At 41.9% G+C, this 57,671-nt stretch carries 59 protein-coding genes (1 of these 59 only partly in view); 47 read left to right on the top strand and 12 right to left on the bottom strand.

Features of this window, described 5'->3' with window-relative positions:
• The 14 genes from opp4A to D469_RS0110930 form a co-directional block, all read left to right on the top strand.
• Positions 1 to 1,306, top strand: the 3' portion of a protein-coding gene (gene opp4A / locus D469_RS0111000) for an oligopeptide ABC transporter substrate-binding protein (RefSeq protein ID WP_018923447.1). 581 nt of this gene lie to the left of the window's left edge; the window shows 1,306 of its 1,887 coding nt (coding positions 582–1,887); its start codon lies beyond the left edge, outside the window; its stop codon occupies positions 1,304 to 1,306.
• A 159-nt stretch (positions 1,307 to 1,465) separates the two neighbouring features.
• Entirely contained in the window at positions 1,466 to 1,759 is a 294-nt protein-coding gene (locus D469_RS0110995) for a metal-sensitive transcriptional regulator (protein ID WP_026286206.1), read from the top strand.
• A gap of 25 nt (positions 1,760 to 1,784) precedes the next feature.
• Complete coding sequence (locus D469_RS0110990; protein WP_018923445.1) at positions 1,785 to 4,220, top strand: heavy metal translocating P-type ATPase; 2,436 nt, start codon at positions 1,785 to 1,787, stop codon at positions 4,218 to 4,220.
• Between the two features lie 5 nt (positions 4,221 to 4,225).
• Positions 4,226 to 4,375 (top strand): hypothetical protein, encoded by a 150-nt coding sequence (locus D469_RS22080; protein WP_018923444.1) that lies wholly within the window; start codon positions 4,226 to 4,228, stop codon positions 4,373 to 4,375.
• A 1,119-nt stretch (positions 4,376 to 5,494) separates the two neighbouring features.
• Positions 5,495 to 6,541 carry a transporter substrate-binding domain-containing protein gene (locus D469_RS21175; protein ID WP_018923443.1) on the top strand — a complete coding sequence of 349 codons (1,047 nt, stop codon included), beginning with the start codon at positions 5,495 to 5,497 and terminating at the stop codon, positions 6,539 to 6,541.
• A gap of 81 nt (positions 6,542 to 6,622) precedes the next feature.
• Entirely contained in the window at positions 6,623 to 7,282 is a 660-nt protein-coding gene (locus D469_RS0110975) for an amino acid ABC transporter permease (RefSeq protein ID WP_018923442.1), read from the top strand.
• The gene (locus D469_RS0110970) at positions 7,279 to 8,001 is read left to right on the top strand and encodes an amino acid ABC transporter ATP-binding protein (protein ID WP_018923441.1); all 723 of its coding nucleotides are present in this window, start codon (positions 7,279 to 7,281) and stop codon (positions 7,999 to 8,001) included. The genes D469_RS0110975 and D469_RS0110970 overlap by 4 nt, the downstream gene beginning before the upstream one ends.
• Positions 8,002 to 8,079: 78 nt before the next feature.
• Positions 8,080 to 9,747, top strand: coding sequence for a M20/M25/M40 family metallo-hydrolase (locus D469_RS0110965; RefSeq protein ID WP_018923440.1), 1,668 nt, complete (start codon positions 8,080 to 8,082; stop codon positions 9,745 to 9,747).
• A 161-nt stretch (positions 9,748 to 9,908) separates the two neighbouring features.
• On the top strand, positions 9,909 to 10,244 hold the full coding sequence (locus D469_RS0110960; protein ID WP_018923439.1) for a nucleoside triphosphate pyrophosphohydrolase: 336 nt from the start codon (positions 9,909 to 9,911) through the stop codon (positions 10,242 to 10,244).
• A gap of 145 nt (positions 10,245 to 10,389) precedes the next feature.
• The gene (gene dcd, locus D469_RS0110955) at positions 10,390 to 10,926 is read left to right on the top strand and encodes a dCTP deaminase (RefSeq protein WP_018923438.1); all 537 of its coding nucleotides are present in this window, start codon (positions 10,390 to 10,392) and stop codon (positions 10,924 to 10,926) included.
• 661 nt (positions 10,927 to 11,587) lie between these two features.
• Positions 11,588 to 13,276 carry a dihydroxy-acid dehydratase gene (gene ilvD, locus D469_RS0110945; RefSeq protein ID WP_026286205.1) on the top strand — a complete coding sequence of 563 codons (1,689 nt, stop codon included), beginning with the start codon at positions 11,588 to 11,590 and terminating at the stop codon, positions 13,274 to 13,276.
• A 308-nt stretch (positions 13,277 to 13,584) separates the two neighbouring features.
• Positions 13,585 to 14,118: a hypothetical protein gene (locus D469_RS20175; RefSeq protein ID WP_156816973.1), complete on the top strand. Its 534-nt coding sequence runs from the start codon at positions 13,585 to 13,587 to the stop codon at positions 14,116 to 14,118.
• A 42-nt stretch (positions 14,119 to 14,160) separates the two neighbouring features.
• Entirely contained in the window at positions 14,161 to 14,364 is a 204-nt protein-coding gene (locus D469_RS0110935; protein ID WP_018923434.1) for a hypothetical protein, read from the top strand.
• A 282-nt stretch (positions 14,365 to 14,646) separates the two neighbouring features.
• Entirely contained in the window at positions 14,647 to 15,789 is a 1,143-nt protein-coding gene (locus D469_RS0110930) for a glycerate kinase (RefSeq protein WP_018923433.1), read from the top strand.
• An 85-nt stretch (positions 15,790 to 15,874) separates the two neighbouring features.
• On the opposite strand, the gene D469_RS20170 is transcribed toward D469_RS0110930, so the two are convergent.
• A complete protein-coding gene (locus D469_RS20170; RefSeq protein WP_018923432.1) occupies positions 15,875 to 16,717 on the bottom strand; it encodes a hypothetical protein in 843 nt (280 codons plus the stop codon).
• A gap of 289 nt (positions 16,718 to 17,006) precedes the next feature.
• Between D469_RS20170 and D469_RS0110920 the strand changes: the two genes are divergently transcribed.
• A complete protein-coding gene (locus D469_RS0110920; RefSeq protein ID WP_018923431.1) occupies positions 17,007 to 17,387 on the top strand; it encodes a DUF1499 domain-containing protein in 381 nt (126 codons plus the stop codon).
• Positions 17,388 to 17,436: 49 nt separating this feature from the next.
• Here D469_RS0110920 and D469_RS0110915 read toward each other — a convergent pair whose 3' ends face one another.
• Positions 17,437 to 19,044, bottom strand: coding sequence for an ABC-F family ATP-binding cassette domain-containing protein (locus tag D469_RS0110915; protein WP_018923430.1), 1,608 nt, complete (start codon positions 19,042 to 19,044; stop codon positions 17,437 to 17,439).
• Between the two features lie 54 nt (positions 19,045 to 19,098).
• Entirely contained in the window at positions 19,099 to 20,919 is a 1,821-nt protein-coding gene (gene recQ, locus D469_RS20165; RefSeq protein WP_018923429.1) for a DNA helicase RecQ, read from the bottom strand.
• Between the two features lie 260 nt (positions 20,920 to 21,179).
• Here recQ and D469_RS0110905 point away from each other — a divergent pair, with 260 nt between their 5' ends.
• Positions 21,180 to 21,716 carry a chromate transporter gene (locus tag D469_RS0110905; protein ID WP_018923428.1) on the top strand — a complete coding sequence of 179 codons (537 nt, stop codon included), beginning with the start codon at positions 21,180 to 21,182 and terminating at the stop codon, positions 21,714 to 21,716.
• A 42-nt stretch (positions 21,717 to 21,758) separates the two neighbouring features.
• Positions 21,759 to 22,289, top strand: a complete 531-nt coding sequence (locus D469_RS0110900) for a chromate transporter (protein WP_018923427.1) — start codon at positions 21,759 to 21,761, stop codon at positions 22,287 to 22,289.
• Positions 22,290 to 22,873: 584 nt separating this feature from the next.
• Here D469_RS0110900 and D469_RS0110890 read toward each other — a convergent pair.
• From D469_RS0110890 to D469_RS0110880, 3 genes are all read right to left on the bottom strand, one after another.
• Positions 22,874 to 24,397: an aldehyde dehydrogenase family protein gene (locus tag D469_RS0110890; RefSeq protein ID WP_018923425.1), complete on the bottom strand. Its 1,524-nt coding sequence runs from the start codon at positions 24,395 to 24,397 to the stop codon at positions 22,874 to 22,876.
• Positions 24,398 to 24,794: 397 nt separating this feature from the next.
• Positions 24,795 to 25,148 (bottom strand): DUF1499 domain-containing protein, encoded by a 354-nt coding sequence (locus D469_RS20160; protein ID WP_018923424.1) that lies wholly within the window; start codon positions 25,146 to 25,148, stop codon positions 24,795 to 24,797.
• A gap of 77 nt (positions 25,149 to 25,225) precedes the next feature.
• Entirely contained in the window at positions 25,226 to 25,633 is a 408-nt protein-coding gene (locus D469_RS0110880) for a hotdog fold thioesterase (RefSeq protein ID WP_040606791.1), read from the bottom strand.
• A 176-nt stretch (positions 25,634 to 25,809) separates the two neighbouring features.
• Between D469_RS0110880 and D469_RS0110875 the strand changes: the two genes are divergently transcribed.
• From D469_RS0110875 to D469_RS0110855, 5 genes are all read left to right on the top strand, one after another.
• On the top strand, positions 25,810 to 26,199 hold the full coding sequence (locus D469_RS0110875; protein WP_018923422.1) for a GntR family transcriptional regulator: 390 nt from the start codon (positions 25,810 to 25,812) through the stop codon (positions 26,197 to 26,199).
• Positions 26,192 to 27,070 (top strand): ABC transporter ATP-binding protein, encoded by an 879-nt coding sequence (locus tag D469_RS0110870; protein WP_018923421.1) that lies wholly within the window; start codon positions 26,192 to 26,194, stop codon positions 27,068 to 27,070. Before D469_RS0110875 ends, D469_RS0110870 begins: the two co-directional genes overlap by 8 nt.
• Positions 27,060 to 28,067, top strand: a complete 1,008-nt coding sequence (locus tag D469_RS0110865) for an ABC-2 transporter permease (protein ID WP_018923420.1) — start codon at positions 27,060 to 27,062, stop codon at positions 28,065 to 28,067. The genes D469_RS0110870 and D469_RS0110865 overlap by 11 nt, the downstream gene beginning before the upstream one ends.
• Before the next feature lie 19 nt (positions 28,068 to 28,086).
• Positions 28,087 to 29,124, top strand: coding sequence for an ABC transporter permease subunit (locus D469_RS0110860; protein WP_018923419.1), 1,038 nt, complete (start codon positions 28,087 to 28,089; stop codon positions 29,122 to 29,124).
• 219 nt (positions 29,125 to 29,343) lie between these two features.
• Entirely contained in the window at positions 29,344 to 29,541 is a 198-nt protein-coding gene (locus D469_RS0110855; RefSeq protein WP_018923418.1) for a cold shock domain-containing protein, read from the top strand.
• Positions 29,542 to 29,597: 56 nt separating this feature from the next.
• Here D469_RS0110855 and D469_RS0110850 read toward each other — a convergent pair whose 3' ends face one another.
• The gene (locus tag D469_RS0110850; protein WP_018923417.1) at positions 29,598 to 30,542 is read right to left on the bottom strand and encodes an agmatinase family protein; all 945 of its coding nucleotides are present in this window, start codon (positions 30,540 to 30,542) and stop codon (positions 29,598 to 29,600) included.
• A 315-nt stretch (positions 30,543 to 30,857) separates the two neighbouring features.
• Here D469_RS0110850 and D469_RS0110845 point away from each other — a divergent pair, with 315 nt between their 5' ends.
• Complete coding sequence (locus tag D469_RS0110845) at positions 30,858 to 31,472, top strand: alpha/beta hydrolase (protein WP_026286204.1); 615 nt, start codon at positions 30,858 to 30,860, stop codon at positions 31,470 to 31,472.
• A 56-nt stretch (positions 31,473 to 31,528) separates the two neighbouring features.
• Here D469_RS0110845 and D469_RS21650 read toward each other — a convergent pair whose 3' ends face one another.
• The 3 genes from D469_RS21650 to D469_RS0110830 form a co-directional block, all read right to left on the bottom strand.
• Positions 31,529 to 32,527 (bottom strand): peptidoglycan-binding domain-containing protein, encoded by a 999-nt coding sequence (locus D469_RS21650; RefSeq protein ID WP_018923415.1) that lies wholly within the window; start codon positions 32,525 to 32,527, stop codon positions 31,529 to 31,531.
• 262 nt (positions 32,528 to 32,789) lie between these two features.
• A complete protein-coding gene (gene ytvI / locus D469_RS0110835) occupies positions 32,790 to 33,917 on the bottom strand; it encodes a sporulation integral membrane protein YtvI (RefSeq protein ID WP_018923414.1) in 1,128 nt (375 codons plus the stop codon).
• A 241-nt stretch (positions 33,918 to 34,158) separates the two neighbouring features.
• Positions 34,159 to 34,620 carry a DUF6884 domain-containing protein gene (locus D469_RS0110830; protein ID WP_018923413.1) on the bottom strand — a complete coding sequence of 154 codons (462 nt, stop codon included), beginning with the start codon at positions 34,618 to 34,620 and terminating at the stop codon, positions 34,159 to 34,161.
• 199 nt (positions 34,621 to 34,819) lie between these two features.
• On the opposite strand from D469_RS0110830, the gene D469_RS20155 reads away from it, so the two are divergent.
• From D469_RS20155 to D469_RS0110740, 18 genes are all read left to right on the top strand, one after another.
• Positions 34,820 to 36,355, top strand: coding sequence for a BCCT family transporter (locus D469_RS20155; protein ID WP_051081193.1), 1,536 nt, complete (start codon positions 34,820 to 34,822; stop codon positions 36,353 to 36,355).
• Between the two features lie 1,119 nt (positions 36,356 to 37,474).
• Entirely contained in the window at positions 37,475 to 37,696 is a 222-nt protein-coding gene (locus tag D469_RS0110820) for a hypothetical protein (RefSeq protein WP_018923411.1), read from the top strand.
• Between the two features lie 93 nt (positions 37,697 to 37,789).
• Positions 37,790 to 38,260: a hypothetical protein gene (locus D469_RS0110815; protein ID WP_018923410.1), complete on the top strand. Its 471-nt coding sequence runs from the start codon at positions 37,790 to 37,792 to the stop codon at positions 38,258 to 38,260.
• A gap of 63 nt (positions 38,261 to 38,323) precedes the next feature.
• The gene (locus D469_RS0110810) at positions 38,324 to 39,340 is read left to right on the top strand and encodes a serine hydrolase domain-containing protein (protein WP_018923409.1); all 1,017 of its coding nucleotides are present in this window, start codon (positions 38,324 to 38,326) and stop codon (positions 39,338 to 39,340) included.
• A gap of 207 nt (positions 39,341 to 39,547) precedes the next feature.
• Positions 39,548 to 40,915: an MATE family efflux transporter gene (locus D469_RS0110805; RefSeq protein WP_026286203.1), complete on the top strand. Its 1,368-nt coding sequence runs from the start codon at positions 39,548 to 39,550 to the stop codon at positions 40,913 to 40,915.
• Between the two features lie 526 nt (positions 40,916 to 41,441).
• Positions 41,442 to 41,669: a hypothetical protein gene (locus tag D469_RS0110800; protein WP_018923407.1), complete on the top strand. Its 228-nt coding sequence runs from the start codon at positions 41,442 to 41,444 to the stop codon at positions 41,667 to 41,669.
• A gap of 491 nt (positions 41,670 to 42,160) precedes the next feature.
• Entirely contained in the window at positions 42,161 to 43,486 is a 1,326-nt protein-coding gene (locus D469_RS0110795) for a lysine N(6)-hydroxylase/L-ornithine N(5)-oxygenase family protein (protein WP_018923406.1), read from the top strand.
• Between the two features lie 181 nt (positions 43,487 to 43,667).
• Positions 43,668 to 43,955, top strand: coding sequence for a hypothetical protein (locus D469_RS22455; RefSeq protein ID WP_020610682.1), 288 nt, complete (start codon positions 43,668 to 43,670; stop codon positions 43,953 to 43,955).
• Positions 43,956 to 44,101: 146 nt separating this feature from the next.
• Positions 44,102 to 44,506: a hypothetical protein gene (locus D469_RS0110785; RefSeq protein WP_018923405.1), complete on the top strand. Its 405-nt coding sequence runs from the start codon at positions 44,102 to 44,104 to the stop codon at positions 44,504 to 44,506.
• Positions 44,507 to 44,831: 325 nt separating this feature from the next.
• Positions 44,832 to 45,446 (top strand): ribonuclease H, encoded by a 615-nt coding sequence (gene rnhA / locus D469_RS0110780; protein ID WP_018923404.1) that lies wholly within the window; start codon positions 44,832 to 44,834, stop codon positions 45,444 to 45,446.
• A 9-nt stretch (positions 45,447 to 45,455) separates the two neighbouring features.
• Positions 45,456 to 46,007 (top strand): GNAT family N-acetyltransferase, encoded by a 552-nt coding sequence (locus D469_RS0110775; protein ID WP_018923403.1) that lies wholly within the window; start codon positions 45,456 to 45,458, stop codon positions 46,005 to 46,007.
• On the top strand, positions 46,007 to 47,005 hold the full coding sequence (locus D469_RS0110770; protein ID WP_018923402.1) for an LLM class flavin-dependent oxidoreductase: 999 nt from the start codon (positions 46,007 to 46,009) through the stop codon (positions 47,003 to 47,005). Before D469_RS0110775 ends, D469_RS0110770 begins: the two co-directional genes overlap by 1 nt.
• A gap of 253 nt (positions 47,006 to 47,258) precedes the next feature.
• Positions 47,259 to 47,771 (top strand): type 1 glutamine amidotransferase domain-containing protein, encoded by a 513-nt coding sequence (locus tag D469_RS0110765; protein WP_018923401.1) that lies wholly within the window; start codon positions 47,259 to 47,261, stop codon positions 47,769 to 47,771.
• Between the two features lie 169 nt (positions 47,772 to 47,940).
• Positions 47,941 to 48,480, top strand: a complete 540-nt coding sequence (gene msrA, locus D469_RS0110760; RefSeq protein WP_018923400.1) for a peptide-methionine (S)-S-oxide reductase MsrA — start codon at positions 47,941 to 47,943, stop codon at positions 48,478 to 48,480.
• A complete protein-coding gene (msrB, locus tag D469_RS0110755) occupies positions 48,477 to 48,908 on the top strand; it encodes a peptide-methionine (R)-S-oxide reductase MsrB (protein WP_018923399.1) in 432 nt (143 codons plus the stop codon). Before msrA ends, msrB begins: the two co-directional genes overlap by 4 nt.
• Positions 48,909 to 49,037: 129 nt before the next feature.
• Positions 49,038 to 49,472, top strand: coding sequence for a ferritin-like domain-containing protein (locus D469_RS0110750; protein WP_018923398.1), 435 nt, complete (start codon positions 49,038 to 49,040; stop codon positions 49,470 to 49,472).
• 300 nt (positions 49,473 to 49,772) lie between these two features.
• Positions 49,773 to 50,672 carry an alpha/beta hydrolase gene (locus D469_RS0110745; protein WP_018923397.1) on the top strand — a complete coding sequence of 300 codons (900 nt, stop codon included), beginning with the start codon at positions 49,773 to 49,775 and terminating at the stop codon, positions 50,670 to 50,672.
• Positions 50,673 to 50,731: 59 nt separating this feature from the next.
• The gene (locus D469_RS0110740) at positions 50,732 to 51,061 is read left to right on the top strand and encodes an SCP2 sterol-binding domain-containing protein (RefSeq protein WP_018923396.1); all 330 of its coding nucleotides are present in this window, start codon (positions 50,732 to 50,734) and stop codon (positions 51,059 to 51,061) included.
• 206 nt (positions 51,062 to 51,267) lie between these two features.
• Here the strand turns inward: D469_RS0110740 and D469_RS21640 are convergent, their stop codons facing one another.
• The gene (locus D469_RS21640) at positions 51,268 to 51,423 is read right to left on the bottom strand and encodes an FbpB family small basic protein (RefSeq protein WP_018923395.1); all 156 of its coding nucleotides are present in this window, start codon (positions 51,421 to 51,423) and stop codon (positions 51,268 to 51,270) included.
• Positions 51,424 to 51,739: 316 nt separating this feature from the next.
• Here D469_RS21640 and D469_RS22355 point away from each other — a divergent pair, with 316 nt between their 5' ends.
• The 5 genes from D469_RS22355 to D469_RS0110710 all read left to right on the top strand — a co-directional run bounded on the left by D469_RS22355 (position 51,740) and on the right by D469_RS0110710 (position 55,544).
• Positions 51,740 to 51,889 (top strand): hypothetical protein, encoded by a 150-nt coding sequence (locus D469_RS22355; protein ID WP_018923394.1) that lies wholly within the window; start codon positions 51,740 to 51,742, stop codon positions 51,887 to 51,889.
• 152 nt (positions 51,890 to 52,041) lie between these two features.
• A complete protein-coding gene (locus D469_RS0110725) occupies positions 52,042 to 53,034 on the top strand; it encodes an MBL fold metallo-hydrolase (RefSeq protein WP_018923393.1) in 993 nt (330 codons plus the stop codon).
• 99 nt (positions 53,035 to 53,133) lie between these two features.
• Positions 53,134 to 53,553, top strand: coding sequence for a hypothetical protein (locus tag D469_RS0110720; protein ID WP_018923392.1), 420 nt, complete (start codon positions 53,134 to 53,136; stop codon positions 53,551 to 53,553).
• Between the two features lie 449 nt (positions 53,554 to 54,002).
• Positions 54,003 to 54,605, top strand: coding sequence for a DNA-3-methyladenine glycosylase (locus tag D469_RS0110715; protein WP_018923391.1), 603 nt, complete (start codon positions 54,003 to 54,005; stop codon positions 54,603 to 54,605).
• Between the two features lie 138 nt (positions 54,606 to 54,743).
• Positions 54,744 to 55,544: a VLRF1 family aeRF1-type release factor gene (locus D469_RS0110710; RefSeq protein WP_018923390.1), complete on the top strand. Its 801-nt coding sequence runs from the start codon at positions 54,744 to 54,746 to the stop codon at positions 55,542 to 55,544.
• 58 nt (positions 55,545 to 55,602) lie between these two features.
• Here D469_RS0110710 and D469_RS0110705 read toward each other — a convergent pair whose 3' ends face one another.
• Positions 55,603 to 56,814, bottom strand: a complete 1,212-nt coding sequence (locus D469_RS0110705) for an MFS transporter (RefSeq protein WP_018923389.1) — start codon at positions 56,812 to 56,814, stop codon at positions 55,603 to 55,605.
• A 340-nt stretch (positions 56,815 to 57,154) separates the two neighbouring features.
• On the opposite strand from D469_RS0110705, the gene D469_RS0110700 reads away from it, so the two are divergent.
• Entirely contained in the window at positions 57,155 to 57,535 is a 381-nt protein-coding gene (locus D469_RS0110700) for an OsmC family protein (protein WP_018923388.1), read from the top strand.
• The last annotated feature ends 136 nt before the right edge of the window (positions 57,536 to 57,671 follow it).

Here is a 57,671-nt window from a genome sequence, read left to right as displayed (position 1 = left end):
TGGTGAAGATATTATGAATGTGGAAGGTGTTGTGGAGTATCACGAAGGGGAAGCGGATGAAATATCCGGCATTGAAGTCATTGATGACAAGACAATGGAAATTACATTCCTTGAAGCGAATCCATCTATCGTTACAGGGGGGATTTGGAACTATCCACTAGCTAAGCATATTTTCGAAGATATTCCTATAGATGAAATGGAAGAATCTGATGAAGTACGGCAAAATCCAATTGGCTTCGGTCCTTATGAAGTTGAAGACATCGTACCAGGTGAATCCGTAGCGTTAAGCCGTAACGATGATTACTGGCGCGGTACACCAGGCCTTGAAGAAGTGACCCTGCAAATTGTTGATCCAAATGTTGTTGCTAACTCATTGCGCAGCGGTGACATTGATTATGCCACTAGCTTCCCGGCTGACCAGTATGTAGATCATATGGATGCCGATAATCTTGATTTCTTGGCAACGACTGATCGTGCTTACACCTATATCGGCTTTAAGCTCGGTGAGTGGGATGCAGATGCAGGTGAAAATGTGATGGATGACGATGCCAAAATGGCCGATGTTGAACTTCGTCAGGCTATGGGCCACGCAGTCGATGATGAAGCAATTGGCGAGAACTTTTATGATGGTTTGCGCTGGGACGGAACTACTTTAATTCCACCATCCCATCCTGAGTTCCATGATGAAGATAACCCTGGCTTAGAGTACGATGTAGAACGCGCTAATCAACTTCTTGATGAAGCAGGATACGAAGACGTGACCGGTGATGGTTTCCGGGAGGACCCTGAGGGCGAAGAACTCGTCATCTCGTTTGCATCAATGGAAGGTGGCGACACCGCTGAACCTGTAGCTCAATATTACATCCAGTCCTGGGAACAAGTTGGCTTGAACGTAGAGCTTCTTGACGGCCGTTTGCATGAATTTAATGCATTCTATGACATGGTGGAAGAAGATGAAGAAAGCATTGATGTGTATCAAGCTGCTTGGACGGTAGGCATTGACCCAGATCCAGGTTCTCTATATGGGCGCACCTCTCCATCCAACTACTCTCGTTACGTAAGTGAAGAAAATGATGAAATCTTGGCAGAGGGACTCTCCGAGGAAGCGTTTGATGTAGAGTATCGCCAAGAAGTGTACAACGAATGGCAGGAATATATGGCTGAAAACGTACCTGTTTTCCCAACTGTATATCGTGCTCAAGTTGACGCAATGAATGAGCGGGTGACAAACACGTCCATTGGTGATGGCACGGGGGTTTACCTCTATGAGATCGGTGTAACAGAAGAGGAACCGGTAACTGAATAAGAACGAGGCTCATTAAATGAGAAAAGGCTGCCTAGTTGGCAGTCTTTTTTCATGATTCGGTTGAGGTGGAGAGCCTTGAATATAGATGTGAATGTTGACGGAAAAAAAGCAACCAGGTAACATAGGGGTACGGGGTATATGTATTTTAAAAGGAGCGATATGATGAATCATCATTCTCATAAAAGCACAATACAACCAAACAAAGAACAGCTGTTAAATCGATTGAAACGAATAGAAGGTCAAGTTCGCGGCATTCACAACATGGTAGAAGAAGACCGTTATTGTATTGATATTTTAAACCAAATCGCAGCCGTACAATCCGCGGTAAACAAAGTATCTGTCCATTTAATGGAAGATCATACCCACCATTGTGTAGCAAAAGCTATTCAGGATGGAGAAGGTGAAGAAGCGATTGATGAGCTTGTTGGTCTCATGAATCGAATGATGAAGTAAGAACAAATGAGGGAGGGGGGCAAAAATGAGCAAGGAGACTACGTTGCAAATTAGCGGAATGACCTGTGCTGCTTGTACCACTCGAGTAGAAAAAGGGCTCAAAAGTGTGGAAGGTGTTCATGATGCGAATGTGAATATAGCAACCGAACATGCAGCTGTCACCTATGATGAAGAACGTACGGATCTGGAAGAGTTAGCAAGGAAGGTTGAGGAATTAGGCTATCAAGTTCGGTCGGAAGAAGTAGAATTTGATGTGACTGGCATGACCTGCGCTGCATGTTCCAACCGCGTAGAGAAAGTGCTGACTCGTTTAGAGGGTGTACAGGAAGCGAACGTTAATTTAGCGTTAGAAACGGCAAGTGTCTCATATATTGATGCGGCTGTAGAAGTGGGTGATATGAAACAAGCTGTAGACAAAGCCGGCTTTCAGCTTCATGAAAAAGCAGAGAGTGAAGGTCACGATGTGCGTGATGAAGAGATCGAGCTGCAAACCGGAAAGTTTATTTTTGCTGCTATTTTAACGCTGCCTTTACTCTGGACAATGGTCACTCATTTTGAATTCACAGCGTTTTTGTGGGTGCCGGAGTTATTTATGAATCCATGGGTTCAGCTCGCTTTAGCTACTCCTGTGCAATTTATTGTCGGTGCTCAGTTCTACCGAAATGCCTATAAAGCTCTTAAAAATAAGTCAGCGAATATGGATGTGCTGGTTGCGATGGGGACGTCAGCAGCTTATTTTTACAGCATTTATTTAGGTTGGCAGTGGATGGGCACCGGTGAAGCTATGCCCGAACTCTACTTCGAAGCAGCAGCTATTATAATTACTCTTATCGTTTTAGGTAAATTATTTGAAGCTAGAGCAAAAGGGCGCACGTCCCAAGCCATAAAAAAACTACTAGGCTTACGGGCAAATACAGCTACAGTTGTCCGCGAGGGAGTAGAAAGAGAAATCCCTGTAGAAGACGTGGTTAAAGGAGATCTGTTACGTGTGAAGCCTGGTGAAAAAATACCAGTGGACGGTATCGTAAAAAAGGGTCGTTCAGCTATTGATGAATCGATGTTGACTGGTGAAAGCCTGCCCATTGATAAATCAGAGGGTGATGAAGTGATTGGGGCAACAATTAACAAAAATGGCGCTTTAACAGTAGAAGCGACGAGAGTAGGAAAAGATACCGCCCTTGCACAAATCGTCAAAGTTGTAGAAGAGGCTCAAGGCTCGAAAGCAAACATTCAGCGAATGGTGGATAAAGTCTCGAGCGTATTTGTGCCGGCTGTAGTCATCTTTGCTGTGCTGACGTTTCTCGGCTGGTACTTTATCTTTGCCCCGGGAAATATGGCTGCTGCTCTCATTCCCACGATTTCTATTCTAGTTATTGCCTGTCCATGCGCGCTCGGACTTGCTACTCCGACTTCTATTATGGCCGGGTCAGGTCGGTCGGCAGAAATGGGAGTATTATTTAAAGGCGGAGAATATTTAGAAAGTACCCGGGCGATTGATACCGTCGTATTGGATAAGACAGGAACAGTTACGAAAGGTGAACCGGAGTTAACCACGATAGAGACGGAATGGGCAGATGAACAAGAGTTTCTTCGGCTTGTCGGTTCTGTTGAAAAAGTCTCAGAACACCCATTAGCTCGGGCCCTGGTGAAAGGAATAGAAGAACAAGGCATTAAGTTAGGTCAGGCAGAAAACTTTGCAGCTATACCCGGAGCGGGGGTTGAAGCATCTGTTGATGGCCATTTGACATTAATCGGGACCCGTAAATTGCTGTCTGACCATAAGGTTCAAATTCCTGCCGGCGCTGAAGTGGTGATGGAACAACTTGAAGCAGAAGGGAAAACTGCGATGCTGGTAGCAGTAGACGGTATATATGCAGGCCTCACCGCAGTTTCTGATACGATTAAAGATTCTTCTAAAGAAGCGATATCTCGTCTTAAAGCAGAAGGACATCACGTTATTATGCTGACTGGCGACAATGAACGAACAGCCCGTGCGATTGCAGCTCAAGTTGGAGTGGATGAAGTACTGGCGGAAGTGCTCCCTGAAGAAAAGTCCAAAGAAATTGAACGACTGCAACAAAACGGCAGAAAAGTGGCAATGGTGGGAGACGGCATAAATGATGCGCCTGCGCTTGCAGTCGCTAATATTGGCATGGCGATTGGCACAGGAACGGATGTAGCAATCGAGGCAGCTGATATCACATTAATGCGCGGTGATTTAAACAGCGCAGCAGATGCCGTCTTAATGAGTCGGTTAACAATGCGAAATATTAAACAAAACTTGTTCTTCGCTTTTATTTATAATACGTCAGCCCTGCCAATTGCAGCTGCTGGATTTTTAGCTCCGTGGGTGGCGGGTGCTGCGATGGCATTTAGCTCAGTATCGGTCGTATTGAACGCCTTAAGGCTGCAGCGGATCAAAGTTACGGCCCAGACTGATCAAACGGTAAAAGGAGCGTAGACTATATGAGTCCCATTATACGAAAGTGGATCCTCGGAGCCTTCAGTTGGCTTGCCCTTGTGATTGCAGGCTACTATCTGTTCGAAGATGTATTGGAGCCAGCTGAACGAGAAGAACATCATAGTTTTCAACACGTGAGTGAAGAGAAGATTTAGTAATGTATAAAAGGGCGACCATTGAAGTTCGGTATGGTCTTCCGCTAATTTCTCAGCGGTGTATAGAGTTCTTCTTTTCCCTCTGTGGGGAAGGAAGATGCCCGCCTGCTGTTGTATTTGCGTATACGGCCATCTGTTCACTAGCGGTGCGAATGTACCCACGAGACGAAGCACTGGGAAACGTATGCTCCTAGTTTCGTTTGTTTAGCGACTTCATCCGCTTCCTTTCCATGGACGAACCACCTGGTCTCCGCTTATGCCTGTGGTGAAACCTTCCGCCTGGAGTGAAGAACTGAAACTACTATATTGAATGAGTATCTAATGAGTGATGAACCTTTGGACAGTTTTGCAATGCTAGGGACATCTATGAAGAATAAGTAACAAGAGGCTGTCTCAAAACGTTTGACGTATGGGACAGCTCTTTGTTCTTTATTAATTCCTCTCTGCGCGTCGGTTTCTTTAATTGCTGAGTCCTATCCTCTATCATTGAAAGAGTCTGTCTTACAAAAGCGGTATGAAACTTTTTACAAAAAGTTTGAATCATTTTCATCATTCAAAATAAGATGTGAACATCCGACTCATAAATGTGACCTTCACTTCAGACGGACGCTTTCCCGAGGGCTTGTCTTCAGCTATCTTTTTCGATGGGCTTTACCCTCGAAAAAGTGGATGTTCAGACTGCGCTTTATCCTATGGGAGTCCCGTCTTACGTTTCAGTCACTTTTGAAATTCCGTATACTAAATAAAAAACAAATAGATAATATTTGTTTTAGGCTCATAAAACGTCATTATGAAATTGATTCGTTTATGAACAAAATAAGAAAATATATCTTTTGACCTACATAAATTAGCGAGATACCTAGGTATTTCTTCTAGTTCCAACGGGATAAACTAAAAATCTCTTACATATCAGTTAGAACATTTTATAAAAAAGCAAGTGCCAATGGATGCAAAGAAATAATGGTATGAAAAGAAAAGGCAAGCTAGATACGGGTTAATATAGGAATATAGCTCTATTAAAAAATTTTTAAAAGTTAGAAAAAAAAGAATGCTTGTGCTATACTTCCATCATAAGACTGAATTTAGGTCTTGGTTGGAAATTAAAAAGGGGGAATCATCATGAAAAAACCATTATTGTTATCAGTTGTATCGCTTGGGCTTATCTTTTCAGCCGCCTGTGGAGCTGGAGATGATGCTGAAGAAACAACTGCAGATGGAGAAGATAATGATGAGGAAGTAGAAACGGAAGAAGATGAGGAAGAAGAGGAAGAAAGTGAAGAAGTAGAAGAAGATGAGGATGAAGAGGAAGAAACGGCAGATAATGGCGATCGTCCAACATATACTGTCGCGACAGATAATAACTACATTCCATTTGAATTTATTGAAGATGATGAACTAGTAGGCTTTGACATTGACCTGATCAATGCCATTGCAGATGAAGCAGAATTTGATATTGAAATTGAGCAAATGGAGTTTTCTGGTATTGTTGCTGCCATTCCTTCGGGGTCCTTTGATATGGGGATAGCTGGAATGACAATTACTGAAGAGCGCCAGGAGAATATTGATTTCTCTCAACCTTACTACCAGGCAGGGCTTGTACTGGCCATTCAGGATGGCAATGAAGAGATTCAATCCATAGATGACGTTGATGGAATGACCGTGGCAACACGTGTCGGTTCTACGAGTGAAGATTATTTAGGCGAAAATACGGATGCTGATATTGAAGCATTTCCAGAAATTGCAGAAGCGTACCAAGCTGTTCTTACCGACCGAGCAGATGCGGTGCTCTATGACCTGCCAAACGTTCAGTATTATTCTGAAACAGAAACAGGCGGTGAGCTTCAAATCGTTGGTGACACATTGACAGGTGAGTTTTATGGTATTGCTTTCCCACCTGAATCTGAGCTGCGAGATGAAGTAGATGAAGCAATTGACAACTTACAGGAAGATGGAACATTCGAAGAGATTTATGATGAGTGGTTTGGTGGCAGCCCTGATATGGATGCGCTTGACGAAGCTAGAGAAGACTTAGCCGCAAACGGTGATAACGGCGAAGCAGATGATGAGGCAGAAGAAGAGGATGCAGACGAAGAAGGCGAAGATGAAGGTGAAGATGGCAGCGACGAAGAAGACACCGATGAAGATGATGACGAAGATGACGAGTAAGGAAGAGCGTGACAGGCAGTTGCCTGTTGCGCTTTCTCCACATTCATAAGCGTTACTTCAACAAGAAGGGATGTAGACAACGTGTACATATTTTCAGTCAATCATTACATTGAAGTTCTGCCATTGCTTCTTGAAGGGCTTCAATTCACACTTTTAATCACCTTTGTCGGGGTTTTTCTAGGTTTTGTGTTAGGGGCCATATTTGGTCTAATGCGCATTTCGAAAAATAAAATTGTCTATGGAATTGCTACCGTATATATCGAAGTTGTCCGGGGCACTCCGCTTCTTGCTCAGATCTTCTTTATTTATTTCGGCTTGCCAGATCTATTAGGTGTGAGCTTGGATAAATTAACAGCTTCTATCCTTGCGATCGCACTTAATGCAGGTGCTTATATTGCAGAGATTGTACGCGGGTCGGTGGAATCAGTAGAAGACGGTCAACGTGAAGCAGGTCGGTCACTTGGTCTTTCTTCCTCCCAAACTATGCGTTACATAATTTGGCCACAAGCCTTGAAACGCATGATTCCGCCGCTTGGCAACCAATTTATTATCAGCTTGAAAGATACATCACTCTTTTCAGCGATTGCAGTGACGGATATTCTGTATCAAGGACGTCAGTATGCCAGTGGTACTTTCACTTACTTTGAACCTTACCTCATGGTTTGTGCGATGTACTTGATTATTACGATCCCATCCATGGTCATTTTGCGCCGCTACGAACGGAGGCTAGAGAAGAAATGATTGAAGTAAAAGACTTGAGAAAATCATTCGGAGAAACAGAGGTATTGAAGGGACTTTCGACGACGATTTATGAAAAAGAAGTTGTATGTGTGATTGGGCCGTCCGGTTCTGGTAAAAGCACCTTTTTGCGCTGCCTGAACTTGTTAGAAGAAGTTACATCAGGCCACGTTCTTATTGATGGAACTGATCTAACTGATTCTTCCACTGACATTAATGACATTCGGAGCAAGGTAGGGATGGTGTTCCAGCATTTCAACTTGTTTCCTCATATGTCCGTTTTGCAAAATGTAACGATTGCTCCGCAAAAAGTAAAAGGGCTGAGTAAACAGGAAGCTGAGGATGCTGCTTTGCCGCTGTTAGAAAAAGTAGGCCTCGCTGACAAAGCGAATACGTATCCTACTAGTCTATCAGGAGGTCAAAAGCAGAGAGTAGCGATTGCGAGGGCGCTTGCCATGAATCCGAACGTGATGTTATTTGATGAACCGACCTCAGCTCTAGACCCAGAACTGGTGGGAGACGTATTAGAAGTAATGAAAGACCTGGCGCATGAAGGGATGACGATGGTAGTAGTAACTCATGAGATGGGTTTTGCCAAAGAAGTAGGAGATCGTGTCTTTTTTATCGATGAAGGAATTTTTATGGAAGAAGGCTCACCAGAGCAGCTATTTGATGATCCCCAACATGAACGGACACAATCTTTTTTAAGCAAAGTATTATAAATGATAACAGGAGCTGTCTCATTGCTAGGCAGCTTTTCCTTATGGCACTGCTAATTTAGAAGGAAGGAGCAATTTAGGATGCATCCTGTTGATATAAGCCCTCACCCTGATAGATTAGAACAGTTGACACGTGCTTTAATGAAAATTAAAAGCGTCAATGGAACCGAAGGAGAAGGCGATGTCATTGAATACGTGAAGCAATTGTTCGAAAATGAATCTTACTTTAAAGAATATCCAGACCATGTCTGGGTGCAGACGGCTCGTCACGATCAGGACCCGAAGCAACGCAAGAACTTATTTGCCTTTTTTCAAAAAGACGTTGAAAGTACTCGCACGCTGATTTACCACGCTCATGTGGATACAGTTGGCATTTCAGATTTTGGTCCGCTGCAGCATGAGGCTTTAGAACCCGATGCCTTAGAGTCGTATTTTAAAGCTTCTCCACAAGATCAAGATAGCCAGCTTGACGCTGAATCAGGAGAGTGGTTGTTTGGGCGGGGGGCCCTTGATATGAAAAGTGGTATTGCTGTTCATATAACGAATTTCCTCTATTTTGTAACAAATCCGGAGGAGCTTGAAGGAAACCTTCTCCTCATGCTTAATTTTGACGAAGAAGGAGAGAACTTCGGTGTGATTACAGCATTAGAAGAGCTTGAGCGCCTGCAAAATGACTTTGGGCTGACATATACGGCCGCAATTAATAACGATTTTTTTACTCCTCTTTATGACGGGGATCCGCTAAAATACATTTATACAGGGGCTGCAGGCAAGGTTCTTCCTGCAGTGTACGTTTACGGCCGTGAAGCCCATGTTGGGGAAACCTTAACAAGCATTGACCCGAATTATATCGCTTCTGCGATCAACAAACGGATTCATAATAACCTTAACCTAATGGAGAGTATTCCGGGAGAAGCAACCCTGCCTCCAACTTGCCTGTACCAGCGTGACAGTAAGCAGAGCTATAATGTACAGACTGCTACAAGCAGTTATATGTATTTTAATTATTTTATATATGAGCACACGGCGAAAGATGTGATGAAGAACGTACTAAAAGAATGTAAAGCAGCTTGTCTGGAAGTAGAAGAAAATCTTGCTCATACGTATCAACAATATATTGAGCACACCGGACTCCCGGCCAAGCCGTACCGCTGGACCGTTGAAGTGACCACTCTGTCATCTTATATGGAGCAACTTAGACAAAGAGGAATTGACGTTGATCAAGCATTAGAACGAATTGTGGCTGAATCCTATGGGGAAGAACCGCGCGATCGTGCCTTTAAAATTGTAGAAACGCTCCAGGCTTTAGATCCTCACAAGCAGCCGCGGGTTATTCTTTTTTTTGCCCCGCCCTATTTGCCTCATAATTATTTACGCAAATATGAGAGCCGGGATGAGAAGTTGTTAGAAGAGCTTGAAAAGGTATTAACATCCGTCGGACAAGAAACGAAAGAGCAATTTGCGATGAAGCAATTTTTTCCATATCTGGCAGACGGGAGTTTTCTCTCCCTTCATGATACAGATGAAGAGATGGCCGCTCTTCTTGAAAACTTTCCGGCGATGGAGCAGTTATATCCAATACCGACTGAGACGATACGAACATTAAATATTCCTTCTATTAATATCGGGGTCTATGGAAAAGATGGCCACAAATGGACAGAACGGGTTCATAAACCATACACATTTGGCATTTTACCGCAGCTCATTCGAGCAGTTACTGTGCGTTTACTGCAAATAAAAGCTGTATGAGCAAAGAAGGAAATTAAAAAGCTCCTGTCGAATCAGACTGAAAGACATTTACTGTGACGGAGAATAAGGTTCTTAATTAGAAGGGCAACATACTACACAGGAACCTAAGAAGGCCTAAACTTATCATCAGTTGGGCCGGGGTAAAAGAAAGAGGTGAAGGTATGCCGATCTACAATAAGCTCGTTCGTGATAAGATTCCAGAGGTTATTGGAGCTTCTGGGAAAGATTATGAATTGCAAGTTCTTGACCGCATGTCATATATGAAAGAAGCTCAAAAAAAGCTGTTGGAAGAAGCTGAAGAGTACCGTGAAGCCAGCAAGGAATCAAATGAAGTAGCGATTGAAGAATTGGCTGATTTGTTGGAGCTTATTTATGCGCTCGCAGAAGAACACGGGGCTACACCTGCTGAACTTGAACATGTTCGAAAAGAAAAAGAAGAGCAAAGAGGCGGTTTTTCAGAAAGGCTGTATTTGGTGAGCGTGGAAGATGATGAATAAAAAGGGTGGTTCCGACTTTTAAGTGGCACAGGCCGATGAAAAAGGACTAGCTGTATAGTTTTTGGGCTACCCACAACCTTCTTCTCATGTTTTAATAGAAGAGTAACTCTTACATAAACTGACCTGATAATGAGGAGGATCTCTGGTGATACTTTCCGATAAAACAATACGAACAATGCTAGATTCGGGCGAACTTGAAGTCACCCCGCTTACCGAAGAACAATTACAGCCGGCTTCAATTGATTTGCGCCTCGGTACCCACTTTTTAAAAATTGACGAAAATCAAACGGAATCGCTGACTCTAGATGATGCGGCAAGTTACGTAGAATTTGAAAATGACGAAGTGATCATTCCACCACATTCCTTTCTGCTTGCTACTACCAAGGAATATATTCGCCTCCCCGACCAGCTCACTGCTTTTGTGGAAGGCCGTAGTTCCATTGGACGTATGGGGCTCTTTATTCAAAACGCCGGCTGGGTTGACGCTGGATTTGAAGGAGAGATTACACTTGAACTTTACAATGCCAACCGCCTCCCGATCCGGCTGACAGCCGGCCGTCGTATTTGTCAGCTCGTATTTGCGCAAATGGACCAAAAAGCGACTAATCCTTATCGTGGCAAGTATCAAGGCCAGCGTAAGGCAGTAGGTAGCAGAGCGTTTGCGGATGATGAAAGCCAATAAGATCACAGTCGGCAGCTCAAGGTACGTTTTCTTGAGCTGCCGTTTCTTTGTTTCGGTGTTTTCGTATTCTCTGTTGTTTTTGTTAGAAACCCGAGAAGAAACGAATCGCGGATCATCCGGTGGGAAAAGGGCAAGAGCTGAAACACTGCAGGACAGGATTTCCCGAGGAGGATGAAACGTTGCCCGTGGCAAAGAAGACACGGCAGCAGCAAATGAGGTGGCTGCCTCTTTCTTCTTAGGAAACCATGAAGTGAAACCATCCAAAATCTAATCATTCACATGTAATTTCCAGAAGAAATCGTCTACTTTCAATTGACTGAAAATTTAAGATGGCGTATGGTTAAAGAGTAGTTTTCACTCATGCTTTACTCATTTAACGAATGGCTCTAATAAAGGACAGAGTTGATGGAATCGTAAAGGGTAAGATGCCTGTGGCAAGCGGGTAAATAAGACTCCACAAAGATGTATCGCCGGGGTGACTTTTGGCCTGGACCAGCAAAGCTGACCGCGGAAACAAAGGAAGTGAAGCTGATGTCGCCCTTGTGCCTGTAGAAAAAGTGAGCAGCCTGAAGCGAATATCAACCACGATTAACAGAGCCTAATGAATAAGCAATTAGTTAAGAAAAGAGTAAGAAAGAGGAAAAGAGAGAGGTGCAAGCGTGTGAGTAATGAGAAGGATTTGCGGATACGAAGTAAAGTGATCAGTGAAGGGGTAAATCGGGTGCCTAACCGTTCTATGCTTCGGGCAGTCGGCTTCACAGATGAAGATTTTAAAAAACCGATGGTAGGTGTGGCGAGCACGTGGAGTGAAGTAACTCCGTGTAACGTACATATTGACGAGCTTGCCAAGGAAGCAAAAGCCGGAGCCAGAGATGGCGGAGGCGCACCGATGATCTTTAATACGATTACTGTCTCGGATGGTATTTCCATGGGTCATGATGGGATGCAATATTCACTGCCCAGCCGGGAAGTGATTGCTGATTCAATCGAAACGGTGACTGGAGCTGAAGCGTTAGACGGAGTTGTGGCTATCGGCGGGTGCGATAAAACGACACCAGGCTGTTTGATGGCTATTGGCCGTCTCAATTTGCCGTCAGTTTATGTATATGGTGGGACGATTAAACCGGGAAATTTGGACGGCAAAGATATCGATATCGTTTCTTCATTTGAAGCGGTAGGAAAGTATCATCAAGGCATCATTGATGATGAAGAACTCCATGCTGTTGAATGCCAGGCCTGTCCTGGAGCAGGAGCTTGTGGAGGCATGTATACAGCCAATACGATGTCAGCCGCTGTGGAAGCTTTAGGCATGAGCATTCCTGGCTCCTCATCGACACCGGCAGTAGATAAATACAAAGAAAGTGAATGTCGCCAGGCCGGAGAACTTGTGATTGAATTATTGAAACAAGATATTTATCCGCGGGACATTATGACAAAAGAAGCCTTTGAAAATGCAATTACTGTCGTCATGGCTCTTGGCGGTTCAACCAATGCGTTTTTACATTTACTTGCGATTGCTCATTCAGCAGAGGTTGACCTTTCTTATGAAGACTTTGAGCGGATTCGAGAGCGTGTCCCACACATTGCGAATTTGAAACCTAGCGGTAAATACGTGTTTGATGATCTGTTTGAGGTCGGCGGTGTGCCGGGCGTTATGAAAATGCTCCACGCTGAAGGTCTGCTTCATGGTGATTGTTTAACAGTCACCGGCAAAACATTGGCTGAAAACCTTGCCGAAGTGCCGGAATTGAAGAAAGACCAAGATGTCATTTATCCACTTTCTGAAGCAATTAAACCTACCGGACCGCTCGTTGTTTTACGAGGAAATCTGGCCCCTGAAGGTGCAGTTGCTAAGCTTTCTGGACAGAAAGTGAGCCGTTTTGAAGGAACAGCTAAAGTATTTGACAGTGAGGACACAGCCACCACAGCTATTATGGATGGCGAAATTAAAGAAGGTGATGTTCTCGTCATTCGGAATGTAGGGCCAAAAGGTGGTCCTGGCATGCCGGAAATGCTTTCTCCTACTTCAATGATTGTTGGCCGTGGATTAGGTGGAAAAGTAGCTCTTCTCACAGATGGTCGTTTTTCGGGAGGCTCTCACGGTTTTGTCATCGGTCACGTGGCTCCTGAAGCACAAGCAGGCGGGAACATTGGCCTATTGAAGGACGGAGACACGGTTGAAATTGATGGAGACACACAAGAAATCAATATGAAAGTTTCCGAGCAAGAGCTTGAGAAACGCCGACAAGCTTGGCAGCCTACAGCAGCTAAGAAAAATGGTGCGCTAGCAAAATATGCGAAGCTTGTATCTTCTAGTGCACGTGGCGCAGTCACTGATTACGAATTGTAATTACACTTATGTAACGTTGTAAGAAGCTGTCCGAAAAGGGCAGCTTTTGTTTTTGATCATTTGACCTATATTTTTTCAAAAAATTACAAAATATTTTTATAATTTGTAATTCTTTGTGCTATAATTAATGTGATTTTAGTCTATGGCGCTGATAGAACTAAAATCTATTCACTTTTTGTCAGTAGAGCACATTATGAAGTGAAAATGGCAGCTTTTCGCTCTCATAGAAAACTCGTAAAAAGTGAAAACAGCAAGTAGGATAAAGGAGGAATTGCGTATAAACTCTTTAAAGAATGGAGAGAACGGTTATGAATATGTCGTGTAGAGTAGAACAATTTTTAGAGGAAGGTGAAGCATTTTATCCTGCCATTGAACCTGGGGTAGGTGACGGGGCGGGAGTATGTTTAAAAGGGGAGCAACTAGAGATCTGGCCGCTTACTGCTGATCAGCTGCTTGATAAAATTCTAGATTATTTTGGTACAAACCTGGCATCAAATCGAAAGCGCTATGGGCAATTTCTTTTAGGTAAAAAACAGTTGCTTCCAGTCCCTTTAACTGGTTCGTTGACGTTAATCCCGTACCATTCAAGAGAGAAGGTAGGCAGTCAAGCAAGAACGGGCTGGGTCGTAGCACATAATGTAGCGGGTTTTCGGAAAATTCAAAATTACGTTAGTGAAATTGTCACAACTACCCATGACGTGACTGTGTATCATTCTAGAAACTTTTGCTTTGAACAATTGAAAAATGCTCGTTTTGTCCAGCATGGCTATCGTGAGATCCATAATTTAGATCAGACCGACAAACGCTGGAACTTTTTTAAAGGGGACATGAGCCTGATTTAAGCACAGCTTAATGAAATATAAGCAAGGAAAGGAGGTTTCATAATGAGCAGACCCCCTTTAAATGGAAAGCTGAAGTTACAGTTTGAAGGTCTGGATGCTGATGGAGAATATTGTACGATCCTTCAATCGTATGTTTATGTAGCACTGGACCAAAGTGGTAACGATCTTGGGCAATTGAGTCAATCCATAGCAAATTGTTCAAATTTACACCTAGAACATATAGACACATTTAAAGAACCGTCTTAAGATAGAAGAAGGCGGTAGAAAAGATGGGGCGTCCTTGCAAGTAGTTTAAGGTATGAAAGGCAGCCAGCAGAATATGTGAGACTTCCTCGGCTCAAATAACAGAGTGAAGCCTCTCAACGAGCCGGTTGTGGCTCTAAAAGAGGCTGAACCTTCGCTCGAGAGAGGAGTATATTCCAGATGCTTTGGCCGAGAACTGACTTGTGGGACGTCCCCCATTGTACAGAATGTTTTCTTACATAACTCCTAAAATGCAAACGCTTAACTTAAGGAAGTGAAAATGTTATGAATATTGTTATTGCTCCAGATTCTTTTAAAGAAAGCTTAACGGCCGCTGAGGCAGCCAGTGCGATCGCTCGAGGGATTCAATTAGTTAGCGATGAGGATCAGCTCCATATGGTTCCGATGGCTGATGGCGGTGAAGGAACTGTCCAATCTCTCATTGATGCAACAAACGGAGAGCTAAAAAGTGAGCAGGTTATTGGTCCGCTTGGAAGTCTGATCACAGCTGAATACGGCGTTTCAGGAGATGGTGATACAGCATTTATTGAAATGGCATCAGCTTCTGGATTAGAATTAGTCCCTCCTACTGAACGGGATCCGATGCGAACCACTACTTATGGCACCGGACAGTTAATTCAAGCTGCGCTTGATCAAGGTGCCCGCCACATTATATTAGGTATTGGCGGGAGCGCTACCAATGATGGAGGGATTGGTATGGCTCAAGCCCTGGGCGCTAGTATAAAAGACGAACACGGTGAAGAAGTAGAATATGGAGGCCAAGGGCTCCAACAAGTGGCGAATATTGATATCTCCAATATGGATGAGCGCTTACAATCTACTCGTTTAGAAGTAGCTTGTGATGTAGACAACCCTTTAACAGGTGAAGAAGGGGCCTCCTTTGTTTTTGGCCCACAAAAAGGCGCCTCCGAGGAAATGGTGAAAGAATTGGACCAGGCAATGGAGAAGTACGCAACTGTAATGGTGCGAGACCTCGGACTCAATGTTGAGAACACAGCTGGTGCAGGGGCGGCTGGAGGGTTGGGAGCAGGATTATTAGCTTTCGCAAAAGCGGAATTAAAACCTGGAATTGACCTAGTTATTAAGATTACTGGCCTTGAATCCTTCATAAAAAGGGCAGATTTAGTCATTACGGGAGAAGGAAGAATGGACGGCCAAACGATGCATGGCAAAACACCGGCAGGAGTGGGGAAGTTAGCAAAAAAATATGATCTCCCTGTATTTGCTATTGCAGGAACGGTTGAAGTGGACTACTTGCAGTTAGAAGAAACCGGGATTGATGCTGCCTTTAGCATGTTAAATCGCCCAATGTCTTTAGAGGATGCCATTGCTGAAAGCACTTCTTTACTCGTTCAAAAAAGCGCCAATCTAAGGAGGCTTCTCCAATTTCAACTTGGAATGAACTAGCATGAAGGTAGGCCCAATTGTGAGATCTTCAGGGATAAAAGAAAAAGGCTTTTCCGCTGTTATAGGTGGAAAGCCTTTTTCTATATTATTCGTCTTCTTCTTCATTTTCTTTATCAGAGGCTTCTTCTTCGCCTTCGTCTTCCTCGTCCTCATCTTCCCCTTCATTCTCAGTTGATTCTTCTTCTACTTCTTCCTCGTCTTCTTCTTCTTTTTTCAAATGTTCGGGGTAGACTTCATTAGAATCAGAGGATTCTTGTTCTTCCTCCTCTTCATTTACAAATTCAGAATTTTGTTCTTCTGATTCTTCCTCTGATCCTTCTTCTAGTTCTTCTTCATTCTCATCTTCCTCAGTTATGTCTTCCTCTTCTTGATTACTTTCTTCTTCATTTTGCTCATCTTCCTTGGATGAGTCTTCATCTTTATCTTCGGATTCGGAGCCTTCGTCTTCATTTTCTTCAGAATCCTCTTCGTCGACTTCGTCCTCTTCTTCAATTACTGTTTTTGAAGATTCTTCTGGAGAAGAATTCGTTTCTTCTTCCTCATCTGCTACTTCTTGCTCCTGATTGTGGTCCGCTTGTAAATCTTCACCTGTGACATCAAGGTCGCTTAAATCAGGGCCTGTCTCAGTTTCTTCTAGTTCTTCTTCTGGAGGTGAGGTACTATCGCTCTCCTCATTACTGGACGGAGGATCTGATTCAGTTTCGTCTTCTTGAGTATCCTCTCTGTTTGGCGACTCATCGTACGGATTATCAGAAGAGGTGGAGTCTGTGTCTTGGTTTTCATTTGATTCATTGTCTATTTCATTAGAGATTTGTTGTTCGGATTGAGAAATTTCATCCTGTTCGGTATCATCGTTTGTCTCACTCGTTGAGGCACAAGCTACAAGGCCAAGTGACATAATACTAAAGACTAACGTTTTATAAATCAAAAGGGAGCACCTCCTCATATTACCTAGCTCTATCATATCGCAATTAAGCTTGGGGGAGGGTAACAAGCAGATAACAATCTCTTTACAAATTCTGCCGAACTCCGTCGGAAAGTACTAATCCTTTAGATTGAATGGAGTAGTTTTGGTATAATTAATATTATTAAATCTTAAAGTTGTCACAGGTGAATAACAGCTGAAGTAATCGGGAATGAACGTTTGAATAAGTAAACAACTTGATTATACGATCGAGATAATAAAACTGAGGATTAGACAAAGGAGATACGCACTCATGGAAATGGGGTACAAGCTCACTCGATTTTGGAAAGATGGAGAGGAAACACGTGATCATACTTCAATCGAAGAATTGCAAACCAGATATTACCGTGCTTCACAAAAAGATGTATTACAATCGCTTGAGACGGTAGTGAAAAAGAATATTCCGGGAGAAGTTGTAAGTGTAGACCAGGAACGAGGCGAGATGGTTATAGACATTCAAGAAAGAAGCCGAAGATATGATATGGTGATTACGGTAGTCACCATGGAGTTCCGGGAAGTAGCAGTTGATGTAGTTTCTACTGTTCGTAATCGCAAAGGGGATTTAGGGAAAAATAGGCAATGGATCGCTCAAGTGTACGGGGCGCTGGATCGTTCCTTCGAACGAAAACAGTAACAAATACATGAAAAAGAGGGAGTGTCCAGGAGACGCTCCCTCTTTTTCATTAAGGCGTATCTTTAATTAAATGTTCTTCTGCTAAATATTCTTCATAACTTAACTTCTTGTCAACCATGCCTGTCGGTGTGAATTCAATGATTCGGTCCGCAATAGTTTGGATGAATTCATAGTCATGAGAGGAGAAGATCACGGTCCCTTTAAACTCAACAAGCGCATTGTTCAAGGCTTGAATAGCTTCAAGGTCCAGGTGGTTTGTTGGCTCATCAAATAAAAGAACATTTGCACCTGATAGCATCATCTTCGAAAGCATGCAGCGAACTTTCTCTCCTCCGGATAAAACGTCAGCTTTTTTCTTGGCTTGTTCACCTGAAAAGAGCATGCGTCCGAGAAAGCTGCGAATAAAGGTTTCACTTTGATCTTCAGGGGAATATTGACGAAGCCAATCAATTAACGTGAGCTTTGAGCCTTCAAAGTAGGCAGCATTGTCTTTCGGGAAGTAGGACTGAGACGTCGTTTTACCCCAAACGTAGTGGCCAGTGTCAGGCTCCATTTCACCAGCAAGGATTTTAAGAAGAGTGGTTTTGGCAACTTCCTGGTTACCTACTAACGCAATCTTTTCATTTGGCTGCAAGGTGAAATTGACATTGTCCAATACTTTTTCGCCATCAATGGATTTCGATAAGTTTTCCACCGTAAGCAGGTCATTGCCGATTTCACGTTCTGGCTTGAAGTGTACATAAGGGTACTTGCGCGAGGATGGTTTAATATCATCCAGCTCAATCTTATCTAATGTCTTTTTACGTGAAGTTGCCTGTTTTGACTTGGAAGCATTCGCACTAAATCGGGCAATAAACTCTTTCAGCTCTTTTATTTGCTCTTCTTTCTTGCGGTTTTGTTCCTTTGCCATTTTTTGAGCCAACTGGCTGGATTCATACCAGAAGTCGTAGTTACCGACATACAATTCAATTTTACCAAAATCAATGTCAGCAATATGAGTACATACTTTGTTTAAAAAGTGACGGTCGTGAGAGACGACAATGACTGTGTTCTCAAAATTAATTAAGAATTCTTCGAGCCATTTGACTGCTTGAAGGTCAAGGTGGTTAGTCGGCTCGTCCATAAGGAGAATGTCAGGATTCCCAAACAAAGCTTGGGCGAGAAGCACTTTTACTTTCTCTCCACCGACAAGTTCGGCCATTTTCTTATGATGAAGATCGTCGCTGATCCCTAAGCCATTTAAAAGCATTGCAGCCTCAGTTTCTGCTTCATAGCCATTCATTTCAGCGAATTCACCTTCGAGTTCGGCTGCGCGCATGCCATCCTCATCGGAAAAATCTTCTTTCATATAAATGGCTTCTTTTTCTTTCATCACTTCGTAGAGCTTTTGATAGCCCATTATTACAGTTTCGAGCACTTCATATTCTTCATATTCGAAATGATCCTGCTTGAGAACAGCCATGCGCTGGCCTTTATCAAGCTGAACATCACCTGTTTGTGCTTCAATTTCACCAGATAAAATCTTTAAAAAAGTGGATTTGCCTGCCCCATTAGCTCCAATCAACCCATAGCAGTTCCCGGGAGTAAACTTGATATTGACTTCTTCAAACAGCTTTTTATCTCCGTAACGTAATCCTACGTTATTACAATTAATCATTTACATACATCCTTTTAATTATAGTCCACCTTCTATGATATCATGTCTGAACACTTACTGCGAGTAGGTAGACGCGGAATCTTTATTGTCGCTATAAGTGGCTGAGCTTTGGATATAGTCTTGAATTTTTTCAAGAAATATTGAGCCATATGTCTGCAGTTTATGTTCTCCAACCCCTTTAACTTCTAGCATTTCTTCTTCAGTTTGCGGTTCTAGGGTGCACATTTCTTTTAAGGCCCGATCAGAAAAGACCATGTAAGGAGCAATATTCTCAGACTGGGCAATTTCTTTACGCAATGCCCTCAGTTCAGGGAAGAGCGGGTGTTCTTCAGTTTTATCTTCATCAAGGGATTTAGGAAAAGTTTCTTTCCGGTAAACTTCTTTTTTTCCCTGGAGAACAGCTTTGGCTTGTTCAGTTAAGCGTAGTACTGGGTACGTCCCTCCGGTAAGCGTGAGATAACCTTCGGCTGTTAAGAAATCGATAAAGCTTGTAATTGTTTTTTGATTTTTTTCTTTTAACAACCCGTAAGTGGATAGCTCATCAAAGTGTAGGTCTTTTATGCGTTGGTTGGCAGAACCGGCTAACACTTGAGCTACCATTGCTTTGCCAAAACGTTCATCCATGCGCTTGACGCAAGAGAGCACCATTTGTGTTTCTGTCGTAACATCAACAGTTTCACGAGTGTCTGTACACGGTCCGCAGAGGCCGCATGGTTGAGTAGTGGCATCTCCGAAATAATTCAGAAGATACGTCGCCAGGCAGGTCTCAGTGTGGGCATAGGAGATCATTTTCTGGAGTTTATCATATTCAAGTGTTTTACGCGCTTCCGATAATTCAGATTGGTCCAGAATGTATTGTTGGGTACGAATATCTTGCGGATGATAAAGCAGAATGCAGTCGCTTAATTCCCCGTCCCGGCCAGCACGACCTGCTTCCTGATAGTAAGTTTCCATGTTTTTTGGCAGTTGGTAATGAATAACGTAACGCACGTCAGCTTTATTAATTCCCATTCCAAAAGCAGTAGTAGCCGTCATTACCTGAATGCGATCATGTACAAATTTTTCTTGCTGCCATTGCCGTTCGGTGGCACCCATTCCGCCGTGATAGACACCTGCTTCTATGCCTTCCTTATGAAGAAGGCGATAAAGGCGTTCTGCCTCTTTTCTGGTACTTGTGTAAATAATGCCAGATTCATCTTTACGCTTCTTTATAAAATCGAGAGTGTAACGATCCCGGTCTCCCCCTTTGATAACATGAAAGCGTAGGTTGTCACGGAAAAATCCGGTGTTAACCACATGTTCAATATTTAATGTTTCGCAGATTTCCTTTTGTACAGCAGGTGTTGCTGTAGCCGTTAAGGCAATCAGAGTTGGTCGCGAACGAAGAGAAGAAAGCATGGCTGGAAGGTGTAAATAACTGGGCCGGAAGTCATGCCCCCATTGCGACAGGCAATGGGCTTCGTCTAAGGCAATTAATGATATCCCTCGTTCATCCAAAGTCCTGACGATAAATTGATTCTCTAAACGCTCGGGTGCAAGGTAGAGCAGTTTCAGCTCGTGATTGGACCGGATTTCTTGCAAACGATCCTGCACTTCTTCCATTGTTAGTGTGCTGTTGATATAGGTAGCTTCGATGCCTAGAGCTTTCATTTCATCTACTTGATCTTTCATAAGGGAAATAAGAGGAGAAATGACGACAGTTAAGTGAGAAAACCGCAGCGCGGGAATTTGATAGCACACTGATTTCCCACCTCCAGTCGGCATGACCCCAAGGGCATCTTCTCCATGTATAACCGTCTGTATCAGTTTCTCCTGTCCTTCACGGAAGGAATTATAACCAAAGTAATTTTTTAAAAGCTTGCGCGCTTTATCCAATCGATTCAACCTCCAGTCAAAAGAGCCAGGTGGCTTTTTTGACACGATTCTATCTGATGCAGCTAATTTTTGAATTTCAATTGCAGTATGAACTTATCTAGCCATTATACGCGATATCATCTGTTGTTTCAGCCCAGTTCCAGGAAAGATTATATGAAAACTTCCACTATGCAGGTCGAAAACAAACATGATACTTTAATAGAATGAATCACTAGAAGGCATAAAGGGGGGAAGTATCAACAGTTGTTTGATACACTGCCATGAATAAACAAGCAAAGATCTTTTTAGCCTTTTTTCGACCAGGTATATTAGGGTACGGTGGAGGACCGGCTGCCATACCTCTTGTCCATAAAGAAGTAGTGGAAACATATGAATGGATGGATGATGAGGAATTTGCCGATGTGCTGGCACTTGGAAACACACTTCCAGGTCCAATTATTACTAAGCTTGCAGGTTACATTGGGTATCGCATAGGCGGAACAGCTGGAATGATTAATGCCATTGCAGCTTGTGTTTTGCCGACAGCAATCCTTATGATAGTGCTGCTTGCCCCATTGTTACAGTACCGGGATGAAGCGTGGGTGCAAGGCATGCTTCAAGGAGTCATCCCAGTAGTTGGTGTGATGCTGCTCATTTTAACCATTCAGTTTTTTATGAAAGGAAAAGAACAGACGGGATGGTTGACCGCTTCACTCCTAGGTGCAGCTGGTCTTTTATTCATAGGAATATTGAGTTGGCATCCAGTATTTATTATTGGAGCTGTGATGGTTTATACATTAGGGAAAAAGAAGAAATAAAGTGTTTAGCTTACGGGGTTGTTTTGAAAGGATGTTTCTGTTGTGATCTATATTGAAATCTTTTTAGCCTTTTTTTGGCCCGGCATATTAGGTTACGGAGGCGGACCCGCTTCAATTCCACTCATTCAGTATGAAGTGGTTGATCGATATGAGTGGATGACAAATACAGAGTTCAGTGAAGCGTTGGCGTTCGGCAATTCACTACCAGGGCCGATAGCTACAAAAATGGCCGGCTACATTGGCTATGATGTAGCAGGCATCTCCGGAGCTTTTGTTGGTCTTTTTGCGACGATTGCTCCTTCCTTATTGTTAATGTTTGTGCTGCTTGGCTTTTTATATAAACATAAAGATAATCCGAAAGTAAAACGTATGACTGCCTGGATTCGCCCAATCATCGCTATATTACTAGGCGTTTTGGCTTTTGAATTTTTTTGGGAAGCTGGAATAGACAGCGGCTGGCTTCATACGGCGATTATCGCGGTAATCAGTTACTTTTCGTTAGAAAAATGGAAGGTACATCCAGCCCTTGTTATCGTGGGTGGTTTGGCGTACGGTTTGATCTTTCTTAGTTAGCGGCTGTTAATAACGGTGGATAGAGAATAGCCAGGGAAATCGCTGACACGACAAAAGCCAGCCGAAAGCTTCTTCAACTCGGCTGGCTATGCTAATAGAAAGTTTACATGCTTGCGGTAATGAACTGTATGGTAGTAGTAAAAGTCTTGCTAAGAATGATAGAAGCAACAAAGCAATGAGTAGTGGGAAATGTAGGGGACTTAATCATCAAACGAAGCATTTTTCAGAAGAGCATATGCCATGATTAAGCTTAGGCCTATCAATGCAGCAGAAAGCGCCAATATGGCTAATACTTCACCACCCACATTACTTCCCCCTTACGTAAATAGATGATTGTATATTCAGACTATTCCCTGAATTCAAAAATATGAAACTGATTATATAGAAAGCTCGTTCCTTTAACGATCATCAGGCTAACGGAAAAGGAACGAGCTCAAAAACGTTCATGTTGTTACTATCGTTGCAAAGCTAACACCTGAATTCGTAATGAAATAATTCAAACGAAGTAAAGATGAAGTCGGTGGTGTGTTTATACTTGTGATGAGAGCGGCCACCTGTAGCAAATTCAAAAAGGCATGCTAACATCATTTTGTCCGTTTATTTAACTCCAAAAACGTACTAACTAACTTTTTGTAGTCTTTTTTTGGGCCCCAATAAGCAGAAATCATTTGTTTTAACAAATGATATTTCCCTGTGTTTGGAAAATAGTTGAATTCTGTGTCTGCTTTGCCGGCATCGCTCATTACAGAGGTTTCAATACAAAAAGCTTGCATCCCGGTGCGGCCCCGACTTTTTCCTATGCCCGATTGTTTGACACCGCCATAAGGCAAATGTGGATTAGCCACACTTTTAATCACATCGTTAATCATTACATTGCCAGTCTCAAGCTTGGCAATCATTTCATTTGCCCGTTCAAGATCAGAAGTGAAGATGCTGCCACCTAAACCATAATCTGTGTCATTTGCAAGGTCCACAGCTTCCTGATCATTTTCGAACGTATGGATCGGCATTACCGGCCCAAATGTTTCTTCCTGCATAATGGCCATATCGTGAGTTACATTTGTTAATACAAGTGGGGAAATAAATGAATCGTTTTCGTTCCAATGGTCCGGGCTTTCACCGTATTCGAGGGTTGCATTTTTATTCAACGCATCTCTAAGCTGATGTGCTACGACTTGTTTTTGAGCTTTTGTTGTCATTGTTCCCATATCTGCTTCAGAGGAAAGGTCTTGTTTTAATTTGGCAACTTCTCGTCTTACCTCAGTAATAAAGCCAGGATAAGCTTGCTCATGGACGTAAACACGTTCCACAGATAAACAGATTTGACCGCTGTTACTGAACGCGCCCCAAACAGCTGCTTTTGCTGCCCGGGTGATATTAGCATCATTTCGGACGATCATCGCATCTTTTCCACCCAATTCAAGGGTGGTTGGGATAAGCTGTTTAGCTGCTGCCATTTGAATCACCTTTCCAACTTCTACGGATCCGGTGAAGTGAATGTAATCGGGTCCCTCTTCCACTAATGCTTCCCCTAGCTCTTTCCCGCCAATAACAACTTGCAGCACATGGTCTGGAAAAATACCGCTAAGTCTTTTTAACAGTTCTCCCACCATCGGCGTCATTTCCGAAGGTTTTAAAATGACGGTGTTGCCCATCGCGATTGCTTCAAGTGTAGAAATCATGCCAAGTTGAAACGGATAATTCCAAGGGGAAATGACTAAAATTGTTCCCCGGGGTTTTCGGTTAATGTAAGAGGTTTTTCCTTGAAATTGAAGGGGCGTTTTAACTTTTTCATTGTTTAAAATGGACGGCGCTTCTTTTTCTATGTGTTTAATTGCATCCACTACAGCAAATACCTCTGTAACTAAAGCATCGACTTCAGGTTTGCCGGTGGATTTTGAAATAATAGAAGCGATTTCATCCTGACTCTCAACAATCGTTTCTCGAAGAAGTCGCAAATAGGTGAGACGTTTTTGGAGCGGTAATGTATGCCAATTTTCAAATGCAGCCCAGCCATAGTCATACAGGTGACTCACTTCATCAGGGGCAGTTTCCGAATAATGACCGATGCGTAATTCATTTGCAGGATGGAAAGCTTCTGGACACATGTAAATTCTCCTCTCAACTAGTGATCATTTCATCCACTCTATTTAAACACTTTTCCTATGAATCAATTTCATAATGACGTTTTATAAGTAATAAAAGAATGTTATCTATTTATTTTTTATTTACTATGCGGAATTTAAAAGTGGCTGAAACGTAAGACGGCGACTCCCAGAGGATAACGCGCAGGCTGAAGATCCACTTGTTCGATGGGGTTTGCCATCGAACAAGTTAGCTGAAGACAAGCCCTCGGGAAAACGTACGTCTGAAGTGAAGGCCACATTCATGATTCGGATGTTCACATCTTATTTTGCACTAAAATTGATTCCTGCCGATAGCGGATTTAAAATTTCGTGATCATATCAACGGTCTAAATTAGAAAAAGGGAAACAAATATCTTGATTATCCTAGTTTTCTATTGAATTGTTTACGAATATATTCCATTCTTTTTCGGTTTTTCCCTAAGTCATAGTGACCGATTCTGGAGGCAGAGCGGAGATGAACTGTTCCTAGTTCTCCAAAATAAAATTCAAGGTCATCGGTGAACTTAAGTACAGGTGTTTTATATTCGGCTTTAATTCGCTCTTCTGTTATTTCAATGACCGTGGCTAACGATTCTTCTTCAAGAAGCTGGTGAAGTGCAGATATAGCTTTTTCTTTCTCTTGCTTGTAGGTGAACGGTTCAATCGAGTGTTTTTTTGACTCAGCCAGTGAAGAAACACAGTTAGGAGAAGAGGGGCAGGGGGGTAAGCTCATCTTAGGATTCCTCCTTGCTCAAAGTGCTTCATTTTTCTATTCCCGCCTTGAAGTAAAGGTAACCTCAGAAAAAGAGGTCAGCTTTTCTTTTTATTTCTAATGGCAACCGTACAGCGACAGACAGATATGTACTGATTTTCTTCATCTACTATATCAATTTGCCAAACCATAGTAGTTCTCCCTTTATGAAGTGGAGAAGCTATTGCAGTAACAATTCCTTCAGATTTACTTTGGATATGATTAGCATTAATTTCTAAGCCAAAAGCCATTTGCTTCTCCTGGTCGATTTGCTGCCAGGAACCAATACTGGCCACAGTTTCAGCAAGTGCGACAGAAGCACCACCATGAAGCAGGCCAAAGGGTTGTCTGGTAGCAGCATGAACAGGCATGGTAGCTACCACTTTATCATCTTTTGCCTCTACAATTTCAATTCCGAGCGTCCCGATCATCGTTTCTTCCCTGTCATATAGTTTCAATCTTACCATCTCCTTTGCAAACATAGCTTCCACATTAACTGTCAATTTCCTCTTTCTATAAAGAAAATGCTTCCTTAGAAATAAAACGTAATTGACAGCCATACTAAATTTATATATTGTATTAAGTGTACTATGTTGATTAATACAATTAATACAAAGCGTAGGTATTAGAAGGAGAGAAATCAATGCTCCGAATTGACCCAAAAAGCCAACTTCCACTTTATGAACAAATCATTCAACAAATGAAAGAACTTGTGGCTAGAGGCGTTTTGCAGCCCAATGACCGTATTCCTTCAGTGCGGGAGCTTTCTTCCCAGATCATTGTAAATCCAAATACGGTCAGCAAAGCTTATAAGGAATTAGAACGGCAAGGAGTGATTATTACGATGCGGGGAAGAGGAACATTTATCGCTGAGTTTACGACAGAAGATGTGCTGCCAAAAGATATCGAACGGGTGAAAGACCAAATTCAAAAAGCAGTGCTTGAAGGATTTTATGCTGGCATTCACCGAGAAGAGATGAAAGTTTGGGTAGAAGCATTTTATAAAGAGTTAGGGGGAGACCAGGATGATTAAGATTCAAAATCTCTCGAAACACATTCATGGGCAGGAAATATTAAGCGACGTCACGTTTTCTATAGGTGAAGGAAAAATTACAGGGATTGTTGGCAGAAACGGAGTAGGAAAAACAACATTACTGAAAACGATCGTAGATGTTCTCCGTCCAGATGAGGGGGAAGTATTAGTTAATGGCCAAAATGTCCAAAAGCGTCCAGATGTAAAGCGGAATGTGATTTTTGTCTCTGACATGGCCGAAGCGTTAAAAAATGAATCGACTAAAAGTGTTGTGAACTTATATAAAGAAATTTATCCATCCTTTGATCAAACATACTTTTATGAGTTAATGGAACGATTTGACATGAAAGAAGCGAAAAAAATAAAGCATTATTCAAAAGGGAAAAAGGCGTTATTTTCATTAATTATGGCATTTGCTACTAGAGCTACATACATCCTGTTGGACGAACCAACAGATGGTCTGGATGTTATCATTAAACGCCAAATTCTCAAATTTATGGTAGAAGAAGTAGCAAAAGAAGATATATCTATTGTCATTGCCACCCACCGGTTGGATGAACTAGAAACACTCGCCGATCACATTCTTGTTATGAAAGCAGGCAGGATTGATTCAGAGTATCATATCGAAGAAGTGAAACAGTCCTACAAAAAAGTACAGCTCGTATTTAAAGGTGAAATGCCGGAGGAACTGAAGCAATATGTGTATTTGCTTGAACAGTCAGGCCGGGTTTATATTTGCCTGCTTGAAAGCACTGGTGATTTAACTGACGAATATGTGAATTCGTTTCAGCCTCTTCTTTATGATGAATTGCCGATGACGTTGGAAGATCTTTTTTTAGCGCGGCTTGGAGGTGACGAAGTTGTTTCCTAAAGCCCTGATCATGAAGGAGCTGCAAAAGCAAAAATCCTTTCTATATATTCTCTTTTTTTTCGGTTTGGGCTGGCTGTTAATGCGAACGATAACCACGATTCAAGAGTGGCAGCATTCAAGCGCTCAAGAAGGTCCGCTTCATATAACAGGGATTAATGAGATATTTGCAGGTTCAAATTATGCTCTCTTTATCTCTTTTTTATTAGTTATTCTGGGCGCCGTCATGGTCGGCAGGGAACGCAACAACCGGCTGCAGGATTTCACGGCATCTCTGCCGTTTAAACGAAAAAGTATATTTACAGTTAAATGGAGTATCGGTGCTTTGTTTATTGCGCTTTTTTATAGTGTGTCGTACGGTGCCTCATTACTTATTATAGCGCTGTCGGACTTTCAAGCTCTACTAAGCGGCTTATCTGTTTATCACACATACGTTTTTCCGTTGATCGTGTTTATCAGTTTTTTTACGTTTTCGTTATTTATAGGAACCATTGCCGGAGAAATGGTGTCACAAATCGCGCTGACGTTTATCTTTTTAATTTTTCCGTTCGGTTTTACGATGTTGATAAATCTTTCAGTAGACATTCATGCAGGTGTTCACTTGCCGGTTGAATGGCTGGAATGGATCCAAAAAGGCACATTATTTTTCTACTTTGATCAACAATTTTTTCATGATACTGAACCTGGCATTGCTTTTCCGCTTATGTTGTCGGCAAGTTCATTTTTATTAGGCTTGTTCTTATTTGAAAAGGGACCTAATGAATTTAATGGGGAGTTTCTTGTCTTTAAACGCTTGGAGCCTTTGTTTAAAGCTGGGATTGTCGGCTGTTTTGCTTTGCTGGGAGGAATTATTGCGAGCACTTTTGTTCCTGCTCACCTGGGAGATGAGATGATGATCGTCTTTTATTGGTGTGGAGCGGTGTTTGCCGGCTTTTTTGCCTGGCTGCTCTCCAGCAAAGTGATGGATTTTAAAATTAAGGGCAGCATGAGAGCTTCATAAGTGGAAAGGAGAGATGGGAATGATACCAAGACCCTTGATTTTAAGGAACTTAAAGCAAAGCCGGGCAATTATTGCCGTCTATTTGACCGTATGTTTTTTCATACTGCCTGTAAATACAATTTTTACACTTTCTCGCTGGGATCATATGCAGGAATCAGGGGTGGATTTTCACGTTGCATCGCATAACGTCAATGAAGTATTGGCAGGAGGAAGCGGCAGTAATATTTTGACGACCCTCCTGCTTGTTGTACTCGTCATTTCACTTGGGATTGCGTTTACTGGAGCTGAGCGCAACTCCGGCCGCATGAGCTGTCAATTAGCCTGGCCTTATACACGAAGCCAGCATTATTGGTCCAAATATTTAATTGGAGTTCTTGTTATTGGCCTTGGCTATAGTGTTTTTTATGGATTTTCGTACGTTCTTGTGCTTACGTCTGAGTATGCCTGGGTTCTCGAATCCCTTCATCTTATTGAAACGCTAGTATGGCCGGTAACGGGATTAGTGTCACTTTTCGCGCTTAGTTTTTTTATAGGTGTCATTACAGGAGAAGCCGTTACACAGGCCGTTCTATGTTTCGTTTTCTTTTGGCTTCCTGAAGGCGCGCAAGTTTTATTGCGGACATTTTTTGCTGTGCACACCTCCGTTGTTGAGGGGGTACAGAGCTATCAGATAACTGTTGCTACATCGCAATTTCTGCAATGGTTTCAATGGATGTCTCTCATTAGCCCTCCAGCATCGTCTGCCGGGATTTTTTGGACGGCATTCAGTTTTATTATTGTAACAGCTGTTGTCGGCAGCTGGCTGTTTAAGCATAATCCAATCGAATTAAATGGCGAATTTTTAGCGATAAAAAGGCTCTGGCCTTTATTCTCTATCAGTATCATCCTTTGCTTTGCGATGTTTGGAGGCTGGCTGTTTGAAGGAGCTTCGACGTTGAATGAAAGTGGCATGACCGTACTAATAATATATTGGCTAGGAGCCATTGGAGGCTTAGGTTTAGGTTGGTGGATTGTTAATAAGCTTAAAGCCATGAGCGTTGGAATAGCTAGTAAATGACTGACTGTTCGCCTGAAAAAAAGAGGTTTAAAAATAAAACTCATGAGTTAAACTGAAAATAGACCAATAAGGGATTGCAAAACCTTTTTGTGAAAAAAAGAGGTTGATTTATCCGCTGAGATGTGGCAATATTGGTTTAGATAAGTGATGAACGTGGATTGTTTTCCGAGTTGTCATGTTATCTGTATATTACGCAATAGGTTGAAGGAGGCCGTTTACATGACCGGCACAGTAAAATGGTTTAACGCAGAAAAAGGTTTTGGTTTTATCGAGCGCGAAGATGGTGACGATGTATTTGTACACTTTTCCGCAATTCAAGCTGAAGGTTTCAAAACGCTTGAAGATGGCGAAACTGTAGAATTCGAAATCGTTGAAGGCGACCGTGGCCCACAGGCTGCTAACGTTGTCCGTCAATAATTTATAAAATGCGCAAACAAAAAGAATGGCAGGGGACAATCCCTGGCCATTCTTTTTTAATGGGCGCCAAGCACATGGCCGGCTAATGTATATAACACGATATTTGAAGCTAAATGGGCTGAAAACAGTTGGTTTTCTTGGTTTGGGTAGACTTCTACAAAATCCATCCCAGCGAGTCCTCTTTTGCCAAATTCATGAATAAGCGTTAGTAACTCGAAAGACGTTAAACCATTGGCATCCGGTGGGCCACCCGGATTGAAAGCGTAGTCCAGCACATCGCTACAAATGGATAAATAAACGGCGTCTACACCGTCACTCGCTTTTTCGTAGATGTCAGCCGCCATTTTATAAAGGTCCCTTGTCTCGCGCATCTCCTTTAACGTGATGGTGACAGCGCCTGCATCCCGTGCATAACGTCCACTCTCTGGTTTATTGCGAGGGCCTCGTATGCCCGCATGAATAAGACTTTCATTGCGCACGCCTTCAAATTCGTAAAGACGGGCAAATGGGGTATTGCGGGCATATTTATCTTCTTCATGCTCTGGCATATTATCATAATGAGCGTCCAAATGAATAAGACCTATCGTTTGATCTCTTGTTTCAGACAACGCTTTTACAATTGGATAAGTAATGGAATGGTCGCCCCCGAGAGCAATTGGAAAAACAGACTGGGACCAGAGCTTATCTTTCGTAAATGAAATAATACGATTCATCGTATCCTCAGAGTCATTTGGATTGATATCTACATCTCCAAAGTCACCAATGTTGAGATGCTCAAAGACATCCAAGTGGTCAATCTCAGGCAAATAGCCTGAATACCTGCCAGAGGCGATGCGCATTGCTTTTGGTGCTAATTCACAACCCGTATAATCCCCCCAGGTCACGCCTCCCTCCCAGGGCACTCCATATACCGCGGCTTGTACCCCCTTCGCATCTTCAGCTTTGTTTAGTTTGCTGCCGTTTAAAAAGCAGGGAGTGTTGCCATATACATACTCTGTCACTTTTAATCCTCCTTTAGGAAACACTATCCTTCTAACTTTACCCGTTATTGTGCCGAAGAATGCCTTTAACCCCAATTTGCATCTGCAAAAAATTTAAACTTTCGAAGGGTCTGTGCAAATCTGCCTTTTAAGAGTAGAACCAGATAGAATTATAGTCGTATGATGGAAGGAGGGATGCTGGGCAAGAGTTTTGTACAATACTTATCAGGGAATTATAATGAAAAGGAAGAAGAGGAACTCATGTAGAAAAGTATGTCAGTTCTCTTTATATATGTATGATTTGTTGATTACCAAAAGGAGGTCGTTGCCATGGAAATGAAACATATTTTTCGTGAAGGAAGGAAAGATCGTCCGGTGCTCTTGTTGTTGCACGGGACTGGGGGGACAGAACAAGACCTCTTGCCACTTGCTGGCTTAATTGATAAAGAAGCTTCCGTTTTAAGCGTACGTGGGAATGTGTTAGAAAATGGCATGCCACGATTTTTCCGTCGTTTGGAAGAAGGGGTATTTGATCATGAAGATTTAGTGAAACGAACAGAGGAGTTGCACACGTTCTTAGATGAAGCAGCTGATTATTATCAATTTGAGCGTGATAATGTAATTGCAGTTGGTTATTCAAATGGAGCTAATATCGCTGGGTCCTTGATCTTTCATTATGAAAACAGTCTTAAAGGAGCTATTCTTCATCATCCAATGGTGCCGGTGAAGGATTCTACCTTACCAAAAATTAAAGGTTTGCCTGTATTTATTGGAGCAGGTGAAAATGACCCTATTTGTGAACCGGAAGAAACGAAAGAGTTAAAAGCCATCTTGGAAAAGGCGGAAGCAGAAGTCGAACTTTTTTGGGAAAATCAGGGGCATCAACTTACGGAACGAGAAGTTCAAGCAGCAGCTAAGTGGTATGAATCTCAGTTTCTCGCTTTTGAATAAACATATTATAAAGCAGGCGCACTTCAAATGTTTGAAGTGCGCCTGCTTCTTGATGATTAATCGAGTACTGTTACTGTTACGTTTTGACGGCCAAAGCTATAAGCTTCATCTTTTGTTGGTACATGAAGGTCGATACGGTTTCCTTGAATAGCACCGCCAGTGTCTCCTGCAATAGCTTCGCCGTAACCTTCAACGTGAACACGGGAACCGAGTGGAATAACATTAGGGTCAACAGCTACTACTGCTTTGTTAGGGTTAGCATTAAGGTCCTGGCCAGTAGCTGTAATTCCAGTGCAGCCAGTACAGTTAGCTGTATAAGCGGTAGCTTCCATTTGCATGGTTTGCCCGTTAGCTTCTTGACCACCTTGGTTTGATGGTTCAGAAGTTTGCTGTTGTTCAGTTTGTGGTTGCTGCTGTTCGGCTTGTTGTTCTTCAGCTTGAGCTTCTGCTTCTTGTGATTGCGTTTCTTGTGTCTGAGCTTCTTCAGCTGTACCTGTTTCAGCTTCTACTTCAGCAGTATTTTCCTCTTCTACCGCAGCTTCAGCGTTATGAAGGGCAGAGAACGTATTAACACCAGCAATTCCATCTACATTTAATTCATGGTCTGCTTGGAAAGACTTCACAGAGCTTTTTGTATTTTCTCCGAAATAACCGTCAATGCTGCTACCTTCTAGATAACCTACTTCATCTAATTCCTCTTGTAAATATTCAACAAGGTTGCCTTCGTCATCTAATTCTACTCCGGTTAAAGCACCAATTGTCTGGTCGCCTGCGATCCCATCAACGAGTAACTCATTCTCCATTTGGAAAAACGCGACTGCATCTACTGTATGGTCATCATATACGCCAGTGATGTTCTCTTGTTCAATTAGAGATTTATCAGCTAGCACGTTTTGAAGTTCTTTTACTTCTGCATTGTCAGCACCTTCGTTAAGTAAGTTGTCTCCAAGTTCACTTGCTTCAGAGACATTTGGTGCTGCTGCAAACACAAAGCCTGCTGCTAACAGCGGAAGCCCTAATGCCTTTACTTGTCTCATGGGCTGCGAGAATCTCATTGCGCTACCCCTCCAAATTATTAGTTTAGTCTGTGCGGGTGGTCCCGTTCGACTGCGAGACTAATCATATCAAGGGGAGGCAAGTGCGACAATAGAAATACGACCTTCTTAATCGAATTGAAATGTTATTGTTACTAGTGAAATATGTTCATAAAAAGAGAGTCTTACTTGTAAACTTCCCGACGAAAAGATGTGAAAATAACAAACAATTCATAGAAACTTAGAATCGTTCAATATTATGCATACTTATATCTCCTCTATCTCATTTCTCTTCTTTTCTTAGCCCATCGCGAATAATTGATTTCATATCTTCTGCTACTCCTATATCGCGCAAGATAACGAGGACGACGAGAAGGCCGGGGCCGATAAATAAGCCGACAAATCCAAAAATCTGTAGTCCGGCAAACAGTGATATTAAAACAGCTAGCGCATTAAGATTCATGCTAAATGACAATACTTTCGGTTCGATGGATTGACGTACGACGACTGCCACCAAATAGAGAATGGCAATCGCTAAACCGAATGTAATCTCGCCTGTAATAAACAAATAAATAAACCAAGGAATTAAAATTGTTCCGGTACCAAGATAAGGAAGGATTTCTGCAATTCCTACAATGATAGCTAAAATAAATGGGTACTCGACACGGAGCAACAAGAACCCTATAAATACAATGATGGTTGTAATAGACATTAAAATAATTTGTGCTCGTAAAAAACCAAGGACCCGCACTCGTAAAGCCAAAATAAAAGCTTCCATTCTTTCAATTAGAGCAGGTGGGAGCTTCCGGGTCATTCCCTCCGCTAATGTATCCCAGTCTTTACTAATGAAATACATTCCCAGTAAGGTAAATAAAAAGCCAATAAGAAAGGAAGGAAAGGCGAGAGCCACTTGAGTAAGACCATCTGCAATTCCTTGACCTATCTGGGCCAAGACCGAACCTAATTGAGTTCCCAGCTGAATGATACCTTCTTGTAATGTTGCTTGTTGTTCTGGCGTTAAAGCATCGAGTAAGCCAATCACATCCTGCCAAAATGGCCAAATGGTTTCGTTAAAAAAGGATTGGATATTTTTAGCAGACTGTTCAACCCATTCAGGGACTCGTTCTGAGAATTGCTGAAATCCATAGATTGAAAGAAAGGTTACCCCCGTTAATACTCCGGCCAAGCCCCCAACACCTGTAAGTAAGGTTACTAAGGCGGCTAACGGTGAAGGGAAGCGGAGGCGTTCTTTCAACCATTTGGAGAGCGGCTTTAACATCCAGGCGAGTATAGCTCCAATGATAAATGGGTATGTAAGGGAGAATAGCCACATAAGAAGCCAGAGGGCACCAATGGTACTAATTGTCACAATAAGAGTTCTAACTATCATCCAGCCTTGTTTTTGAGTCATGGTCCGCCCGCCTTTCTGTCTTGAGTGGCAAAATACATGTATATAAATCTTGTTTCGATACCTTACCCGCCCAATCCTTTTTTTATACTTTGCTAAGCACTAGGGGGAAGAATAGAAATGAAACATCTCTATAAAAAATTTGCTGACTGTTCGTATTCCTGATTGATGTGATCTGAATGTCTCTGTCATATAAAAGAATACTTTTTGGCTTTATGAGAAATATATGAAGGAAATGAAATTCTCATAAAGGATTGTTTGAATGAACAGCTTGCTGCAACCGCTGAATCATTTCCCCAATACCTGAAGCACCATGCAATGGATAATGAAAGGTAATAGAGGGGGAACTTTCATGAATCAGCTGCTGAACTACATGTATATGTTTTTTTCCAGTCAAAAAAACAACATGGTGAAAAGGTTCGGTGTTCACGTTATGCCACTGCTGCTTCAACGTTTCTTGGGAGATGATCTGGGCGCTTGTATGATGAAAACCTAGATCATAATTTTCAGCGATGGTATCTTCAGGAAGCAAGAAACCATGTTTAGCTGAAAGGATACACCACTGACCAGCAAAAGTAGTGGCATAAGCTTTTGCTGCCTGATGAAAGGTCCCAACGTAAGCATGTTTGGCTTGTACAGTCTGACAGGCAGGATTGATATCCCAGATTTTCTTTTTTCCACAAGGTAGTATGTATAATGTTCCCATCTGAATCCCTCTTCTTTTATCAATAATGTCTATTTCATCTTTTTTGTTTGTCAGTAGTTTGAAGTGTATGTTACTTTAATCTTTATGTGTTCATAGGAAAGCTTTTAAGAAGCGGGAGAAATGAAAATACAGGTAGAGATAATCCTTACAACACAAATTACCTAATTAGATAAGGAGTTCGTTTTTATTTATGAATTTATTGCGACAAGTAACAAAAGGGCTTGATTGGCCAGTATTTATCATTAGTGCTGGCTTGCTATTAGCCTTTGTAATTGCCTCCCTGATAAACATTGAGGGAGTGGCCGAATTTGTTAATGTAACATTTGGCTTTACTGCTTCATCTTTTGGCGCTTTTTGGCAAGTGTTAATGCTTGCTACATTCTTTGTAGGACTTTTTATTGCGATTTCAAAATACGGAAATGTACGCTTAGGTGCTGTTAAAGAAACGGAGCTTGGCACGTTTAAGTGGATTTCCATTATTATGGCCACCCTTCTTGCTGGCGGCGGGGTGTTTTGGGCAGCTGCAGAACCAATGTTTCATTTTATTGAGGTACCACCCCTTCATCCAGGAATTGATCCAAATACACAGGAAGCGGTGGCGCCGGCCTTGGCCCAAAGCTTTATGCATTGGGGATTTCTCGCTTGGGCTATACTTGGAACGGTAAGTGCTGTAGTCATGATGTATGCTGTATATCACCGTGGCATGCCAATGAAACCTCGTTCTTTATTATATCCTATCTTTGGAGAGAAGATAAAAACAAGTGTTATCGGCACGTTGGCAGATGCTTTTTCTATTATTGCTGTAGCTGCTGGGACCATTGGCCCGATCGGCTTTTTGGGACTACAGGCAAGTTACGGAATGAACGCTTTGTTTGGAGTGCCTGATACCTTTGCTACTCAATTATGGATCATTATTGGCTTGGTTGTAGTTATTACGATTTCCGCAGTTACAGGTCTTCACCGTGGAATTCAATGGTTAAGCCGATTCAATGTATGGCTTACAATGGGCTTGATGGCTCTAGTATTGTTAGTAGGGCCGGGAGCGTTTATTATTGATGCTTATATATTGTCATTTGGCACGTATATCAATGATTTCTTTGCTATGGGAACCTACCGTGGTGATAACGAATGGCTCGGGATGTGGACCATCTTCTTCTGGGGCTGGTTCATAGGTTATGGACCGATGATGGCAATGCTAATTACGCGGATTTCTCGTGGAAGAACGATTCGTCAAATTGTACTTGCAGTAGGAGTTATCGCTCCAGTAGTAACTACCTTTTGGTTTACGATCGTTGGTGGCTCTGGGATCTTTTACGAACTGCAAAACCCAGGTTCCGTTTCTGGGGCGTTGCTGGAAGCTGGGATGCCAGCTGCTATGATTGCGATCACAGAACAGCTGCCATTAGCCTTTATCATATCACCGCTTTTCTTGCTACTAACAATTTTGTTTGTAGTCACAACCGGGGACTCCATGTCTTACACAATTTCAATGGGGGTTACTGGGGAAAGTACTCCACCCAAAGGTTTACGAGTTTTTTGGGCAGCGTTAATGGGTGCAATTGCTGCCATCTTGCTCTTTATCGGTGATGGAGACAGTGGAATTGATGCGTTGCAATCATTTATTGTGGTTACAGCAGTTCCTGTGTCAATACTTCTTATTCCTAGTATTTGGCTTGCCCCCCGAGTAGCAGGCATTATGGCTAGAGAACAAGGGATTACTCATAAAGAAAAATAGTATTCGCTCCTATAGTGGTAAAACCGCTGGGAATGAAAGAAATAGGATGGCCTAAAAGGTTCGTTTAAGGTATGTAGGTGATCCAGGGTCCGGAGTACGCGATACTTCTGCCGGCCAGCCGGCAAGGCGGAGGTCTCGGGACGAGAGGTTTTGCTCATAAGGAGATGCACAATCGTACTTGTACCAGTGGTTAAAATGAGCGCATATCCAGTGCTGTTGCCACTGACTGACTTATAGGAGAGCCTTGAAAGTCTGCCTTTGTTTGGACCTAGTCTGAGCAAAGGCAGCTTTTATTTACCCCGTAAGAATGTATAAAAAGTTGAAGGGAACAGTATACGTGCAACCAAGGCTCAGCCTACGCCGTAGGCTTGGCTTTGCCAAGTTTTCTTTATAGAAGTGTTATTCACTAGCGTTAAAATTGCCAACAGGCTTCGAGCAGTAAGTAAACATTTAATATGAGGGTTTCAGTTTTTCAGTCTCGAAGGCTAGGTGTTCGTCCATGGAAAGGGAGGGGACGAAGCCGCTAAACTACCAAAACCAAGAGCAGATGGTCCCCAGAACTTCTACTTGTAGATACATTTGCAACGCTATAAGTGTTATTCCCTTTTCATTATATTTATAAGAACTAGCAAAAGCGGCAATCTTCTGTAAAAGAAAACTTCATACCGATTTCAAGTTTTTAGAAGGCTTCTCAAGCTCTTGCAACAGATATGAAACGTCCTCAGGCAGCTTGGGGATAGGGACAACTAAACGTATAATATTAAGTAAACAAGCCGTTTAACAAGAAGGATGGTCGTTGTATTGAAACGTTTATTGCTGATCCCGTTCTCTATTTTTATTGGATTTATCATTCAATTAAGTGTAGGCTAAATTCTGTGATAATCAGAATTATCCTTCACGAAACCAGTAAAGTAACGAGGAGAAATTCAGTCCAATCAGCTGCAGAAGGGGATGAAGTTCAGCTGAGTGGGGCGAAGGCTTTTCAACTATACCTTTAAAGAAGAAATGGCATGCAAAAAGCATCTGCTGGCCTTTCCGATCTTTCCTGGAGGATCGGTTTTTTTCTGTGCTATAATATGAACTAATTACCGTACCTGATTTTTGAAGGGAGGTCTCCACATGACTTTAAGAGAATGGCTGGCAAAAGGCTTAGAAGATAAGGTGGCTACTGTAACTTCTCTTATTCTTATTTTAATTGCGTGTGGTTTTGGTTGGTATACGACTACGCTACTACATGTATCTAACGATGAATTTATTACCTTTTATATGGGTTTTCTTGCTTCTTCTCTCGTTATGTTTTTTATCTATATTATGTTGTTTCGTTTATTTAGAAATGAATAGCAAATAGGACTCACGATCTGATGCTTCTCCGGCCTCTTGAGTGAGGAGCGGTATAGAAGGTCAGATTTTTTTGGTTGTTAAACCATTTGAGAGATGAAGAAAAAGGAGGAAAAGAAAGGACCGGTTGACTTGCATTATCTGTTTGCAGCACTTCTAAGTACGCTAGTGTTTTCAGTGGGTGTAGCTGTTATAGGTTATACCTTCCTGGGTGCGCAATTGATCATGACATTTCATGAATTATTTATTCGACTATTAATGTATGCCGGGACGTTATATGTGTTTCCAGGTATACTCTTATTTTGGCTAATTGAAACGTTTAAAAGGTGGATCGGGAGTCAGGACCCTTTATTTGTTTATGGGTTAAGCACTTCTCTGTACTCCGTTGCTGGTTTTTTCATAATTGGAGTCTTATCGATTTTTGTTCAAGGAGATCCTTTGCAGCGGGGTGTCGATTTTATCCTTTATGGAGTATTCGGAGCAGTAGCAGCTTTGATTTATTACCATGTGTTCTTAATCGTGCAAATTTGGTTCAAGCGAATAACAACCACTACTAAAAACTCCTAAAGAAGTTTTTACATACGGTGGGCGATGTAATGGAACTTACTTTTCACGAAAGGAAGAAGGCTGATGAAAAGTTGGTTAGAAGAAAGATTAGCCTTACTTATTGATCATGCGCAAAGTGTTTCTGTCGGCTGCACGAGACAGGGGAAACATTCGTATCATGCATGGGGCCAGTGCAGTACCGATGCCCCCACTTTGCCTACACGTTATACGATGTATGCCGCTGGTGAGGCTTCGCAATTATTTACAGCGGCTCTCATTGCGGATATCGTTCACCAAGGGAAAGCGAGCTGGGACGAGCCCGTTGCAACTTATGGATATGAATTTGTTCGTTTGCCGTCACATATAACGCTTGCTTCCTTAACTTCTCATACAGCAGGGTTGCCAACATGGCCTGCCAATCGAAAATCACCGTCGTTGACACGTTTTTCGATCCAGGCAAAAGCCTACCGTGATGAGGATTGGATTCAATATTTACGAAAAACGCGCTTTGATAAACGAATGGAAGCAACCTATCATCCTTCTATAACAGGCTACGCAATATTAGGCCGTTTCCTAGAAAGGGTTTGGGAGCGCCCTTTTGAACAAGTACTTTACGATCGGTTGTTAAAACCCTTAGGAATAACGGAAGCCACATATTCTCCAGAGCGTTACTATGAAGAAGATCTAGCACCCCCAGAACCATCCAAAGGGAGGAAAAAAGAAGTGGATTATTGGCGTTCTTTTCATGGGGCAGGGGGTATGTGGGTAAGTACTGCAAACTGGCTGGAATTTTTACGCTCGCAGTTGGGGCAAGTTCCGAGTCTTGCTCATGTAAAAGAAACACAACTTATTCGGCACAGAACGATGAACGGGGGAGTAGCTCATGGATGGCAGCATCGGTCGGTGCCATCAGCTCTTCAAGATTCAAAGCCCCAGGACTTTTTCTTTTATGTTAATAAACATCATAAAAGATTAAATGTGATTGGATTTATTCCGGAACGACAGAGTGGTGTGGTACTGCTAGCTAATGACGTGCCAAAGCGGACGATAGCAACGGTGTCTTTGGAAGATCTGGTGACAGACCTTGTAGGGGCTATGTGAACATTTCTATATTGGCGGATTTGGATTTTATAGTCTAGCCGGGCCAATCAGATCAATTATATTAAGTCAGCTTTGTAATTGCTTAGATACGGGTGCTTATGTCTAGAGGGAATGAAGGTGACCCCCTTCAGTCCTCTATTTATTTTATATTATTTTGCGACCGTATTAGCGAGTTTTAAAGCAGGGCGAAAAAGTAAGGCGATGGCAATGTATCCAACTCAAACACTGAAAGAAAAGATTTCCTTATTTATGGCGGTTTTAATGCCTATTTTAGTCACGCAAATTGGGCTTTTCTCTATGAATTTTGTAGATACACTCATGAGTGGGCGAGCAGGGGCTGAGGACCTGGCGGGCGTGGCCATAGGTTCAAGTATTTGGCTCCCCGTCATGACTGGGGTTACCGGGGTCATGATGGCCCTCACACCGATTGTAGCCCAACATATTGGAGCAGGGCGTAAGGAAGAGGTTGCTTATGATGTTACACAAGGGCTGTATTTGTCGGTTGCTGCTAGTGTTCTTATCCTTTTGCTTGGCTTCATGTTATTAGATCCAGTCTTAGGGCTAATGGCTTTAGATCTTCCTGTTGAAGCGACGGCAAGACATTATTTAATCGGTTTGGGATTTGGCGTTTTCTTTTTATTTGCTTCACTTGTGTTGCGAAGTTTTGTGGATGCACTTGGAGAGACAAGAGTCACCATGATGATTATTCTTTCCGCCTTGCCGATTAACGTTTTTTTTAATTACGTATTAATCTTTGGGAGGTTTGGTTTCCCAGAGCTTGGTGGTGTTGGAGCGGGCTATGCTTCAGCTATTACCTATGGTTTTATTTTTTTGATTTCTATCATTTTCACGACTAAGATGAATCGGTTAGCAGCTTTTCCTATATTTAGAACATGGTTTGTACCTTCATTTAGAAAAGTAAAAGAAATTCTCTTTATCGGCCTCCCAATTGGGTTTACCATATTTTTTGAAACGAGTATTTTTGCTGCGGTTACTTTATTAATGAGTGAGTTTAGCACCGAGGTTATTGCTGCTCATCAAGCAGCTTTAAATTTTGCATCTATATTATATATGCTCCCCCTTAGTATAGCTATGGCTTTAACGATCGCTGTCGGTTTCGAGGTGGGGGCGAAGCGATTGAATGATGCGAAACAATATACGCGATTTGGCTTATGGGTCGCTCTAGGGCTTGGTCTCTTTGCCTGTATAGTTATTTATCTGATGAGAGAGCCAGCGTCGTACTGGTATACGACTGAAGATGAAGTGGCCGTGTTAATCCAGCACTTTTTAATATATTCTATTTTCTTTCAGTTATCTGATGCTATTGCGAGTCCGATCCAAGGGGTGCTGCGTGGTTATAAAGATGTAAATGTACCGTTTATTATTGCATTTATATCTTTTTGGATCATAGGTCTGCCGGCTGGTTTTCTTCTGGCTAATGTTACTTTTCTTGGACCATTTGGGTATTGGGTTGGGTTAATTTCGGCGCTTGCTACCATGGCTCTATTTCTGTATTTTCGCTTATTTTATATACAACGAAGAGAAAAAGAAAGAATTGAGTCTATAGATTTGTAAGCAAAATGTTAGCAGATGTACTGTAGCTACTAAAAACCGTGTGAACTGAGAATTTTCAGGTTGCGCGGTTTTTTTAAATAAAGAAATGAATCATTATATTCCTTCATGTGTGTGTAAGTTGCTAAATGGGTATAGCCTATCGTGCTGTTGAAAGGAGGAAGGGGATAACATGAAATCAATCGATTATTAACATGGTTAAATGCCGCTTCCTTAGTGATAGTCGTAGTAATAAATGTGTTATCAAATACATTACCAATTAATGGTCAAACAGCTGGTGAGGTTTCAAATCGTCTTCAAGTTTTGTTAACACCGGCAGGATATGTTTTTTCAATATGGAGTTTCATTTATCTCTTACTTGGCATTTGGATTTTCCGACAATTAAGCAATAATCAAGAGGCTCTTGAGTCTAGCAGCCGAATTGGTGAAAGTCGCAAATTCAGCTGACAAATGTGGCATAGAAAAGTTTTATTCAGGGAATGGAGAGTACAAGAGGAGATGATTCTACTAAAGAAAGGCGGGAGATCAAATGGCAGTTACAAAAGAAGAAGTTCGTGGACTGATTGACCATTTATCAGAAGAACAAGTGGAATCGGTATATGAATATATTCAGGAGATACGTAAAACTGGAGAGCAAGAACTCTCTGAAGGACAGGTTAAAGGATTGTATGACGATGAAGCTTATCTTGAAGAAGGAGAACTTAATCCTTTTGATGATGTAAAGAGTAAATCTGTAGACCGCGACGACCGGATTTAACAGTTCAACCGTCTGTTTCTACAGACGGTTCTTCAACGAGGATGCCCCATAAGTCCAGTCTCGGAAAATGCAACTGGCACATACTCGTATTCACCACAGGCACAAGTGTGACTACGGCTTCTTCTTCACTACGTTTGATGTTGCCGTGCCTTTTTTGGCGCGGGCGGGCAACTCTTTAGTCTCCTCGGGAATCCGCTCTGCAGGGTCTTGATCTGAAATGTTTTTCCTCAGTCGTCACACTTGCTCCAGTCTCATCAACTACTTCTCACTATAAGTTCTAGTGGATAATGATAAATGTAATTATCGGTGATTTGCCTTTTTGCAGCCTCGTTGCTTTTTTGCTGGATTATATGCGAATTGCTTATTTGTATACATGTCCTAATCGAATTTGTTGAGATAATCTATTTTTCAACTTGGGAGCCCGGGGAGAATTCATTTATAAGGAAATGGGAACATTGAAGTTGGAAGATGTGCGTGGAGGGATGAGACGAATGAACGATAAGGATCAATCGCTTTTAGAGTATGATGTGATTGGAATTGGAATAGGGCCATTCAACTTGGGTTTAGCAGCCCTTTTAGATAAAGTAGATGATATTCATGCGCTTTTTCTTGAACGTGATACTTCTTTTGTTTGGCATCCAGGAATGCTTTTAGAAGGAACGGTGTTGAATTCAAATTTTATAGCTGATTTAGTGACCTTTGCTGACCCGACAAGTCCTTATACATTTTTAAATTACTTACATAAAAAGAACCGCTTGTACCAATTCTTCTTTAACAAGAAAATGAATATGCCACGAAGAGAATACGAAGCCTATGGGCAATGGGTTGCAGATCAATTATCCTCCTGTCGTTTTGGGAAGCTAGTTACAGACGTTCAAGAACGAAAAGAAAGAGACGGATACCTTGTAACGGTTGCAGATGCAGCTACAGGAAGAGAAGAACAGATGAGGGCTAAACACATTGTGGTAGGGACTGGCTCAAAGCCTTTGATCCCAGAGAAACTAAAACCTTATATTGGCGAGGACATTTTTCACAGCAGTTCATATCGGCGTGTTTCCGCTCGGTTGAAACATGGGGAAGAAGTGACAGTTGTAGGGTCCGGGCAAAGTGCGGCCGAAATCTTTTATGACTTACTAAAAGACCAAAAATATTATCACTATAAACTATCCTGGTTTACTCGATCTACTCAATTTTTTCAAGCTGAATCCGCTAAATTGGCACGGGAAGTCTTTTCCCCCGACTATGTCTCTTATTTTCGCACCTTGCCAGAAGAGGAACGGGTACAAGCCTTGCCGGCATTGGACCAAGCCCGTAAAGGGATAGAACCGCAAACGTTAATGGAAATTTATGATTTATTGTATCATCGCTCCATTGAGCGTGAGGATCCTTTTGTGACCTTGCAAGCTTTGACTGAAGTGACGGATGTAAGTTATAGCTCAGATGGAAGAGTGAAGTTAAAAGCCAGCCAATGGCAAAAAAATGAAGAGTTCACCTGGGAAAGTGATAAAGTTATTTTAGCGACGGGTTATAAACCCGACATCCCAGAGTGGTTTCATCATTTTGAGCATGTCATTGAAAAAGAAGCTTCAGGGGAACGTTATTTAATAGATGATCATTTTAAACTTTCCTTTACCGATGGGCGAAAGCATTCTATTTTTATGCTGACAGGAATTGATCATGCTCATGGCACTGCTTCCACTAATCTTGGTCTTTCCGTTTTTAGAAACCAAACGATTATTAATGAGATAGCTGGTAGAGAGGTTTATCCGATTGAACAGGGGACCATTTTTCAACAATTTCAGCCTAAAGGAGGATAAGAATCGATAAGCTTACACATACTAGAAGTGAGAATCGTGACGAACTTCATAATTTTGAGAGAATAACACAAGTTGATGAGAAAATGTGTAAAAGTTCCCTGATTCGTTTAACTTAGCTCATACGTGGAATAACCACTTATGTAATTAACATCGATAAAATTATTTAAGGAGTGACTATTTAATGAATAAGAAATTATTGTATTCTGGACTTAGTGGGATTTTAGCACTTGGAGTACTTGGAGCTTGCGGAGACGATATGGATGACGATCTAGATGATGGCAACGGCATGGACGAGGATCCAGCAGAAGAAGACGATGTAGATGATGGACTAGACGACGATGACGATGAAGATGGATTAGATGATGATGATGACGACGATGATGACGATTTAATGGATGACGACGATGATGACGACGACGATGACGATTTAATGGATGACGACGATGATGATGACGATGACGACCTATAAACATTAAACCAAAAGCACCCGGGGAGACCCGGGTGCTTTTTCTTGAGCTTCTTGATAGGGGGAAATGTGAAAATACATGATTGAAGGTCATTAAAGAGGGGAATCGAAAAATAAAAGTATCCGAATAAGCTTTCGGGGGTGATGGGTTGAATGTAAGTTGGCTGCTTGTCTTCTTTTTAGCCTGTCTCGTAACAGTTCTTGGTTTTTTTGTTGTACTTGTGGTGCATTATTATATAGAGAAAGATTTAAACGGAAAACAAGAATTTTTTCCGTTTACGATTTGTGGATTTTTACTCTCACTCACATTTTTTGGTTCTACCATGATGTCTGTGTATGGAGTAATGCTTGGAAATGTTGCAGAAATTGGTTGGACTCGTATGCTTATCCAGGCATATGTCTTTCCGGCTCCTTTCTTGCTAATCTTATATCTTCGGGTGTTTCCTACCTTTCGAGAGCTGATGAGACCATATGTTGAGGAACAGAATAGTAACGTTGTTTATTTAAAGCCAAGGACGTATCGGCGCATTCAAAAACAGGAAAAAGAAAACTAAGTTCAGCAGCAGTACTTCAGCCTCCTCGTAAAGCCTATGACCGTCCGCGGTAAAGAAGACACGACGACAACGAATGTCGTGAAGATGAAGCCGCTGTTGCCTTTGTTTGTAGTGAAATCGGCCGCCTAGAGCAAATTCAATGGCCAATAGACTGTATAATGACCTCAAAACCTATGGATACTTTGCCAAGTTAATGACCTAGGCCTCCTTTAAAGACAAGGGGGCGTTTTTAAGTTTATGCTAGCAACTAGCGAGTTCATGTTACACCTTTATGAATGGAGTGCTACAATAAAGTGAAATAACTGGAAAGAGGAAGGAGACGAATATGGCTAAGAAAAAATATTATGTCGTTTGGAAAGGCAGACAACCCGGTATTTATTCAACATGGAAAGAATGTGAAGAGCAAGTCAAAGGATATTCCGGCGCTTCTTTTAAATCGTTTCCATCGAAAGAGGAAGCCGAAGCAGCGTTTTCTTCCCCTTCTAAGCCACGTAATAATAAAGAAAAGGGAACTAATCAAGCAAAAGAAACTTATATCGCTGACAGTATTTCGGTTGATGCAGGTTCTCATGGGAACCCAGGCATTATTGATTATAAAGGGGTAGATACCTCTACAGGAGCCGTTCTGTTTGAACGAGCTGGAATCAAAAAAGGAACAAATAATATGGGTGAATTTGTAGCTATTGTCCATGCTCTAGATCTACTGAAACAGGAAAACAGCCAAAAACCAATTTATACGGACTCCCAGACTGCTATTTCTTGGGTAAAGAACATTAAAGTAAACACCACCCTGGCAAGAGACAATGAGACCCAAGAAATGTGGGAACTGGTGGATTGGGCGATCAATTGGTTGAAAAAGAATAGGTGGGAAAATCCACTATTAAAATGGGATACTAAAAATTGGGGAGAAATTAAAGCTGATTATGGCCGGAAAAAATAAGGAGGGCTCATGTTTACGATAAAAGTGGATGATGAATTAGAACTTTGTTTGTTGGACCAGCGCCACGTCCATGAGCTTTTCTTACTGATTGATGAATCACGAGCATTTCTGAGTCAATGGCTGCCATGGGTGGACGAGATTGAAACACCGGCTGATTATCGCAACCTGCTTGAATTTTGGCAGTATGAATGGCTTCGCGGTACAGGCTTTCAAGTGGGAATTCAAAAAGATGGCTTTATAACAGGTGTAATTGGGGTAGCAGAGGTGAATGCAAGGACGAGGACGTGTTCAGTTGGTTTTTGGATGGCTGAGCGTTACACAGGCCAACGTATAATGAAAAGGGCGCTTATCCGATTAACTGAGGTGTTATTTGCTGAGTATGGGATCGAACGAATTGAATTAAAATGTGCAGAAGATAATCAAGCAAGCTTACACTTAGCTAAGAGTTGTCACTTTGTAGAGGAAGGCAGACTTCGCCAGGCTGAACGATTAGCTGATGGCTCACGAGATCTTATATTACATAGTTTGTTGAAAAGTGATCATGCAGAGGAGTTGCTATAATGCCTTCGATAAGTATTCTTGATCAGTCTCCAGTTCTTAAAGGACAAACAGGTGCTGAAGCACTCCACGATACGGTTAAATTTGCCAAACTGGCAGATGAATTAGGATACAAACGATTTTGGGTTTCTGAACATCACGATACACGATCGCTAGCCGGTTCTAGTCCCGAAGTATTACTCCCGTATCTGGCAGCGGCGACCAAACAAATTCGGCTTGGGTCAGGTGGAGTCATGTTACCGCATTACAGCGCCTATAAAGTAGCTGAACAATTTAAAGTAATAGAAGCACTCACCCCTTCCCGCATTGACTTAGGGGTCGGCCGTGCGCCCGGAGGCATGCCACGGGCAACCATGGCCTTACATGAAGGTAAAAAGAGAGAAGTCCACAAATATCCAGAACAAGTTGAAGATTTGTTGTCTTACTTGAATGATTCCTTAGATGTTAATCACCCTTACTACGGTTTAAAAGCTACTCCTCAAGTAGATCATAGTCCAGATGTATGGATTCTTGGCTCGAGTGAGGGCAGCGCAGAAATTGCGGCGCAGCATGGACTCCCTTTTTGCTACGCCCAATTTATTAACGGTGAAGATGGAAAGCGGGCGTTAGAAAGGTATCAAAAATCCTTTCAACCATCGCCTATGTTAAAAAAGCCATATGCGATGCTAACGTTGTTTGCCGTTTGTGCAGAGACCATTACAAAAGCTGAGAAAATGGTGAAGGTAACGGATGAGGTCCTTTTAGCAATTGAACAAGGCAAGCAACTCGAGCATATGCCAACCTATGAAGACGTCTCAGCACAGACTTACACAGAATATGAAAGGAAACGGATTCAATATAACCGTTCTCGTATGGTAGTGGGAACAGGAGCAAGCATAAAAGAAGAGCTTGAGAGCTGGAATAAAGGAGTGGAGGTGGATGAGTGGATGTTTGTTACACTCACTTCCACCTTTGAAGAAAAAATAATAGCGAGTCGCGAGCTGGCCGGTGCTTTACTATAAGTTACATCTAGATTGAAGTTGATGTGGTAAGTGATAGGGGCACGTAATGCCTTATTATCAGCTGCGGATTTGTCACGTTACCTCAAGAGCCTCCTCGATGTTCTGCTTCTGTAGACTTCCCCTTATTCACTTTTTGGCAGGTAGCTCGTATCTTCGCCAGTAACAAACCTTGTTTGAACAGAGCCAAAGTTTAAAGGAGGTAAGAGTTGGGAATGTTCTTCTCTGTAATCTTAATTTAGGAGGTATGGATAAAATGAGTAAAAAGATTGCAGTAGTCATGACTGATATGTTTGAGGACTCAGAATATACAGATCCTGCCGAGGCTTTTAAAAAAGAAGGCCATGAATTAACCGTTATCGAAAAAGAAAAAGGAAAACAGGTGGAAGGCAAGAATAAAGAGACTTCAGTAACGACAGACGCCAGCATTGACGATGTTGACCCAGCTGATTTTGACGCTCTCTTTATTCCAGGCGGTTTTTCTCCGGACATGCTGCGGGCAGATGAACGCTTTGTCTCTTTTTCTAAACATTTCATCGATGAAGATAAACCAGTCTTTGCAATTTGTCACGGTCCCCAGCTTTTAATTACGGCCAAAGCATTAGAAGGAAGAAAAGCAACCGGTTTTATATCCATTCAAGTGGATATGGAATATGCAAAAGCCGATGTTAAAGACGAAGAAGTTGTCGTCTGCCACAATTTGGTGACCAGCCGTACTCCCGATGACTTGCCAGCCTTTAACCGTGAATCCTTAAAACAGTTACAATAAGTATGAAGAAAAGCTCAGCCGCAACTTGATTTGCCGGCTGAGCTTTTTATTGAATCATCAGCTCTTCAAGCAGATTTACTCATACTTAATGGATACAAATCGTGGGAGAAGATTTTAAATCAGTCTGCGTGCTATACTAGCAGCAAAGGCAGAGGGAAGGAGGAGTTAGATGACAGACGAAAAGAAATTCGCCACATTTGCTGGCGGTTGTTTTTGGTGCATGATTGGTCCATTTCAAGAGCTAAAAGGGGTTTCTTCCGTAATTGCAGGATATACTGGCGGGCATTCGGAGAACCCGACTTATGAAGAAGTGTGTACGAATACTACCGGCCATGTAGAAGCTGTGCAAGTCGTCTATGATCCTGGTGAAATATCTTATGAGGCCCTGCTCGACACGTTTTGGAAGCAGATTGACCCCACTGATAAAGGAGGTCAATTTAATGATCGGGGTGAATCGTATCAAACCGCCATTTTTTATCATGATAACGAACAGTTAGAAGAGGCTAAGCGCTCCAAAGCATTATTAGAAGAAGAGGGACCGTTTGAATCTTCAATTGTAACACCCGTGCTGCCTGCTAAGACGTTTTACAAGGCGGAAGAATATCACCAAGATTATCACAAGAAAAATCCGTCACACTATAATTTATATAAAAAAGGTTCAGGACGGGAACCTTTTATAAAACTGTATTGGGAGGAAAAATCTCCATGAAACAAAAAGCAGACCTCAAAAAAGTGTTAAACCCTATTCAATATAAAGTCACACAGGAAGATGCTACTGAGCGGCCATTTGATAACGAATTTTATGATTTCTTTGACGAAGGTCTTTATGTTGATATCGTTTCGGGGGAAGTGTTGTTCAGTTCAAAGGATAAATTTGAATCAAATTGTGGCTGGCCAAGTTTCACAAAGCCCGTGCATGAAGAAAATATAACCGAACATTTTGATACCTCATTTGGAATGAGAAGAACAGAAGTCCGCAGTAAAGAAGCGGATTCCCATTTGGGCCATGTCTTTCCAGACGGACCGCCTCCGACAGGACTCAGGTATTGCATCAATTCTGCCGCCTTATCATTTATTTCAAAAGCGGAACTAAAAGAAAAGGGATATGAGGAGTATAAACACTTATTTGAAGAATAAGTGTACAGATTGAATGAGCCACTCTCTTTTTCCATTAACTGATGTTTTACAACTTTTCATAAGGGTATAGTACAGACAGAGACCTTTAGAGGCGGTTTGCTTAACTTGTGTGAAAAGGAGGCTACATCTATGGACGAAAAAACAGAACAATTAATTGAAGGCTTAAATGAAGATCTAGCTAATGAATATGCTGCTATTATCATGTACAACAACTATGCAGCGGTGGTAACAGGTCTGTATCGCCAAGTATTAAAACCTTTTTTTGAAGGCGAGATTGCAGACGAACAGCATCATGCCTTGTATTTAGCTGAAAAGATTAGTGTATTAGGGGGGACCCCAACTACTAAACCAGCTGAGGTCCGGCAAACAGATGATGTAAAAGAAATGCTCCAAAATGCGTTTCAAGCAGAAATGGAGACAATTAAACGTTATAAAGAAAGAGCCAAGCAGGCAGATGAACTTGGTCATATTGAGTTGCAAATTAAGCTTGAAGATATGATTGCAGACGAGACGGGGCATATGGAAGAGATGGAGCGTCTGCTCCAGGACCCACGCCTGCAATAATATAACGAAAATGAATTTACTGCTGTCCGGGAAAGGTTACTCCTCTCCCGGACAGTTTTTTTATTGAACCGGCAATTACCGGCACTGCTATCCAAAGGTTGTCCCCTTTTCTTTCTCTATTTAATAGTGGTATAGTTTTTTGTACACGCTACTACATAAATGCGTATGATGTATAAAGAGCTTTGGAGGAGCGGGGGAGCTTTGAGGCACTTTGAGTCTTAAGGATGAAGTACAACTGTCCATCGGACTACTCTTCTGTGCTTAGCTCTTTTAGATTTTACGTTTAATGGAGTCGATACTATGAATTCAGATAAAAGTAATTTTCTACACCCTGCTGCCCAGTCCGCGCTCACTCGATATCGTTCCTATTACCAGTTGCCTACGGATTGTGTGCAAGAGCAGACCTTTTTAAATGTATGGGGCACGGATGTTTTTGTGCAATGTTATTGTCCGGATACACCGTGTGGGACTGTCCTCTTATTACATGGTTATTTTGACCATGCAGGAGCCTTAGCGCCGCTCATTTCATTTTTAACCGAGCATAAGTATCAAGTCTATACTTTAGATTTTCCCGGTCATGGGCTCTCTGAGGGGGAACGCTATTCGATTCCCGATTTTTCTTACTATGAAGAGAGTGTAAAGCAGACGATCAATTGGATGATGGAACGTGAACTTAAACCCTTTCATATAATTGGCCACAGTACCGGTGCAGGAATCGCCGCGAAATACGCTTTAACTTATAAGGATCCAATGTTAAAGCGGGTCGAGCTTGTTGCTCCATTACTTCGTTCCTCGCATTGGCACCTGTCTAGAGTTGCCCACGCGCTTACCTCTTCGATGATTAATCAGGTTCCGCGTAAGTTCAGGCCCAACTCGGGGGATACAGATTATTTAAAGAGGCAACAGCAAGACCCGCTTCAGGATAAGTTCATACCATTAGAATGGCTGCAGGCTCTATTTAATTGGGAAAAAGAAGTAAGAGGTTTACAAACAGCCTCTGCCCGCGTAAGCATCATTCAAGGTGTAAAGGATCGAACAGTAGATTGGAAGCATAACATTAATTTTTATAAAAATCTTTTTCCTAACTCCCACGTATTTCTGATTGATGAAGGCCAACATCAACTTCTAAATGAGAAGGCTTCCATTCGGCAAATGGTATATGAGCTTATTATTCAGCGCCTAAATAACGAAGGAACGTAAAAAAATGACGTGAACCGAATAGGATAGAGTTAATAAAGGAATGAAGGGGGAGACGGGGCTTGGCCATTACTAAAAAATTAGAACAGTTACAAGCAAAAGTTAATGAGAAGCCTGAGAAAATAAAGGGAATCGAAAAAGTGTACCAAATTGAGCTGACTGGTGGTAACGAAAGTACGTTACAAGTAATATTTGCAAATGAAAAAGTTAATTTTATAAAAGGGATTCAGCACCAGCCGGCGTGTATATTGAAATTATCCGAACAAGATTTTCATAAGCTGCTGGATGGAGACTTAAATCCGACTGCTGCATTTATGACTGGAAAATTAAAAATTGAAGGGGAAGTCGGAGAAGCACTAAAACTTCAAAGCATAATCAATGCCTACCAATAAGAAAGGGGCAACGTCCGAGAATCTTGTCGAAGTGCCCACTTTAGAAAAAAAGCGTATCACTTTTTTGTCGAAACGTAACAGAAATTTGTCGAAACGTCCAAGTAAAGCGTTTACATGTCCAAATTAACCTTTAGGCCACTCCATCAGCTCAGAACTTGTTCAAAGAAAAAACCACCGTTTTGGTGGTTTTTTAATGGAATCATTTATTAATGTTCTTTGTCTGCTTTTTTTTCATGGATCCGTTCAGCTTGGCGTTGCTCTACTCGATCCTCTACCTCCATCATGAGAGCAGGGTCATTTTCAAGTTCTTTTTTGTTCTCGTCAACTAGTTCATCAAAAGAATACCGCAATTGTTTTCTCATAAGCGTCATCATTTCCTTTTTATATGATATAGGGAACTCCCTATGTGTTCATTATACAAAAAATCGCGGCAAAAAAGGTGACAAACTTGTTACAACTTTTTAAATTATTCTGTCAATTACAAACGATGGTACACATCATATTTCAAAGTGTAAAAAAATATAAAAATAAGCGCTTTCAATATGGTTTTTGTATTTACAACAAAATCCACAATTGATAGAATATTTAGTACATTAAAATGTTCATCTTAAATAGACAAATGATCATTGGAGAAAAACGTATAGGCTTGGGGACACTAAAAAGTTAGGGGAGAGACCAATGACGGTATCAGAAAAAAAGCGCATGGAAGACATGCAAAGAAAAATTGAAGAGTTGAACGTGGAAATAAAACATTTGGAACAAAAGAGTAAAAATGAATTTGAAACGCTTGATACGGACTCTTTATTTACTGAAATGTATAATATGTAATTTTGACAGCGGAAGGACGTGGTTGATGTTTAACTAGAAGAGTTAAGCATCTTTTTTTTCGCCATATCTGCCAGAGAAGGATGAGTAGTGTACTTCCTGGTTTTCTCGTATAATAAAAATGAGGTTGATTTAATATGAAAGGAGGAGAGTAAATGAAAAAGAATAAACTGCAAGCTGTGCATCAGATCACGGTGCCGACACCTTTTCAAGTAGGACCAGTTCATGTATATGTCATTAAGGGGGAGGCCCTAACGATGATTGATGCGGGCCCTAAAACTGAGGAAGCCAGGGTGTTGCTAACTACTAAAATGAAAGAACTGGGCTTTCAATTTCAGGATATTGAACAGATTATTTTGACGCATCATCATCCTGACCATATTGGCCTGGCCGATCAGTTTCCTCATGCGGAGATAAAAGCACATCACAGAAATGAACCGTGGATCAGCCATGATCATATGTTTTTTTCTAAGGTGAAAGATTATTTTTATGAGTTTTACCGGTTACACGGAGTGCCGCAGCATTTTATTGATATGATAAAAAAAGAACACCTTGCTTATATTAAATTGTGTCCCCAGTTTGAACTGAGTCAATTTTTAAATGAGGGAGATCAGATTGAAGGACTTTCAGGATGGAAAGTAATTGAAACTCCAGGTCATGCCCAAACGCACATTAGCTTGCTACGGGAAGAGGATGGATTGTTTATTGGAGGGGACCACATACTTGCTGACATTTCTTCAAATGCGATCATAGAAGCACCTTATGGCAATGAGGAACGCCCTAAAACGTTATTACAATACCGAAACGCATTAAGACGTTGTAAAGAGCTTCCCATTCAACAAGTTCTTCCAGGACACGGAAGAGCAATTGGCAATCCTGCGGGATTGATTGATAAGAGACTTAATGAACAGGATGAACGGGCAAATTATTTATATGAGTTGTTAAAAAAGGATGGAGAGCAAACTTCTTTTAATTTATGCCAACAGCTGTTTCCTCAGGTTCATCAAGTACAGCCGGCTTTAACGTTGTCAGAAGTAATTGGCCATCTTGATTTATTAATTGCTAATAAGGACGTTGATGCTTATCAAGAATCAGGCCATTTTTATTATGTTGCTGGGGAAAAAGAATACGTGAATATGAATGAATGATCAGTCATTTTTTTGGCAAATTACTTATGAGAGGTGTGGAGTTAGGGAATTTTGGGTACTTATGGTAATATAGTGGACAATAGAGCTGGAGGTGAGATCATGGAACAAAAGGTCAAAACACGTACTGGCATTGGCATTATTGTAGGAGTGGTCCTAGCTATTGGCTGTTTAATTGCAAATAAATCAGCCCGCCGCCAAGTACTTACCACCACAAAGAAAACAAATGAAGGTATTCGAGATGCTGCTACTTTTCTGCAAGAAAATCGTGAAGAGATCATTTCACAAATTAAACGGGTCTCCAGTGAACTTTCGCAGTTGTCACAGTCAGCGAACCAGGATCTAAAAACGATAGCTGAGCGTGCTTCACATTTGAAGGACACGACATCAGAACTTGCAGAAACGACAAAAGAAGCAACTGAAGATTTAAAGGAATTAAAAGAAGAAGAGAACGAAGGGAATTATATAGAACCTGGGCAGTTCGAGCCGTCGGGTGACCCATCAGTGGAGAAAAAAGCATAATAAAGATTGAATTGCCCTGATTATTCAGGGCTTTTTACTTCTGAACACATGCTTTGTTTGATGAAGGAGGCTCCCTTTTTCTCAAGCAGCAGGGGCTCGAGGTCAAAAGTCGCGCTCTTTCCAAGTTAAAAAGCGGCTTCGGCAGCTTGTTTCTTTTGCGTGACGCCCCTGAACACTGCTTTCCGCTTTTCTGTCCAGCTTCGGCGCCTAGAGGCTCGAGGATTTTTCTGCCCCAGCCTCCGAGGAGCAAGCTCCTCTGCGCAGGTGCTGAAAAACTTGTCGCCTCTGAGCAAGGCGCCTCCGCTTTTCTCTGTCTAGCTGCAAGCAGCAGGGGCTCGAGGTCATAAGCCGTTCACCTTCAAAGTCAAAGAGCGACTTTGGCGCCGCCCGTCTTATGCTTGACGCCCCTAAACACTGCTTTCCGCTTTTCTAAATTAGGAGGGATTTTTTTGGAACAGCCGCTTCCTGCTTCTTTTTACGAAAAACCGACATTGGAATTAGCAGAAGCATTGATTGGGAAAAAGCTGATTTCTATTTCTGAGCAAGGTGAAACGTCAGGATACATTGTTGAAACTGAAGCATATATTGGTCCTTTGGATCGGGCAGCTCACAGTTTCAATAATCGGCGGACCAAACGAACAGAAGTGATGTATCATGCACCTGGTTCCATCTATACCTATGTCATGCACACCCATTGTTTGTTAAATATTGTAAGCGGAGACATTGACGCCCCTGAAGGTGTATTGATTCGAGCTCTTGAGCCATTGGATGGCTTGCCTCTTATGTATCAGCGTCGGCAACGAGCAAAAAAAGATTCAGACTTAACGAGTGGACCTGGTAAATTAACCCAAGCTTTAGGAATTACTCTTTCTTTTTATGGCAAACGAATTGATGCTCCTCCGTTATTCGTTACAGAAGGCAAGACATTTGAGAAAGTAGCCTCTGGTCCTCGCGTTGGCATCGATAATAGTGGAGAAGCGAAAGACTATCCATGGCGTTTTTTTGTTCCTGACCACCCTTGTGTTTCTAAAAAACGCTCCATCTCTACGTGAGTAACGTTTCAGGTAAGGTTCTCGCAAATCGTCTTTCTTCTTTCTTATGATTACGTGTTTAATAAAAAAAAGATAAGGAAATATAAGTATTAGTATCGTTCTTAGTAAGGCATTTAACAATTGAGGGGGAATGACGCGATGGCATTACTTGAAGATGTAGCTTCACTTAAGAATAAAACAGATGAAACGGGAGTTCTCTCCATTTACTTAAGCACTGATTTCAGTCAACAGAGTCAGCAAACCGGTGAATGGAAAATCCTTTTGAAAAATGGCTTGAAACGCTTGAGAGAGTATATAGAAGCAAGTGGTACACACGAGGAATTAAAGACGTTCAAGAAAATTAGCGAGCAAGCGAGTAAGCAAATTCATGATCAGCAAGTAAATATGCACCGCAGTGTTATATTATTTGCTTCAGCTGACGGAGATATATGGACGGAAAGATATTTGCAAGTACCAGTTGAAACAGAATTTCATTGGGAAAAGCACCCTGAGACTACCCAATTGGAAACCTTACAGAAAAACTATCCGACCACCGGGGTTATACTTGTACAACAGCGTGATGTTGTATTGATGGACACAGCCCTTGGCGAAATTCGAGATGAAGTGCAGTACAGCTGGGATCTTGAAAGTGAAGACTGGAAAGAATACAAAGGGACATCCGCCCAAATTCGGGTTGCCTCTGGGACCACGGATTTTGATGAGTTTCAGCAGCGTTTTGAAGAGAACCGCCAACGTTGGTATAAAAGCCTAGGGTCAGTACTGGACCGAGAGGTGAAAAAGCGCAAATTGAATGAGGTGTACTTGATAGGAAGTCAAGACTCCATCAATGATTTGGGCAAGCATTTGAACACGAATATCACCAATACCATTTCAAAGAATTTATTCTCACACCCAGGGCATGAAATTCTAAATCATGTTTATAATGAAGATATAAGATAGATAAGATAAAAAGCGGTCAGGCTGAGTTAAACTCGGCTTCGGCCGCTTTTGTATATGCTTACGCCCCCATAAATTCATCTTGTTTTTCTGCCGTATTATTATGTTGATCTGGGCGGAAGAATAATCCTAACGTCCAAATGAGAAAAAGCATAGCCCCGAGAGATAAATACAAACTTCCTTCTCCTACCTCTTCAATCAGTGTTCCTCCAACTACCGGTCCGAGCATACTGCCTAGACTAAAGCTTACAGCAATCATCACATTCCCTGTAGGTAAAAGACGGGGAGGCAAAAGGTCAGCAAGATACATCAGCCCGAGTGAATACAAGGAGCCTAAAAGCATCCCTGCAAGAGCAAATAATACAAATAAACCCAACATCGATTGTTCAAAGGTATACATCCCGGCAAAAACGAATATACCTGAGGAGAATAAAAGCATCAGCATGCGTTTGCGTCCGTATCGGTCACTTAATATCCCTAATGGAAGTTGTGTAATGAGGCTTCCAATAACGAAAGTAGGCAAAAAGAGTGTTACCCAATGAAGAGATATGTCCATGCGCATGGCATACACCGGGTAACTTCCATGAATGGTGGATTCTAAATAGCCAAAGATAAAACCAGGAAGTAATGCAAACCAAGCTAATTTCCATACAGCTTTATAACGACTGAAGAAACCAGCTTCTTCTTCTGTACGTTCATCATTTGTAGGCCATTCATTGCGAAGCTTTAAAAGCAAGAGCCAGACAAGAAAACTAAAAGAAGCAGTCACGAGAAATGGCAAGACTTCGTTTACTTCTAGCAGCCGAGTCATTAAAGGTCCGACCCCAAAGCCAAGGCCAAATGACAGCCCATAAATAGCTAAGCTGCGTCCTCTTTGTTCAATGGAGCTTGTCGATGTGATCCACACTTGTGTTGCAAAATGAATTAAATTATCCCCCATTCCAATGAGCATTCGTAATACGAACCAAAACCAAAATGCCTGCCATACTGGAAAAAGAAGAACGGTTACAATTGCAGTTATTACCCCAATGGTAATCACAGGTTTATAACCAAAACGCCGTACTGGGTGTTCAATAAAAGGAGAAGTAAGTAAAATACCGATATATAACGCCGTAGCATTTAATCCATTGATCGCTGAGGGCACACCAGCTTCTTCTAAGAGAACGGAAAGAACTGGCAAGAGCATTCCTTGCACAAAGCCTGCCACTAATATAAGCATCACAAGTACCCAAAAGCGGTAAGTCGGAGAATTTGCTGACCCATGAGCACTCATTTAGCCACCTCCTCATAACATCTTCCTTTTATAAGAGAAGATAAAATTTAGTTGTTTTACGATAATGGCACATGTTCTCTCATTGTAGATGGTTTTAATAAAGATGAAAAGCATGGCTAAGCTGAAAAGAATATATAAGAAGCTGTTGCAGCAAAGTGCCTCTTCTTTTCTTTGCCTGGCATAGCGGGAGAATGATTTGATATTCCTTTCTTTGTGGGAGTGACAAGCTAGAAGGAGCAACCGGGGGTGTGTCGTTAAACAAGCCCTTCATAGTCGACTTTCTTTTAAGCAACCTTTACAATGAATAGAGTAATTGAGAGTGTCAAGGAGGTTATCGGTTATGAAATTTAAAATGAATGGACAAGCATTTGTTACAGAAGTTGAATACGGTACATTACAAGTATCAGGGAATGAAGAGTATGGCTTTCGGCCTTACCAGCTTCTCGTTTCCAGTGTTGCTGTGTGCAGCGGGGGCGTTCTTCGAAAGATCATGGAAAAACAACGCCTAAACGTGGAAGATATTCAAATTGAGACAGATGTTAAGCGCAACGATGAGGGAGCACAAGAGGTAACTGCTATTCATATGCATTTTATGATAAAAGGCGAGGGGCTTTCAGAAAAGCAAATCGAAAAGAACTTGCATCTAACTCGCAAAAATTGTTCGATGGTTCAGTCGGTGCAAGGAAGCATAGACATTACTGAGAGTTATGAACTCATTTGAACTCCAAAAAAAGGTCAATGTTCGTACATGAAAAAAACGCCGCACATGAAGGGATGATGAGGGCGTTTTTTCTGTTCACCTCTGATGTAGTATGAAGAGGAAGCAGCTATAATTTGTCATATAGTCAAACCACATT

This window comes from Salsuginibacillus kocurii DSM 18087, from assembly GCF_000377705.1.
Classification (GTDB): Bacteria; Bacillota; Bacilli; order Bacillales; family Marinococcaceae; genus Salsuginibacillus; species Salsuginibacillus kocurii.
This window is presented reverse-complemented; position numbering and strand designations above follow the sequence as displayed.

What these genes read in the sequence shown, in the direction of transcription:
- D469_RS0110765 (WP_018923401.1), top strand. Translation starts at nt 47,259, where the DNA reads ATGAGTAAAAAGATTGCAGTAGTCATGACTGATATGTTTGAGGACTCA.
- D469_RS0110875 (WP_018923422.1), top strand. Translation starts at nt 25,810, where the DNA reads ATGCTCCGAATTGACCCAAAAAGCCAACTTCCACTTTATGAACAAATC.
- D469_RS22455 (WP_020610682.1), top strand. Translation starts at nt 43,668, where the DNA reads ATGAATAAGAAATTATTGTATTCTGGACTTAGTGGGATTTTAGCACTT.
- D469_RS0110710 (WP_018923390.1), top strand. Translation starts at nt 54,744, where the DNA reads ATGGCATTACTTGAAGATGTAGCTTCACTTAAGAATAAAACAGATGAA.
- D469_RS0110725 (WP_018923393.1), top strand. Translation starts at nt 52,042, where the DNA reads ATGAAAAAGAATAAACTGCAAGCTGTGCATCAGATCACGGTGCCGACA.
- D469_RS0110750 (WP_018923398.1), top strand. Translation starts at nt 49,038, where the DNA reads ATGGACGAAAAAACAGAACAATTAATTGAAGGCTTAAATGAAGATCTA.
- D469_RS0110810 (WP_018923409.1), top strand. Translation starts at nt 38,324, where the DNA reads ATGAAAAGTTGGTTAGAAGAAAGATTAGCCTTACTTATTGATCATGCG.
- D469_RS0110795 (WP_018923406.1), top strand. Translation starts at nt 42,161, where the DNA reads ATGAACGATAAGGATCAATCGCTTTTAGAGTATGATGTGATTGGAATT.
- D469_RS0110935 (WP_018923434.1), top strand. Translation starts at nt 14,161, where the DNA reads ATGAGCAGACCCCCTTTAAATGGAAAGCTGAAGTTACAGTTTGAAGGT.
- D469_RS0110930 (WP_018923433.1), top strand. Translation starts at nt 14,647, where the DNA reads ATGAATATTGTTATTGCTCCAGATTCTTTTAAAGAAAGCTTAACGGCC.
- D469_RS22355 (WP_018923394.1), top strand. Translation starts at nt 51,740, where the DNA reads ATGACGGTATCAGAAAAAAAGCGCATGGAAGACATGCAAAGAAAAATT.
- D469_RS0110805 (WP_026286203.1), top strand. Translation starts at nt 39,548, where the DNA reads ATGTATCCAACTCAAACACTGAAAGAAAAGATTTCCTTATTTATGGCG.
- D469_RS20175 (WP_156816973.1), top strand. Translation starts at nt 13,585, where the DNA reads ATGAATATGTCGTGTAGAGTAGAACAATTTTTAGAGGAAGGTGAAGCA.
- D469_RS0110990 (WP_018923445.1), top strand. Translation starts at nt 1,785, where the DNA reads ATGAGCAAGGAGACTACGTTGCAAATTAGCGGAATGACCTGTGCTGCT.
- D469_RS21640 (WP_018923395.1), bottom strand. Translation starts at nt 51,423, where the DNA reads ATGAGAAAACAATTGCGGTATTCTTTTGATGAACTAGTTGACGAGAAC.
- D469_RS21650 (WP_018923415.1), bottom strand. Translation starts at nt 32,527, where the DNA reads ATGAGATTCTCGCAGCCCATGAGACAAGTAAAGGCATTAGGGCTTCCG.
- D469_RS0110880 (WP_040606791.1), bottom strand. Translation starts at nt 25,633, where the DNA reads ATGGTAAGATTGAAACTATATGACAGGGAAGAAACGATGATCGGGACG.
- D469_RS0110745 (WP_018923397.1), top strand. Translation starts at nt 49,773, where the DNA reads ATGAATTCAGATAAAAGTAATTTTCTACACCCTGCTGCCCAGTCCGCG.
- D469_RS0110705 (WP_018923389.1), bottom strand. Translation starts at nt 56,814, where the DNA reads ATGAGTGCTCATGGGTCAGCAAATTCTCCGACTTACCGCTTTTGGGTA.
- D469_RS0110815 (WP_018923410.1), top strand. Translation starts at nt 37,790, where the DNA reads ATGAAGAAAAAGGAGGAAAAGAAAGGACCGGTTGACTTGCATTATCTG.
- D469_RS0110870 (WP_018923421.1), top strand. Translation starts at nt 26,192, where the DNA reads ATGATTAAGATTCAAAATCTCTCGAAACACATTCATGGGCAGGAAATA.
- D469_RS0110700 (WP_018923388.1), top strand. Translation starts at nt 57,155, where the DNA reads ATGAAATTTAAAATGAATGGACAAGCATTTGTTACAGAAGTTGAATAC.
- D469_RS0110905 (WP_018923428.1), top strand. Translation starts at nt 21,180, where the DNA reads ATGAATAAACAAGCAAAGATCTTTTTAGCCTTTTTTCGACCAGGTATA.
- D469_RS0110965 (WP_018923440.1), top strand. Translation starts at nt 8,080, where the DNA reads ATGCATCCTGTTGATATAAGCCCTCACCCTGATAGATTAGAACAGTTG.
- D469_RS0110720 (WP_018923392.1), top strand. Translation starts at nt 53,134, where the DNA reads ATGGAACAAAAGGTCAAAACACGTACTGGCATTGGCATTATTGTAGGA.
- msrA (WP_018923400.1), top strand. Translation starts at nt 47,941, where the DNA reads ATGACAGACGAAAAGAAATTCGCCACATTTGCTGGCGGTTGTTTTTGG.
- D469_RS0110845 (WP_026286204.1), top strand. Translation starts at nt 30,858, where the DNA reads ATGAAACATATTTTTCGTGAAGGAAGGAAAGATCGTCCGGTGCTCTTG.
- D469_RS0110970 (WP_018923441.1), top strand. Translation starts at nt 7,279, where the DNA reads ATGATTGAAGTAAAAGACTTGAGAAAATCATTCGGAGAAACAGAGGTA.
- D469_RS21175 (WP_018923443.1), top strand. Translation starts at nt 5,495, where the DNA reads ATGAAAAAACCATTATTGTTATCAGTTGTATCGCTTGGGCTTATCTTT.
- D469_RS0110920 (WP_018923431.1), top strand. Translation starts at nt 17,007, where the DNA reads ATGGAAATGGGGTACAAGCTCACTCGATTTTGGAAAGATGGAGAGGAA.
- D469_RS22080 (WP_018923444.1), top strand. Translation starts at nt 4,226, where the DNA reads ATGAGTCCCATTATACGAAAGTGGATCCTCGGAGCCTTCAGTTGGCTT.
- D469_RS20160 (WP_018923424.1), bottom strand. Translation starts at nt 25,148, where the DNA reads ATGAGCTTACCCCCCTGCCCCTCTTCTCCTAACTGTGTTTCTTCACTG.
- D469_RS0110855 (WP_018923418.1), top strand. Translation starts at nt 29,344, where the DNA reads ATGACCGGCACAGTAAAATGGTTTAACGCAGAAAAAGGTTTTGGTTTT.
- D469_RS0110960 (WP_018923439.1), top strand. Translation starts at nt 9,909, where the DNA reads ATGCCGATCTACAATAAGCTCGTTCGTGATAAGATTCCAGAGGTTATT.
- D469_RS0110860 (WP_018923419.1), top strand. Translation starts at nt 28,087, where the DNA reads ATGATACCAAGACCCTTGATTTTAAGGAACTTAAAGCAAAGCCGGGCA.
- D469_RS0110890 (WP_018923425.1), bottom strand. Translation starts at nt 24,397, where the DNA reads ATGTGTCCAGAAGCTTTCCATCCTGCAAATGAATTACGCATCGGTCAT.
- D469_RS0110800 (WP_018923407.1), top strand. Translation starts at nt 41,442, where the DNA reads ATGGCAGTTACAAAAGAAGAAGTTCGTGGACTGATTGACCATTTATCA.
- D469_RS0110915 (WP_018923430.1), bottom strand. Translation starts at nt 19,044, where the DNA reads ATGATTAATTGTAATAACGTAGGATTACGTTACGGAGATAAAAAGCTG.
- D469_RS0110820 (WP_018923411.1), top strand. Translation starts at nt 37,475, where the DNA reads ATGACTTTAAGAGAATGGCTGGCAAAAGGCTTAGAAGATAAGGTGGCT.
- ytvI (WP_018923414.1), bottom strand. Translation starts at nt 33,917, where the DNA reads ATGACTCAAAAACAAGGCTGGATGATAGTTAGAACTCTTATTGTGACA.
- msrB (WP_018923399.1), top strand. Translation starts at nt 48,477, where the DNA reads ATGAAACAAAAAGCAGACCTCAAAAAAGTGTTAAACCCTATTCAATAT.
- D469_RS0110770 (WP_018923402.1), top strand. Translation starts at nt 46,007, where the DNA reads ATGCCTTCGATAAGTATTCTTGATCAGTCTCCAGTTCTTAAAGGACAA.
- D469_RS0110830 (WP_018923413.1), bottom strand. Translation starts at nt 34,620, where the DNA reads ATGGGAACATTATACATACTACCTTGTGGAAAAAAGAAAATCTGGGAT.
- rnhA (WP_018923404.1), top strand. Translation starts at nt 44,832, where the DNA reads ATGGCTAAGAAAAAATATTATGTCGTTTGGAAAGGCAGACAACCCGGT.
- D469_RS0110775 (WP_018923403.1), top strand. Translation starts at nt 45,456, where the DNA reads ATGTTTACGATAAAAGTGGATGATGAATTAGAACTTTGTTTGTTGGAC.
- D469_RS0110995 (WP_026286206.1), top strand. Translation starts at nt 1,466, where the DNA reads ATGATGAATCATCATTCTCATAAAAGCACAATACAACCAAACAAAGAA.